Genomic DNA, 57,671 nt, shown 5'->3' with positions numbered 1-57,671 from the left:
GTGGAGAAAACAGGGTGCAAAATATCTAAGGATGATGCAGAAAAATTAAAGGGATACTCAAAAGAGGGAAACCTTACATATGCCCTTGCTAAAGAAGTTCTGGTGAAAAAGAAATCAGCCGTGGTAGAAAGAAAAGTCACAATTAAGGAAAAAAACATCAAAGAATATTTCCCGGAAAGCTATACGAGTCAGGAAATAGAGAAGGTATTGTATCAACTCCTGGATGAGTGGAAGAAAAAACAGAATTTTGCAGAAAACATCGGTGACACTACTCATACACAAAAGACGGAGGAATAGAGCTATTGAGTAAGAGAGGAATACCCAATGGTTTGAAAGTGGATATTAAATCGGCTAATCGTTTTTTCCAGGGACTGAAGGAAGAACCCAAGAAGCCATCGTTGACGGAAATAGAGAATCAGGAACTGGTAAGTAAAATTGTCCCGGCTATGGAAAGATATTATATCTGCAGTGTGGCAAAGTTTGTTGTTCGTCATGTGACGATTAAAGCACAGGGGATTGCTATTTATGAAAAATGGGAATCAGTGTGTAAAGCGTATTTGCAGGAATACCTTAGTGATACTGTATTCGGGATCGACAAAGGGGAACTTTACCAGGCATGTGATCTGGTAAAAATAGGAACCTTACTGTATATGCTAAGTCCGGAGGCGAAAAAAGCTGATGCATTCCAAAGGGTAAAAATAGCGGAATCGTGCAAACAGGACATATGGATGTACATAGAGAAGATAATGCCAAGCGTAACAAAAATGGCATTAGAGCCGGATAATGAGGGAAATGAATACCGTTATGCGGAAAAGGTATTGGCTCATGCACAGAGAAATTATGAAAAAGACAGTACAGCCAAATATACCGTTTTTGGAATCTCTTATATGCTGCTCTGTAAAAAAGAGGAGTTGGAAAAGCGGGATCTGATAAAAGAACTTTATGTACTGTTCTGGAGTTCTCATGAGGAATACTATCCGAGAGGACAAATTGATACTGAGAATGATAGGCTGCTCTATATTATCAAAAAGGTATACGCATTTCAATTCCGGAACGGAAGAAAACTAGAGGACCTGAAAGAGCATTACCGCGATGAAAAGCTGGATGAATTAGTAAATGAGGCACCGGACATCCCGCATAAAGGGCTTTCCGGTGATGCCGTAGCTCAACCGGTCTTCATGGAAATGGTGATGCAGCGTTTTGGACTGGATGAAGACGAGATTGTATTCAGTAAAGCTGATCGCGCAGCTATTGCAGGGTTTATGTCCAAATCAGATATCCATGTGGACAAGGTGTGTGAAGGAAAAATGATGGCCGGTAATATAAGCGAAGAATATGAATATTATTTTTCGCACAGCTCCGATGCGATTTGGAGTGCTTTTTTAGGATATGGCATGGCAAAAGCATTATCTGAGAGAAGAAAGAAGGATATTCTTTCAACACTTAACGGGAATGTTCCGGATATCAAGGTACAAAAAGAGGATAGTTTAAAGGCCAGGTTGAACGAACAGGAACAGGAACTGGCGAAATACAGGTTGGAACTGGAAGAGAAGGACCGGCAAATTCAGAATTTGAAGGTAAAGGAAGAGACCGTAAATGAGAATTATTACCGGCAGTTGAACAAGGCCACGGCATTACAGGTACGACTTGAAAACATAGAGCAGGAAATGGAATCGCTGAGTGCAGAAGCTGGGAAAAAAGAGAAAGAGGAACAGAAGCAAGCGAAAGATGGTTGCATAGATAGTCTGATCCCAGTGGAGCAGTCCGCAGAACCGGATGAGGTGGCAGCAGAAAGGCAGACAGTTGAAAATTCCGTGATAGAGGGAAATATCAGAGCCTTGACCGGAATGTTTGATATCCTGATTGTTGGAGGAAACCGGAACCTTACAAAGAAGCTGGGGGATAAATATCCAAAGCTACATATCTGGGATACGGATCAGGATATGGCAGAGAGCTTTATTGGATCCATGGACTATATTCTTTTCAAGCATGATTCCATGGGTCATAAGACTTATAATAAGACAAAGCAGGTAGCGAAAAGCAAAGGGATCCTGTACGATTACTTATTACCGGTGACTTCGATTCCGTTGGTTGAAAAAGATCTGTATGAAAAAGTCATGGGAGTATTCAGCAGCCTGGCTGAAAAATTCTAAAGTGCAGATGTGGATCAAATTTATAAAATGAGACAAAATTATTAAAATGAGATAAAATTTGTCTCATTTGTGTTGACAAAAATGTAATGATAAGATAAGTTAAAACCAACGAAGGAAATCATATCTAAGATTTCAGAGGAAACATCATATAAGCAAAGCTGCAGATTTTCTTATATGATCCAGAGGATTCGTTTTCTTATATTCAGAGGTACTGTAACTTGTGTACACGGTGTACACAAGTGAGAAAACCGCAAGAATGATGAGAAGTGACAATACAGAGAATGGGAGGAACGATTTATGAAAAGAAAAAGCGTGAGTATTTTACTTGCTGCAGTAATGGCTGCTACATTATTTACCGGGTGTGGTAAAAAGGAAGAGCCGACCCAGGAAGCAGTTGTAGAAGAGGTTACAGAGGAAGAGACAGAAGAGCCAGAGGAGCAGGAACCGGAATATGAGACTGTAGCATATTCAGTGGTGGTAGCTTCAGAAAATGAGGATGGGACCTATACAGCTTATGACGCTGATAATACTTACATCCTGACACTTGCAGAGGAGCTTCCGGAGGATCAGCGAGCCAAGGTAGCAGTTGGAGCAGCAATCAGTGTATCGACTGAGGTAGAAAAAGAAGCTGAAAGTGAGGAAGCAGAAGTGACCGATTCAGAAAGTGAGCCGGAAACCGAGAGCGAGGAAGAAACTACACCAGTACCGATTCAGGTAACTGCAGTAGCGGATATCAGTGAAGAGGAAGTAGCAGATCTTACCTATGCAACCTTTGAAAAGATCAATGGCTTTTCTGTAGAGGAAATGACGGACACTCCAATGTATGCAAATCAGACAGTAAATGTGAGAAAAGGACCGTCTGCAGATTATGAACAGCTTGGCTCACTTTCCTGGGGAGACGAGGTTACGGTTACGGGAATCGCTTCTACTGGATGGTATCAGATCCGGTATAATGATGAGACGGGGTATTGTTCCAATAACTATATCGTAAATGATAAACCAGTAAAGAAGCAGACACAGACAGCAAGTGCAGGAAGTTCAGCAAGCGCAAGTACAGGAAATTCTGGTAGCAGTGCAGCAGCATCCACAGATATGCAGGGAGCGTTGAATGCAATGATGTCCATGGGATATTCCGAGGAGCAGGCCAGAGCTATGATTGAGAGCCAGTTTGGAGCAGGTTCTTCCGCTGGAGCAACAGCAAGTGCATCTTCCGGAAGTTCTTCTGATTCAGGAGCATCGACAGCAGAGAAAACAACATCTACATGCCCGGCACTGGCCGATGCGATCAATGCGGGAAGAGCAGAGGAAGGTTTGGATGCGCTTGCGTGGGATGATTCTCTGGCAGCGATTGCAAAAGAAAGAGCAGAAGCAATTACAAGTGATTTGTCCCATAGTGGAATGAAAACATTAGAAATGCTTACAAAATCTCAAAGCAGTGATCCGCAGACTTGGTACAATAATTTTTATAATTCGAGTACACACCGTATAGAAATGATGGGAAAGACAGAGACAAAAATTGGAGCTGCGTATTGTTATTATAACGGTAGCTATTATGTGATAGTAACATTAGGAAGATAATTAAAATCATAAATAGAGAGAAAAGAGCAACTGTACATAAGTATGGTTGCTTTTTTGTTTGGAATAATGACAGAGTTGGAATAAAATTTCCGTTGCTTGCATTTGGATAAATTTAATGTAATAATGGCGTAGTACAGACCTTATCTTACTCATAAGGGTAAAAATAAAGAAAGGAGAAAGTGTGAGTATGAGGAAGTATGGGAAACGCTGTCTCTGCTTTTTACTGGCGCTGGCAATGGTTTTGTCCAATGTATCGGTTGGCTCTGTTGCATATGCGTCGGAATTAGAGACTGTGGATTCTGCAAGAGAATCTGAGAAAGATTCAAATTCTTCCGATGTACCCGAAGAAGAAACGGAAGCTGATGCTGAGAAATCAGAAAATGAAGATGATGATAAGTCTGATGAATCACCAGCGGACGAAAAGGATGGGGAATCATCTGAAAACACGGCAGAAGATACCAGCGAAGATAAAAATGCTGGTGATGTTGTGGAGGATGAAAAGGAAGAAGAGAGTGTTCCTGACGAAGCGGAGCTGACAGAAGTTCCAGAAGAAGCAAAAGAACAGGAAGAACTTTCGGACGCATATGAAAATTATGTGTACGGCGATCCGTCATATAGTGGAAACTATGTGATTGGAACAGATGCTGATGGAAACGATATCTATGAAATGTATTCAGAAGATATTGCAGAAATCATATCTATGGCAGAAGAAGGAATGGTTCTGGAGCGGTTCTTCAGTGGAACCATTTTTGCAGGTTTTGATCTGGATGATTTGCGACAGATGCAGGAAGATGGTTTGTCTTTTGACTATATTGCAAATATGTACCTGAACGACAGGGAATTACCTGATTGGGTATATGATGCGTTAGCAAAAGCACCTATGACACTGGACGATCAAATTTCGTTATATGCTAATGGTTCAGGACCGTCATCCTTAACATCCATGGGTTGCAGAGATATGACATCATATGCGATTGGCGTGTTACCATCGCTGGGAAGTAATCTGAGCCATGGTACGGTGAAGCGGTTGCTGGCCAAGGGTGATGACGGAGTTACATACAGTGCATTTTGTGCAAAATATGGCGGATCATATCGTTCGGGCTGGCAATATCATCAGGTAGATTATTCGGATTGTATTGCACCAAACGGAAGTCACTTATCAGCAAATCAGTATAAGCTGATTCAGTCTTTTGTAAATACTTATCTGAAGACAACAAAACAGAGCAATGCTGACTATGCAGCTATTCAGACTGTAATATGGTACGTGATCAATCACGACGCATCTTCTTTCTGGGCGCAGCAGGCATGGGGAGAAGGCGGCTTGAGTCAGGTTGCACCGATCATGTGGCCTGCAGATCCGAGTTACATTTTAGGAGCAGTGATCTCCTGTGCTTATGCATGGGATCGGGTATCAGAAGGTGGATGGACACTGGATAATTATGGAAATGTAGATTATTATCCAGGTCAGCACGCAGAAATTCAGTTTTGGGCGGCATCCAATGACAATGCACAGTGGATTATTACTTGGGACATTGGTGAAGGAGATACTACGTTTGAAGCAGTAGAAATTCCAATGATGGATAATTTCTACTTAGAGAAAAAGGCAACTACAAAATATAATGTAGATATTACCAAAGAGAGTGTCATCACTAATGAACTTCTGGAGGGAATTGATTTCCGGGTAGATGAGAGCGAAGCAAGTGGTTTTGATCTCACATATGACATTTACACCGGAACACTGGCAGAATATGGAAATGATTATCCGAATGCAACTACAAGCACTTTTGGACAATCAACAACTGTAAGTGATCCAGTTCCATATATGGATGCGGACGTGGAACCTTCGGGCGGTCAGCATACGACGGTAATTACAACCGATCAAAATGGACATGCATCCACTACATTTATTCACAAACATACGTTTAGGGAGTTTTATTCCACTTGTTATGATGGATTTCAGAATGAAATTGATTATGAAATGTATCAGGCTATATGGGGGAAAACACTTGCTGAAGTAAATGCATTAGCCGATGGAGAAACAATTTCTGTAGCATACATGGGAGCAACGGTGGAAATGACCGCTGATGAAATCAAAGCCATTTATGATGCCCAGCAGGTTGTATACACCCAGACACAGGAAGAGGCACAGAGTACCATTGATTATGAGTATGATAATTATGTGGCTCGTACCTACACCTATACAGTTACGGAGTTAGACAAGTATGGAAGACCGGCAGCCACGGATTCTAATGGAAAGACGCTGGATGCGATCAATCTTCCGAAAGAAGGATATCGTAAAGATGTCAAAGATGTGACTACCATTGAACCCTACACAGAAGTAGTAAAAAATGGTGGCACTATGATAGCAGGCGGTAAAAATGATGTAGATCCGAATACCAATGAGAGAAACATCACGAATGAGCCATGGTACAATCAGATTTTTATTAACAAAACTGACTTGGAAACAAACAGTCAGATTTTGTATGATACAGAATTTGAGATCTATGAATACTATCAATGGAAAGCGACAGCCAAAGCCCAGGAGCAGAGTATTTATCCGGCAATGATTCTGAATCAGATGATTACGGAAAATGGTTCCACACTGAAGCTGGAGCATATTGCAGGAGCAAAGCTGACAATCACAGATGAGGATGGTACACATGAGTATCTTTCCCAGGATCTTGATACAGATAAGCTGAAAGCTGCAGTAGATAATCCGAGTGATTATGTAATCGGCTTTACGCCGACTTCTGCAGGAGCCTATAAAGTACATCTTTATCTGACACTGGATTCAGCAGCGGATCTGGGTAGTACATCCCAGGTAACATATAATGAGACAGAGCTTCATGATCTTGGAACCTGCACCTGTGCTGGAGAATGCACAGACGATTGTCCGGTATGCCAGAAGAGTAAAGACTTCTGCAAATTAACTACTGAAAAAGAGTATACAGCAAAAGCGCTGTATGCACAGACAGAGCATCGGATCAATCTGACCGGTTCCAGTGTAGATAATAGTGCAAGTGCAGTAACGTATACGACGGAAGATGGCGGTACGATTGTATTGTCCATATCCGGCGAAAATATGGTTTATACCTATACGGATGCATCCGGAGCAGAGAAGACCTTTGTGAAAGGTGATCCGAACTATGCAAGTGTGTACTCCAGCAATACAGAGCTGTATTTCTCCTACTATGAGGTAGAAGATACGGGAATTGTTCTGTTTACCGAGGACGGCACCTCATATAAGGGACTGGATGATAGCCGGTATTATGTGAGCGCTACCGATAATGGTGATGGAACCATGACTCTGTACTACTATATCGGAAAAATCCTTGCAGATGGCACATATGAGTATGTGACAGATTTCTCCGTATCTGCAAATCAGATTACGTTTGCAGAAAGAGATACCAATGTTGGCACTGACATCAATGATTATACAACTTGGGGCCAGGATAATTATGAGATCGTAAGGGTAACACCGGAGATCGCTAAGAAAATGGGATGGTCTGATACCACAATCGGTATGTATACCGTACATCGTCTGGGAGCAACCGATCAGTATGCCGGAACAACCTTTACGGATACGGATGATAAAGCGACCGGAGAGAAGTTTGGTTATTATGAGTATGGCACGATTTATTACACACAGGCCAACTTAGGACATTATTGTATCGTGGAAAAGACAGCACCTGCAGATGGTGAAAAAACGGGATACCTTGGAAACTACGAGGATCGTGATTACACAAAACTGACAGATGAGTCATCCAAGAAAAATAATGATGGAGCGCCGTATGACACTCCGGATCAGAAGAGTACCGTAAAAATGGTACATTATCTGCATATGTGTGAGGATACAAACCAGTATGCCACTTATATGCTGACAGATGGATACAAAGATTATGACAGCGTGTATTATACCAATTATGTAGAATATCTGGATGATCCCGGACATACAGCAACGGAAGATGGATATGATGCTCATTATTATGATCAGTCAAGTCTTCTTCCGAGTATAGGATTAGAGCGATTTACCTTGAATGATCCGAAGCAAGATACATTGAATCAGGATTGGGATCGCCTTATGAATCAGTACCTGCAGGAAAAAAGCGGTATTTTGGTAAATCGCGATTCTGAGAAGACAGATACCTATTTTGCACTGCGGGAAGCACGAAATCTGATCACGAATTTTGTTGGAACGACAATCAACGTAGACAGCTATAATGACAACGATTCGGCAGAATCAGAGATTACCTATAACGGTACTTATACAGATACACAGATTAACTATCACAGTTATGCAGGTGATAATGCGGAATTCCTGAATAACAGAGCCGGATTCAACAGCACAGAATATTTGCAGGTTGGAAATGTGATATATGATGATGCAGCTCAAGAGAAGCAGGCCAGGTTCACCAATACAGAGGCAGATGTTAATAAAGAACAGGGATATGCATTTATTGACGAACGTACATACGGATTTATTCGCTTTACAAAATATGATGCAGACGCTGAAAGATATGTAAGCGGTACTCTGGATGATCAGTATGAGGCGGGAACAGATCACGGTGATGCAGATCTGGATGGAGCAATCTATTCTCTCTATGTGGCAGAGAACAATACGTTCGATGTGGACTATTACGAGGGAACTCTGGATGGGAAACTTATCTGGGCGCAGCCGCTGAAAGCGGGTGGATACCGGGTGATCTTTGATGCAGATGATGATGCATCCAACGGTTTCACAGATGAGGGAACCAATACTTATACGGATTACCCACATGCTTATCTGAGTGAGAATAAACTGTACCTGGATTATACGGATGCCGCAACAGCAAGTGTGGAAGTAAGTAAAAATACGAGACAGTACAGTGGAATTCAGCATCCGGACGGAATGTACGGTGGCGAAAAGCATAACGGATGGTATGCGGTTCTGGAGGAACAGCAGGTATTCGTGGATGCGGATGAAGACGGATATGGGGACACCTGGACAGTACAGGATGTAACCTTGCAGGCAGGAGCTAAGGTAGCAAGTGCTACGATCAAAGATGGAGAATTCCAGATTGATGGCCTTTATCTTGGCAATTACTATCTGGCAGAAGAGATCCGTGATTCTATCGTAGTATTCTCCACCGATAATGACGATGACGAGGCATCAGAGATTAAGTGGCTTTCTTTTGCTCCTGGATATCTGGCAGCAACGGATTCTGATGGAAACCCAATCAAATATCATTACACGTTCCCGTATGAGGGAGAAATGGTAGAGGGCGTACAGTATGATCCGGAGCAGGTATATGTGCAGAAGGAAACAAGCGGAGTATCTGAACAGCAGGTCGTAAAAGGTGCAGGTTTCCAGATTGACAAGGAGACTACAGCAGATGAAAGCGCATCCTCCGGAAATACACAGTATAAGAAACTGGAGGGAGCAGGTTTTACCGTATATCTGATTTCAGAGCTGAGTAAAATTGTAGACGGAACGATCCAGCCGGCATTCAACATTGACGAAGGTAATATGCTGGTGAAGAACAATGATCTGGTTGCGCTGTTTGATGAGACGGATAATCTGATGGGATATAAATTCACCGAGGATTATATCCTGGCCCATCATCCATTTGAAGAGAAATATGGTGGAACTGACTATGATCTGGATCAGGTAAACCAGTTGGTTTATGTGGCTGGAAGAGGATATTACTATGTAGTGGATATTTTGGCTGCATATAAGGATCCGTACTATTCCAATGAGACCTTAAAATGGGATTTCACAAATGAGGCAAATGCCATTGCCCGTATGTATGAGAAGAATGCGACGAAGGTGGAAGAAATCAACAAGGGATATGATTACACCACAAATCATCTCAATTCCGGAAGCCCGTGTGAATGGTATGGATTAAATGGCATTAGTGACGGTTGGGTGGCAACTGGAGTGAAAAATGAGTACCGCCTGTCAGAACTGTTCTCAAACCACTATGGACATATTAAATCCCCGGAACTTCCGTGGGGAGCTTATCTTATTGTAGAGACAACAACTCCGCAGGATGTATTCACAGTAGATCCATTTGTTGTTACAGTAACGGATTCTTCTGCAACGGAAAACAGAACCAAATATGTTACAGAGACAGATACCACGATTGTTACCTCACTTGTGATGGTAAAACGGGATGCTCAAAGTGGACAGGATGTTATCCAGAAGGGTGTGAGCTATCGAATCTGGAACTATCAGAAGAATAATTATCTGAAAGAATATCTGCTTGGACCGAATGGAAATTTATCTACAATACAGAGAGATATTTTTACCACAGATGAGGAAGGACGTATTGACGCGGTTGCTTCACTGGAGAAAGGCTATTATCGTCTGGAAGAGTTGAGCGGACCGGAAGGATTCTACAATACTTATTGGGATCAGGGTAATCCTACAGATGGTGAGCAGCTTGGCGGCGTCGGCACAGATGCAGAGCGGCTGACAAAAGACAATATGTTCACACCGTATTACGGTACGGTTGATTTTGAGGTAACTACCGAAAGAAGATACAAGGCTTCCGGTATCACCAGTAATGGCAACTTGGATTATATCTATATCGGAGAGACCTATTACAACAAAGAGACTTTAGGAAAACTGAATATCCTGAAAACAGGAGAAGTTTTAGTTGGCTATAGTAACACGGACGACATTGAGTATGCAGATGAGTATACAGATGCGGCCGATGCAGCATATAACAACCTGAAGGCCAGTGCAAAGGATCGCGCGGTATTTAATCAGATGAAGGATCACTATGATCTGGGTACAGATGAGGTAGAATACCGGACCGTGGAAGAACAGCTGAAAGTAGATAATATACAGAAAGTGGATTATCTTGCAGTAGATGGAAACGGTGTTCGACTGGCAGCAGTATACAAGACTGCAGATGGAGATATGCTGACCATGAATGGAGGAAAGGTCTATAACACCGGCGTATATCAGACTGTCGATGGTAAGAAGACCTATTATCCGGGAGTGGAAGAAATTGTAACAGTTCCGAACCAGTATATTTATACCGACGCTGCAGGCAATCAGAAGATTATTACAGCAGATGACAGTACCGGCTCCGTCGTATATAAGGATGAAACCGGAGCAGTTGTCACGGATGCAGCAGTGATTGCCGCATTAAAGGCATATGCAAAGATTGTAACGCTGGATGGAACAGAAATTGTAGGTACAGCGGACAGCTTTACGCAGATTACAGACAGCTCTAAGATTCTGATGATCGTATATGACCTGTCTACCGACATTTACGAAAATGCATGGCTGCGTGATGTAACAGATACCTATATTTATACCGTATCCGGAACCAATATCATGAATACCTCATATGTGGTAACAGAAGAAAATGGAGTGTTGACCACAAATGACTATGGCGTATTGAAGGATAATGGAAATGGCACATATACCTTGACCTATACGGAAGCTATTTATGATCCGGATATCAATTACAACTATAAATTAAGCCTTGCGGATGGAACTATCCTGAAAGTGAAGCTCGTAACGTATGGCTTATATATCACAGATGACGGAAAAGTAGTAAAACTTCTTCCGGCAGGCGGTTACAGTGTAACTGATACAGACGGAACGGAAAAAGATTATCCGGATGCTGCAGTTTCCTTGGATGAGGAAAGCACAGGGGAAACCTATGATTTTGTTTACGAGGAAAGACCGCTGGCAAATGCCAAATATCAGATAACGGCAGCAGAGGATATCTACACACAGGATGGCAACGGTGGAACCTGGTTCAAAAAGGGAGATATTGTTGCAACCGTAGAAACAGGTGAAGATGGCGAGATCGTGTCTTATGTGCCAAATTACAAAACAGCAGAAAAGGCAGGATCAGGTTCTTACGACTATACATATTATTACGGAAATACAGATGGAACCAAGACATCTCTTACCGGTAAAAAGTATTATGATGCAGATGAATATGCGACAACCGGATCTATTAAGAACTACTGGGTAGATGGAGAAGGAGGAATGAGCCAGAAAGACAAAGATTTATATGGAGTCCCGGCTTATACAGACAAGAATATCTATCCGAATACTTTTTACAGAGAGCGTACACTTAATATCATGCGAAGACTGCGCCGTAGTACAAACTCTCAAAATCTGATTGCTACAGACTATGTGACGAGACTGGAAAATGAGGGAAATATTACTACAGACAGCGCCGGAGTGCTTACCAAAACAGACACAGGCTATCGTTTAACCTATGAATCAACAGATGAATATCCGGGTGCTACGCTGAAAGAAAACGGGGATTATTATCTCCTGACACTGCAGGACGGAAATACGATTGAAGTAAAAGAAAGTCAGACATTGTATCGGATCACGGAGAGCAATGTAGCACCGTGGGCGGAAGGAGATATTGTCGAGAAAACTGCAAAGGGCTATCAGATTACCCATACAGATACTGCAGAGGCAGGAGTAGATAAGGGAGCTGGTGTAGACGGAGCAGCAGACCTGGGATATACCCATGTGGCAGTATATGATAACGCATCTATTCGGGACAATGGAAATGGATCATGGACATTGATTGACAAAACCGGTACAGAAATTGTAACCATGCAGGATCATGTCCTTGTAACAGAGATGGGTGGATATGTTTATAAAACTGCAAATGGATATCAGGTAACGGATGTCCGTAGCGAGGATATGACAGCGAGCAGCTATATACAGCCTGTGAAACTGGTACCGCGTTGTGCAGATCTGGTAATTAAGTCAGAAACATATCATCTGATCTGGGATAAGCTGAAGCAGAAATTCCGTACCGCTGCCGGAACGGAAATTACGCTTGCTGATGATTATAGTACGTTGACGGTAAAAACTGGAGATACAGAGACTACATACCAGGCATTCGACTTATTCATCGAATATGATCTCAATTATGCTTCACAGGAAAGCATTGTAAAGGTTGAGAAGGACGGAACACTTGGTACCGTATCTGTATATCTGCCGCTCGGAAAATACAACGTACAAGAGATTGCTACACCGTATGGATTTTTAATCAATAATCAGGTTCAGACGGTAGATTTCAAGTATGCAGATCAGATCAAAGAGGTAGTATTTAATACAAACGAGGAAAGTTCGAAATGGACAGATGACACGATGAAGATATGGGCCAGCAAAGGACTGAATTGGTTCCTGGGAGGAGTCAATACGGTTGCAGAGAAGCTGTATGATATCTCCGGCGTAAACTTCTGGACATGGGGAACCTACGGTGATGCAGAAAAACCGTATTACCAGGATAAGAATGGTTTCCTTTCCTCCTACGATTTGAGAGTAAAAGCATGGAGTCAGGAGGATGTACCTGAAACACCAAAAGATGATAAAGTAACGATCAGTAAAAAAGATCTGGTCACTGGTAAGGAACTTCCTGGGGCAAAACTGGAGATTACGGATGCCAAGGGAGATGTGGTCGAAAGCTGGACATCTACGGATACGCCACATGAAGTAACACTTCCGGATGGAATTTATACCTTAACGGAAACTACAGCTCCAAACGGATACGAGAGAACAGAAAGTATTAACTTTGTTGTAGAAAACGGATCCGTGAAGAGTGGTACGGTGACAATGTTTGATGCACCGGAAACAGAAGACGGCATTTATATCAGTAAAAAGGATATCACCAATAAGGAGGAGTTACCTGGAGCAGAGCTGGAAATCAGAACTGCAGACGGTAATGAGGTGGAAAGCTGGACATCTACGGATACACCGCATAAGACGACCCTCCCGGATGGAGATTATAAGCTGATCGAAAAGACGGCTCCGGATGGTTATGAGAAAGCGGAAGAGATCTCATTTACCGTGAAGGATGGAAAAGTCGATGGTGGCTATGTGCTGATGTATGATTCTGATGGTAAGATACCGGATACACCAGGAGGAGACAGACGGCCTGAATCAGAAGAAAATCAGTGGAAACTCGGAGTTGGTATTTATAAGGCTGATAAAGATACAGCTGCTTCCCTGGGTGGAGCAAAATTTGGCTTATATACCAAGAATGACATTTACAATGTAGATGGCAAGCTGCTTATTCAGGCAGGAACAAAACTGGCCGTTGCTACGACGGATGAATCCGGACATGCGAATTTTGCAGTTGACATTGCCTTAATGAGCAAATATCTGGATCCGGCAGCAAAAGATTCCGATCTGATTTATCAGAAAACGGTATCTTACGAATATGATTCGCTGACCGCCGGACCAAAAGAAGGAACTTTCTGGCTGGCAGCCCCATCTTGTGACACCATTCTCGTTACGAAAGACGGAGATGCTTACAAGACTGCAGATGGCAGAACACTTACGATTGACACAACCAAGAAGACAGTAAGTTATCTGGTTGAAGAGAGTATTGATGGAAATACATCTATTAACACAGGAGATTACTATATTCAGGAGATTACGCCTCCGGATGGCTACTTAATTGATGACACAATTTATCCGGTAGAGTTTAAATATGACGGCGAATATAACATGTATATTCCTGTGTACGCAAAACACGCAAATGAGCAGACAGAGGTTGGAATTACAAAGTATGATCTGACTGGTTCAGAGGAGATTCCGGGTGCGGAGATTGCTTGCTACAAAGTCAAAGATGTGAATGATGTCGATGAAAACGGATTGATCAGTCATGAAGATGACAATTTGATTGAAATTGACAGATGGACTTCCACAGATGCGGAACATACTGTTAAGGGCTTACTTCTTTCTAATGGAGAGTGGCCGAGGCTCAACAATCAGGAAGTACGGGAAAACATCTATGTATTCCGGGAACTGGTACCTGCAGATGGCTATGTATCAGCAAAGGACATCGAATTTAAGCTGTATCAGCTGAAAGATGCGGATGGTCACTGGATGGATGCAGATGGCAATTTGTATGGATACGAAGTAATTGTGAACCATGTAACTGCAGATCAGGATTATGAATCTGGTTTGATCCTTGCTCCAAATGAAAATGCGGACGATTGGATTCTGACCGGCCAGACAGAGAATTCCTGGGATTATACAGAAGTTCTGGATGGAGAGGTCATCGCAAAATGGCTTCTGGTAAACAAAAACCTGATCCTTTTCGTAAATAAAGATGCAACAAAAGAGACCTTGGCGAAGGTCCTTAGAGAATCTGATTTTGCGGATAAAGAATTTGAAAAGGTATACTTTGAATTTGCTGGCAATAGAATCGAGGATATTGATTTCTATAAAGATTTACAGGTAACAACAAGGCCGGCTGATTCTAAGATCACCTATACGCAGACATGGGGAACGCTCGATGATCTGCATCTGGTAATGTATGATGATACAACGAAGGTAAAATTCTCTAAACAGGATATTGTGACTGGAGAGGAGATTGCTGGAGCGCATCTGCAGATCGTAGATGAAAAGACCGGTGCGGTAGTCGAAGAGTGGACCACAGGTGATGATGGATATGATGCAGATGGAAATCCGATTGCTCATTACATCGAAAAGAAGCTGAAGGTGAAATATCCTTATATTCTGAAAGAGACACTTGCTCCGACAGATAACGGATATGTGAAATCCAATAGTATTAGATTCCAGATTGATGACAGCGGAGAAATCCAGCATATCATCATGGAGGATGACTTTACAAAACTGGAAATTTCTAAGGCTGATATTACAACTGGAGAGGAGATCGCCGGAGCGCAGATGGAGATCTGGACTGCAGATGCAGACGGAAATCCAATTACCAAGTATGCAGAATGGACCACAGGCCAGGATGGATACGATGCAAATGGCAATCCAAATCGTCATTATGTAGATTATATGCCGACAGGAAATTATGTGTTGGTAGAGAAAACAGCTCCAAGCGGATATCTGGTTGCAGAAAATGTACCGTTTACGATTACAGAAACGGGGCTGCTGCAGAAGGTACAGATGCTGGATGCTACTACGATGCTGAAGATTTACAAGTATCGGACCGGCACGACAGAGTTTGTAAGTGGCGCAACCATTAACGTATATGAGGTTCCGGAGCAGTACATTTCTTATCTGACACAGCCGATTAAGGTAGAAACGGATGCGAAAATCGTAGATCCGGATGAAACGCCTGATTTCCCGACCAATGATGAAATTGTTGGCTCAACAGAATTAGGCGATTACCTGACAGGAGTTAAAGCTGCACAGACAGAACACAGAGAGACTTATAAGACGCAGCTCACACTGCAGTATTCATTACTGAAAGCAGATCTGGTTAATGCAAATTATAAGATGACACAGCTGCTTCCTGATGATGTGGAACTGAATCAGGATGATTTGGGAACTGCATTTGAAGCAAAAGACGGCGATGAGACAGCATTTACTTATAAGTTTAGCAAGACAGATGCCGGCTATGCTGTGACAGTAGAATTTGCAGAGGCTTATGTAAATGCGGCAGGCCATGATAATTTCAACTTCCTGGTAACGATGGAAGCCAATATTAAAGACAGCGCATTACGCCAGAGTGGAAGACTTGAGGTGAAATTCACCGATAAAGTAAAACTCGTGATTGCGAAGGATGAGATTGTTGAAATTGACAGTAGCGTGGATACACCTGCTGTAACGATCCGACTCACAGATGAGGATTTGAGAGCGACAATCGTATCCCAGAACAAAGCGGTGTCCGTATCTGGCCTGAAGCCAGGATGGTATATCGCAATGGAAGCAAAAGCTCCGAAGGGATATATTTTGGATACGACTCCGCAGATCTTCCGCTTGTTGAATGCGACGGGAGAACAGACCCTGTACTTCTACAATCAGCCGGAGAAAAAGAATTCCCATCATGGAGGTTCAGGAAGCCATGGCTCGGATGATACGCCGACTCCAGTTACACCGACTCCGGAAATCGGGAAACTGACACTTAGCATTAACAATGGCTGGTGGTGGAACAATGTAGTGACAGAAGACGATGGTACTGCAGGTTACTCTATCAAGGTGGAAGTTGCATCTGAAAACCCGATGAAGAGATTCCCATTTGTGGCAGTTGGAGCTATAGCGGTTCTGGCAGCGGCAGGCGGTTTCCTGATCGTTAGAAAAAAACGTGAGGAGGAAGCATAGGTGAGAAAGAAATATCTTTCTTTGCTCCTTATCTCGGCGGTACTGGCTGCATCCTTAACGGGATGCGGCCAAAAGGCTGCTGAATCAGATCCTGGAGCAGAAGAAGCAACCGTAGATGAGTCTGAAGCTCAAGCAGCAGAGATTGAGCAGGAATTTGAGTTTTATTCAGATAAGGAAGACGAAATGTACTATAATCTTCCGGATGTTGTAGAGCAGGATGGAAAATCCTATGAGCTTACGACAGACATCTCATTAGAGACACTGGGAACCAGAAAGGTAGTACAAAAAGTCGTAGAGTCTGATGTAGAAGATCTGGCGGAACTTCCGGAAACAATGGAATATAAAACAGATAGCGGAAATACATACACACTGACCAATGAACAGGTCTATGTGAAAGAAAAAGATGCGACAATCAGTATACCGGTGACAGACACAGTTGTATATGAGGATCAGTATGGAAGACCCAGTATCCCAGGAACAAAGACTATCACATATTTTAATAAAGTGACCGGTCAGGATGAAGAGATCCAGGGAACATTGCAGGAATTTTATGAGTCCACACCGGGGCATTGGGAAAATAGTCTTCATGTAGATGGCGTATTTCAGGCACCTTCTACCAATGTGTCAGAGTTCACACTGGCAGGAACGGACAATGTGACGGTACCGCAAAGTGCGGCAACGCCGGAATGGGCTACTTATCAGACGGATGTATTAAAATCTTTGGGATTATCGTCCAAATATTTTCGGATCAATGCTGCAGCATGGAATGGAGATGCCTACACACAGGACGGCTATATTATGCGAAATGCAGTATTTGAAGGAGATGCTTATGTTTCCGCGTATACGGCAGTGTATCAGGGAAATGGAGCATCCATAGGTTATAAGACAAAGGTATTTTATCGGGCAGATGCCGAAGCGGTTGACGCGCCAGATGAGGATACCACAACCGTATTTAAGATTAAAGCAGTGGTACGGTATAAATTGATGGAAAGTTAATGTTTGAGCCGGGGAGGGAAATCCCTCTCCGGTAAACAAAATCATGAATAAGAAAATTAGCAGTGAGTGCTTAAAATAGAGTGTTTACACATATGAGGTAGGTAAGTGGAGCGAATAAATTATGTAAGAAAATTGGGTGATCATGAATTGCAGCAGCTGACACAAATCTTTTACTGTTCAGCAAATGTGATTTGCGTGGATATAAGAAAAGAGAGCAGCTATGGAAGAATAGAAGGGCTAATAACGGATGTTCTACTGGAAAATCCGGAGGACTTTACGCTTCGCACAGACACTATGTATATGACAGATTATGAGATTGACAGCATGTTCGAGCCACAAAACAAACAGGAACATGATAGACGGATCCGGCTATATCAGGAAAAAATGCAGGAGATATTCGGAGAAAAATATAAAAAAGATTTAGAAATTGAGAAACGGAGGAAAAGCGATGAATAATCCATTGGAAGGAACAAAGGTTATAGGTTTTGTTGTTATAAATTGGGACTCCAAACAAATTGCCTGTGACTTATATGAGGGAAACCGAGTGATTTTACCGAGTGGAAAACTTGGCCAGGCAACACCGGAGACCTATGAAAAGCTATTGGCACTATATGAGCAGGGTGTCCAGGATGGGGCGCCGCTTAGAACAGCGTATGCTTATAATGTGGAACATGGATTGAATGTGCCGGAGTATACAGCAGATCCGGAGGCAGCAGAAAAGGGAGAAAAAATTAGAGCTGCAGAGGAAGCAGAAGCAAGAGTACGTGCAGAAGAGGAAGCAGCTGCAGCTGAGGCCAAACGGTTACAGGAAGAAGAGGAACAACGCAAACGTGCGGAAGCGGAGCAGAGGGAGAAAGAGGAGCAGGCGAAAAAAGAGCGTGAAGAGCTGGAACAGGAGCTGGCGGCCAGAGAAGAGCAAAAGCGTCGGCTGGAAGAGGAAGCCAAAGCTCAAGAAGCTGAGAAAAAACGTCTGAAAGAGGAGGCAGCGCAGAAGAAAAAAGAAGAGGCAGAGGCTAAAAAACGGGAAGCTGCAGAGAAAAAGGAAGCAGCGAAGAGAGCAGCTGCAGAAGAACGCCTGCGAAAAAAAGAGGAAAAGGCCAAGCGAAAAGAGGAACGTGCAGCGGAAACTCCGGAGGAACGGAAGAAGGGAGTAATTCTGATTGCGGGGCTTATGATATTGATGGTTGCAATCTATGTGGGATTGACGGTGTGGCCAAAGCTGCAGAAAAGCCAGGGAGAAAATCAGCCTACAGTTGAGAACGAGGCTGCAACGGATAGTAAGAACGAATATATTGTCATTGCCCTGGCAAAAGATGTTGCCATGTCTCAAATGATCCAGGAGACGGATATTAAGGGAGTTATTGTATCCGCGGAGCAGTATGAAAAATACAATTCGGAGACATTCATCAATTCTTCTGGTGATGTACAGTATATGGCATTACTTTTATGGGACGATAAAGACAGTGTAATTGGACAATATGCAGCAACGGACCTGAAAGCGGATTCGCTGTTATATGACACGAACGTATCTACACAGCATGTGGTAGCAGATAAGACTTATGTAGAAGCAACAGTAAATGGAGAAGATGGCACATATGAGGTGGAAGGAGATGTACTGCCAGGCAATACAGATATTAAGATTGTTGCAGTAATCACTACGGATGGAGGGGAGCCGGTTCAGATATTGCTTTCACAGATGAAACTTCAGGATAGATCACTGGAAAGCATATTCAATAGTGCCGGTCAAGATATTCTGGAGCAGCTTTCAGAAAAAGCAAATGGCACAAATGAGGACGATACACAATCACAAGAGAGTGAAGAGTAATGGAGGGACGTTTCATGGATAAGAAAAAGAAAATGATCATCGGGGGCGTAATCTTAGTTGCAATCGTAGCAGCAGTGGTAATTGGCATGTATTTACGGTCTCCGCAGTTCCTGGCAGGTAAAGGTGAGGGAAATGCTACGGGAAAAACAGCAATTACAATGATGCAGGATATGTATGGCGAAAGCAAGCTGGAGAAGCTGGCAGATGTAAGTGCGGTTCCGGAAGGAACGGATCCCATGGAGTATATGGTGGCAAATAGTGTGTTTGTTCTGGATCAAGAGTATGTAAACCAGAGAGCGGAAACAGAATTTTTGATTATGGAATCTGCAGCGCAGGCTGCCGGAAAAACATATGAGCAGTATATTGCGGACACGTATGATGGGAAGACAACTGATGAATATGAACAGGAAAGAGTAGCAGCCCATGAAGAGTTCCTGAAAGAACGGTTGGTGGCGTATGAGATAGCCAAAAAGGAAGGTATTACGATCACTACGGACGAGTACGAAGAATTGCTGCCTGAATATGCAGAAAAATTCGGATATGAGGATGATACCGAAAGGTTTGCACAGGAATGTGATAAAGATACGATAGCTGCAGAGATGCTGTACGACAAAGCCTGCAGTTATTTAGAGAAAAAGGCAGGGTGAAAATTGCAGATGGAAGATGAAGTGTTACGGGAAGATGAAGAGGCAGAGATCAGCTTCCATATCATTGCCAACATTAAGATAAAGAAATCGGATCCGGATTATAAAGATTTTGTAGAAGCCATGAAGACGCAAAATGGCGAAGTATTAAATCGGCTGCTGAAGTTATGGAGCGAGTACATAAGCTTTGAGGACGACAGCATATTAGGATATTTGGTGCCAAAGAATGAAATAGCAGCGGCTCTTCCGGCTCATAGCCAGGTGATAGATCATCGAGGAAATCAAGTATTTAATTATCCGTTTCTTTTGGACAATCAAAATATTGTTATGAATCTGCTACGGAATACTGCAGATGATGCGAGAAGGAGTGACGAACAGGAGGAAGCGAAAGCGTGAAAGCAATAGAGCTTTATATTGTGAGGTATATCTATCGGCATAATACTTTTTCGGGACCGGCTATTTCCAATGCTACGGTCCGAATCGGAACGAAGGGGACAGGCTTGGACAATGTAAAAATAAAAAATGAGTTACAAGAAAGGGCTTAACTTGAGAAAGATGGTCTGGAGGAGCGTGTATTATGGAAAATCTGATTTTGATGTTTTTTCTCATTTTTGGAGCGGCGTTAGTGTTAAAAACAGTGAGAGGAATATTTAAGGTGGCAGGGACAATTTTGATTATATTGTGTGTGTACAGATTTTTAAGTCTGTATCTCATGTGATTTTATAGCTCTGACGCTCTGTGAAGCCAGAAAACAGGGAAAGAGGATGGGAGCGGGAATTACTGCACTAAAATAAGAAAACGGGAATACCGGTCACTGAGAGGCTTGCGGAGGCGAAACAGAAGAGCATTGAAAATATATTTTGCGATATTTCATAGGAGTAGAATGCCGATGGTGTTTTCCATCGGCATTTTTAGAAAGAGGGGAAGAGTATTGAATAAAATATTGCGGGCGCTGTTAATTGTGCTGCTTTTTTCACTTGGAAGTATCGGAGCTGCATTGATATTCTACGGAATCTCGGAGGATAAAAACGAGATAGCCTCAAATGAGAAAACAGAAACGGAAACAGGGAAGAATCGGATTATTTATGCGGATCCTTATTACGAGATCAATGGTGAGGATATGGCACTTCTTGAGGCGTATAAAAAGTATAATCCGGATGTGGTTGGGTATATCCGGATCCCGGATACAATTTTGGATCACCCGCTTATGCAGACAAAAACAGACGAAGAATTTTATCTGAATCATGATTTGGATAAAAAATATAATAGCCACGGGATCCCATTTTTATCCAAAGATAGTGAGATAGAGAAAAAAGGCTGCAATATAGTCATATACGGGCACAATATCCACAAAATAAGTCGGGATATCTTTTGTGATCTGGCATATTACGAGGACATTGAATATTACAAAGCGCACCCGATTATTGAGACAATTTCTGAGTCAGGAACACGGAAATGGCTCATATTTGCCTATTTTATTACGGATAATTCGGAAGAAGGTGCATTCCGATATTCAGATTATACACGGTTCCTGGCAGCGAAAGATCTGGATGAATTTTTGCAACAGGTAAAGGATAGAAACTGGTTGGATGTGCCGGTTGATATAGAATATGGGGATTCTTTGATCACTCTGTCCAGCTGCTCGAATGAGCTGGCCGGGAAGGGAACAAACCGTATGGTTGTCATAGGAAAATTATTAAAGACAGATGAAGAATACACGGAAATTGTGGAGAAAGCCCAGAAAAATGAGGCACCGCTTATTCCGGAAGAACTTCAATGACAAAATGTAAATTTACAAAATCTATAAAGAATCTATTAAATATTCGAACATTTGTTGTTGAATTTATATTTGAATGATACGCTTGTTGCAAAATTAAATATGCACCAAGGAGGAGGGAAAGGTGGAAATACATATGAAACCACAAAGAATTGCATGGCTGGATGTTGCGAAAGCAATCGGGATCTATGCAATATATCTGGGACATTTCGGGGATGCTGCAGGCCCGGCATATAAATTCGTATTTCAATTCCATGTTCCGTTATTCTTCTTTCTGGCCGGATGCACGGAGCATTTCGGCAAAGAAAACGATTGGCGGGCTGAGATAGTGAAAAATATGCAAAGAGTTCTCATACCGGCATATATATTTGCATTGCTATCATTGGGATTACATATTATCAATGCGAATGCAGATCTGAGCGAGGTGAAGGGCTGGCTGAGGCTCATAGCTCAAGGGCTTATCCGGAATAACTATTTGGCAGCATCACTTTGGTTCCTGACTTGCTTATTTGTGATGAAGTTACTTTTTATGTTAATTAAACGGATGAGAAAATGGTACCTCATCTTGGCGGCCGGAGCATTACTTTTTTTGGTTGCAGAATATAAGATTACACCGCGGCCGGCAGAAGTGCCGCATTGGTTTTATAATCTGGACAGTGCGTTTTACTATATGCACTACTACATTTCCGGATTTTTAGTATTCCCTGCAGTTAATAAGTTTTTAGAAAATAGAACGTTGCGTTCCAGAATTGGAAAATGGATCCTGGGATGCATAACAGTTGGGTATACGGTTCTGATGTACTTTCAGATCAATTTGCTGACTGTTATACCGGCGGCAAACAAAGTATTGAATTCCCTGTTAAGGCTGGGAAAAGCGTATCTGATAATAGGAGCAATCATTATCATATCTTACTGCTTTCAGAATATGCAGCCTTTAAATGAAATTGGACAAAACACACTGTATTTATGCGGCGGCGAGTATATTATAAAAATTTTGGTTCCTTCAGTGATTGGATTGCTGGGACTTAGCTTGAATTTAGATGGACTATTATATATAAGTCTGTACACTGGAATTTTACTCTGGATATCAATGAGAACAGTGGTTCCGGTATTAAAAGAAACGGTAAAAATTATCTGCAGAGAAAATCCTGTATGTAGGGAATGATAAGTATGTTGTCTGATTTCATGTGAATTCAGGGAAAAGCCCGCTACTGTATGGAGAATAATCAACGAAGAATAAGGAGAAAAATATGAGTTACAATGAACGTTGCAAAATCAGCTTTATGAATAATTGTTTTATAGCTTTTGTTATCGCTATGAGCATAACTTTAATTGTAGAAAATATAGGAGTTGTAAAGTATAAAGATAGCCATTCATTTATGTTTCTTACATTCATATTGTTATCTGCAGTATTTCTCACGGTGTCATTTTTGAAAAATACAAAAAAAGAATACAAAGACATTCTGGAGAAGAGAATGAGTTATAAGTGGAAAAAAGCCAGATATAAGGATGTCGAGCGGATAATAAAGAACCACATGATAGATGGTAATAGACATTATATGATACAGGACGATGAAATAGAGTACAGCAATGGAGAACAGGCTATGGATCCAGAAGAGGATGAGATAGAAATAGAGGAAGTGTATAGTCACGACCTGATATATGATCATGGAGTAATATATATTCTTTCATATATGGACTATATAAGATATAGAAGACTGCATTGTACATTTATAAAAAAGATGGAAAAGAAGCAGGAAAACGATATGCGGGAAGATGAAGAAAAATTTTGGAAAGAGAAAAAGGAAAAACTTGTAAGAAGAAATGAAGTTTCATAGAAAGTCTGCAGATACAGATATGGGAGGGTGTAATAGTGGCAGGTGAAAATAGAAAAGAAGTATTTTTCAAGGCAATAGGATATAGAGCTGAGGCAGAAAATGTTTATGTACGGTTGCAAATGAATTTCCCATTGGCTGACGAGGGGATGAAAAACAGCAGGCCAGTAGTTAAAAGAACAGATTTGAGCAGGGGAGGAATATAAGATGGCAACGCAAGAAAAATTAGTTACTATGAGAAAAAGAACTTTTAAATTAAATTTGATCGACGATGACTGTGAAGATTTCATCATAAAAGCGGCTTCAGTTGGACTGACACCTGAAAAGCTGCTTGAGAACTTTATTAACGATCTTATCTGTGGAGTATGTACGAATGGATCTGATGAAAGAGAATACGCAGAACGGTGGTTTAATAGATGCGATTTTAGAATGTTCCCGGATCAGACATTTGGAAGCTACCTGCTTGAAATGGGGGATGGCATTGGTTGGATAGATGAAATTCTTAAATGTGTTGAACGAAGGGGGAATTCCAGAAATGCTATAGAGGCTGCAAAGAGAGAGATTGCGGATCCGGATAATAATGATTGGCAAGAGATCTTCCAATATGATTATGAAAAGGATTGTTATGTGAAATCATATGAGTCAAGAGAGGCGTGGGAGCAGGTCGAGCAGGAATATATAGAGGGCGAGGAAGAGGTCATAAAAGAGAGTGAAGAATACATAAATGATGCGATTCAGGATTATCAAAAGCACTGCAAAAAAGAGATAACCTTTGAAGAAGCAATTCAGGATGCAAAAAAGTGGAAGCAAATTTATGAGAACTTGTTGGAGGAGACAGGCGAAGGAAACGCTGATATGAGAAACGAGGATGAGTAAAAATGGGAAAAATGCAGGAGCTGCATTTGCTCATAAAAGATGTATCTGCAGAAAATATCACAAGATTAAGTGACTTTGCCATTCTACAGGAAAAAATCGGGATCCATGTGAATGTTACAGATAGTGAGCAGAATGAAGTGGTTATCCGCTATGATCAGGAGCATGTGCAGGAAAAATTGACAAGAAAAGCGGGCCGGAAGAAGAAAAAAAGCGATATGACGGTCGGTGAGGTTAAGATACTGCAGAGTCGTGGTATGAATAGAGCTGCAATCGCAAGAGAGCTTGGGATCAACAGAAGTACATTGCAGAGAAGAATTAAGAAAGCAGAAGCCAATACTCTGCCGGACGATGCCTTTATTTGAAAGCCAGAGGGAGGAAGAAGTTGCTGTGAACTTATATGATGTATTTGACTTATGTACAGACAAAATGGTGATACATAACGGGAAAACAGAAGATATTGTTGAACAGTTGCAAGTGACAAAACACATGTTCTATCATTCCGTCAGCCGGGATGTACCAATGAGAAAAAGATATCAGATTATCAAAACCAGGGAAAAATTTGTCTGGCAGGAAAAAGAACTGCAGAGGCAAGAGTTCGCAAAAAACTGGACTCAATTCTGTGAGCCGTTTTTGAAGATGGGAGGAAAAGTGAAATGACCATAAAGCGGAGTACCTTAATAGAGGGGATTTTGATTATATGTATGGTAGCTGTTTTAGGATTGGTTACAGCGATACGGGAGCCAGCTGCAGAGAAGAATCAGGTGAAAACCATAGAAGAGCCAAAGGTAGAGACTGCAAACATTTATATCTTAAAAAACATTCATTATACCGGGACGTATGTAGTTGGAACGTGGACAGATGAGTTCGGAAATGAGCAACAGGTAAAGGCAAAAATGCCAAGTGCAGGAAGTGGCAGCATTTATAATGGCGGTAATGTCGCGCTGCAGACATACGAAACGCTGACAAATGGCACTTTGGAGAATTGCTTTTACTGGCAAGAAGAATGAAATGGTCAATACGCAGTAAGAAATTATTGAACACTAGGAAAATAATATATGGCTGATGATTTTGGAGAAAATTATTGGAGGAAAAATGCATGAGAGATATAGAATTTGAGCTAGTTGGGGATTATGCGCTGTTTTCAGATCCACTGACACGACCAGGCGGGGAGAAGAACAGCTTGATAGTGCCGACATATGAAGCTCTGAGGGGCGCTGTACGGAGTTGTTTCTGGAAGCCAACAATTATATGGATTATTGATCAGGTGCGGGTTATGAACCCAATACGGACGGAAACGAAGGGACAGTTATTGATCAACTACTCCGGTGGGGGCAAGGACCTGGCATATTTTACATATTTACAGGATGTGAGGTACCAGGTGAAAGCGCATTATGAGTGGAATAGAAATTATCCGGAGCGCAAAAGTGATTGGAATGAGAAAAAGTATACGGATATGATTGAGAGAGCGTTGAAGGCTGGTGGACGAAGGGACATATTTTTAGGAACCAGAGAATGCCAGGCAGAGATACGCCCATGTAAGTTCGGCGAGGGAGAAGGGTACTATGATGCTGTGGGTGAGCTGGCGTTGGGGTATATGTATCACGGAATGACTTACCCGGAGGAAGCGGTTATGCAGGAAGATAAAAAATATTTGACTGTCCGATTCTGGAGACCGGTCATGAAAAATGGTGTTATAACATTTCTGCGTCCGGAGGAATGTACAGATAAAACACACATACGGAAAATGGAATTTACAAGGTTTTCTTTTAGAGAGGGCATATAAGTACCGGGCAGTGTAAAGAGTGGTCTGGAGTCTTCCAAGAGGGCAGAGGAAAGGAAATGAATATGCTCACATTAGAATTACGGCCATATGATCCAGAATCAGATGAGCTGCGGAACGGCTGGGATGCTCTTTCAGTAGAGCAGGCAACAGCAGAAGGGAAAAATCTCTATGTCGATCAATTCGGGGATATATGGACTGACGGAGAGCGCGAGTATGTAGGCAGAATAAGAAAGAGGGAATAGAAGGTGAACTGGTTAGAGAGTTTATGTGAACTTTATCAAAAAAATGAAAAAATAGCTGGTGTATATATGAAAGGCAGGTTTGACGAAGACTTGATTCTGGTACCGATCTATCATAGTACGCTGATTGCTCATATTACAGTTTTTCTTGATACTGCAGGAGAATTTATCAATGCAAAACGGGTTCTGAAAGGAGAGGGACTGACCATTATACCAGTAACGGAGGCTTCTGCGATCCGGACAAGTAATTGCGCCCCGCATCCGTTATGTGACGGTTTAAAATATTTGGCAGGTGATTACGGAGTTTACTGCGGAGCAGATGGTAAGAAGAATACGAGAGAATTTTATAAAGAATATATGGCAGTGCTTAAAGCCTGGAAAGAGTCACAATATAGTCATCCAAAATTGGATGCTATATATGAATATCTGCAGAAAGGAAATTTGATTAGGGATCTGATATCTTGTGGGTGCTTAATCCTTGGAGAAAACGGATTGCTGTCAGCTACCGATAAATTGGGAACGACAGCCCAGGCAGATGCGATGATAAGATTTATTATTGCAGAAGAGAAAACTGCAGTCCAGGCATCCATGGAAGAAAAAGAATATCCAGATGATGAAAAATGTTGGAAAGATCTTTCTTTACAAAAGCAGTACATAAAATATTGCAGATGGCAGGATGAGGCATCTCTGCATGAGAGATCCTATGCTACGGGGGAAATGGTCAGAGTCACTTATAATAACCCTAAAAAAATCAGAAATGATGCGGACAGTGGAAAATTGATTTCTTTTAATGATCAGGCCAAGAAGAATCATTTTTTATTTGAGGGGTTATTCCCGGATGCAAACAGCAGCTTACATCTGGGATATGAGGAACTGCAGATGGCCTACAACGCTTTGAAGTGGGTCATTCGAAAACAGGGAACAACCTTCGGAGATCTGTGTACAGTATTTTATATAGGCGGGGAAGGAGATGTTATTCCATCGTTTGCGGCCGGTTCAGAAGATATCATGAAACAATATAGTAACTTAGTAGCAGAGCCGGGAGAAGAGGTTTCAGAGCTGCAGGAATATGAAATTGTACAACGTGATGCGGAACAGTTTACAAAGGCTATGCAGGGATATGGAAAATTATTATCCCCAAATGAGAAAATGCATTTTTTAGCATTTAAGGCTGCTACGCCTGGCCGATTGGCTATTGTAGAAAACCATACAATTTATACAGGAGACTATCTAAAGCGGATTGAAGAATGGCACAGAGATATATCCTGGCTTCAACGGGGATATGAAGGTAACTATTTCTACGGTTCCTATAATTTGAAAAATATTGCGAGAATCCTTTATGGAGAAGACAAAGATAAAAGTGGACGGCTTACGCTGAAGGGGAAAAATGTGTCAATGGAACAGCGTATAACGGAACGATTGATAGGATGCATCCTGTTCGGTGATCCACTTCCGGAAGATATCGTGAATCGGGCTGTACATCTGGCATCCAGACCGCAATCTTATTCAAAGTGGTACAACTGGGAACAGATACTGAGTTTTGCCTGTGCCTGCATAAAAAAGAAATGGATCGAAAAAAACAGGGAGGAATGCGGAGTGGAATTAAGAAAAGACTGTACAGATCGCAATTATCTATACGGGCGGCTGCTTGCGATTGCGGATCGGATGGAGTATCGCTCATTTAAGCAAGGAGAAAGCAGAGAGACAAATGCGAAAAAATATATGACAGCTTTTTCCATACATCCTTTCAGAACATGGATGATCATAGAACAGAAAGTAAGATACTGCCAGAAAAAATTAAAAAAAACAGAGGCGTTATATTATCAGAGACAGATTGCTGAAATAATGAGTTTGTTTAGACCGGGAGATTATGAGTCGCAGGAACGGTTGGATGGTATGTATCTTATGGGATTTTATAACGAGGCCACAGAGCTTCAGCGCTATACATTAAAGAACAAAGGAGAAGAGGAACATGAGTAAAGTAGAGGGACGAATCGATTTTGAACTGTTGGTGACAGTAGAGAGTGCTAATCCAAACGGAGATCCGCTGGAAGAAAATCGACCAAGAATGAGAACAAATGGACTGGGTGAAATCAGTGATGTGTGCCTGAAAAGAAAGATTAGAAACCGTTTTCAGGATTTGGGATACAAAATTTTTGTTCAGATGGATGAACGTTCAGATGATGGGTGTAGGAGTCTCAAGGCCAGAGTGGACAGCTGTGAACGGCTGAAAAACGCAATGAAAGGTAAAGAAACAGATGGAAAAGAGTGCGCCAAAATAGCATGTGAGGAATGGCTGGATGTTAGGGCTTTTGGCCAGGTGTTTGCATTTAAGGGAACGGAGATGTCGGTTGGAGTACGCGGACCGGTATCTATCCAGCAGGCGTTAAGTGTATCTCCAATAGAAGTTGAAACACTGCAGATCACAAAGTCCGTAAATTCAGAAGATAAAAATGGAAGATCATCAGATACTATGGGAGTCAAATATTTGGTGCCGTTTGGTTTGTATGTTGTTAAAGGAAGTGTGAGTGCTGAATTGGCTGATAAAACAGGTTTTACAAAAGAAGATGCAGGCATATTGAAAACGGCATTGAGAACTTTGTTTGAGGGCGATAGCTCTGCAGCGCATCCAGCGGGAAGCATGGAAGTGAGAAAAATGTATTGGTGGGAGCATACTTCCAGAACTCCTGAAGCGACGCCGGCTGAGATATTCCGTTCGGTGATGATTACGCCGAAAGTTACAATTCCGGAAAAATTTGAAGATTACGAAATTGAACTGAAAGAAATCAAAGGAATTGTAGCGCCAGAGATTATTTAAGAGAAAATTTGGTGCGAATATGAAGCAAACATGAGAAACGCAGGGTATTCGCACCGATATATCTAAGTAGGATAGTATAATTTGCAAAATTGATTTGGAATAAATTGTTAATTATGCAAAAGAAATGGCATATTTTGAAGCATAATATTAAGCCATTTTGCTGATACACTCCGTAGTGAGTGCGAGTTGAAAAATACTTGTCAAGGAACTTAAATGTAAGAATATTGTGATACACTCCGTAGTGAGTGCGAGTTGAAAATTTCCAACCATTCTTTCATACGCGGATACAGCAGGATACACTCCGTAGTGAGTGCGAGTTGAAAGGAGCTGGGTGCAATGACACTACAGAAACAGAAGGATACGCTCCGTAGTGAGTGCGAGTTGAAAGATAGCTAATCCAACGATTCCACAGATGGATGGGAGATACACTCCGTAGTGAGTGCGAGTTGAAAGATCGCAGTGCGTTTCGAAAATCTCGGCCAAATTCGATACACTCCGTAGTGAGTGCGAGTTGAAAAGCCCAAGATTTGCAAAGTGTGTTGCCAAAAGTTCGATACACTCCGTAGTGAGCGCGAGTTGAAAGAAGGTGTGTTTGGCTGGTAACCTGGATATGTTCTTGATACACTCCGTAGCGGGTGCGAGTTGAAATGACATCTACGAGTATTATGGGTATAAGGTAAATTTGGCTTCACCTGTAGAGGCCACGAGTTGAGAAATCTAGCGGAATTTTGTCAGGATATCCCAGGCAGGATTCACTTTGTAGTAAGTGCGAGTTGAAAGGATACGGTCATATTTTTAGTAAGACCTATGGTGATGGATTCATCCTGTAATGGGTGCGAGTTGAAAAGGTATTTCATCTACCGTTTGAATCAAACATTGAAGATTCACTCTGTAAAGAGTGCGAGTTGAAAGAAGATATTTCAGTAGCCGTTGTCAAAAATCAGTAATTCGTTCTATGGAGCGCAAGTTGAAAATCTGGTGTCGTTTGAAAGGTCTATATCATAATCTGCTTCATCCGGCAGATTGTGGATGATTATCTGAAAGGGTGCGGCACTTTTGGAAGAAAGGCATTGTACTATAAATTTTAAAGGGTGATGATAATATGGAAAAAAAGAAAATAGAGTGCCTATATAGGCTTTTGGAGCGTGCGGAGAGTGAACATGATACGGAGACGGTAGCTGCGTTACGATGGGCAATTCTCCAACTTGAAAACAAGTAAAAAGCGCCAGAAAGGATAGCTCACTTTATATGAGGGCGCGAGTTGAAATACGTCGGTTGAAATGGAAAACTCATTCTGAAAAGAATGCGAGTTGAAAGATCGGGGACATTATGGAATATCACCTGCTCTTATGAAGAAGAGCGGAAAATGTGAGGAGGAAATAAGATGTCAAAACAGGAAGTGTACGCAAAAATATTTAAAGAATTACTTGAAGCAGAGCTACTCAATGAAGAAGGAGTAGATGATTTACAGAGGAACGTAGAGGAAGTTATTGGAAAAGCGCTGGAAGATTATACGTTGGTGTATACGACAGGGATTATCACTGAATAGAGAAATAAGCAGCCGTGTCTCAAAGCTTCGAGATACGGCTGCTGCTTAAATGAGGAACAATTATGAAGATGGAAACAGCATATGAAGATTTATATGATAATCCGGCCACTTTGACAGAAAGTGAAATGAGCTGGTTTGAAACGATCTGCAGACAATGTACAGAGGCAGTAGAGCTGGAAGAAGATATTCCCATTTATTCAATGAATCATTCTCGATTGAAGGGAAAGAGTAAAGAAGCATACGGAATCATATGGAAAGCGGAAGATCAAACATATATTACGATAGACACCTATTTTATTCATGAATGTTATGAGTCAGTCTTCCATAATGCCTGGAATGTGACATTTGAGACGCTGGAGCATGTGATAGCTCATGAATTTGCACATCTTTTCTACTGGAGGCATGGCAAGCGGCATACAGAGAAGACGGAAGAACTGTATGCACGAATCCAAAATAACATGGAAGAAAGCAGGTAAATATTTTTATTCATTACTATTCTCCTATGTGCCGCAGCATGGAGGAGGTGCCGACCATTTTCAGGTCATAAAGCTTCTTTGTTTCTGATTCCAGGTGATGGCTGAGCTTGAGAACTGGATAACAGGGGAAGGCTTAAAATAATTCTTGCAACCGTATTTTCACAATTCTCTATAATGAACTACATTTGGGCCAGCAGGCCAGGGAAAGAATAGGAAAAGAAAGAGTATTCTAAGTAAAGGAACAAAAAGGGATTGATAGAATTTACATGGTCCGAACGAGTAAAATATAAAATCAGGAGAGGCCGACACATTAGAGAATAGTAATGAATATAACTATTTGGATGATTGCACAATCAGGCTTTAAGGCAACGGGAAAAAGTTAAAACTCCGTGTGAGGCTCTGTACGCTCCAGAAATCGTTTCTTTAATCATAGCGGGAATATGTTCACAGTGTAGTTTATTTACAGAATATGCCCCTGCTATGCTTGTCCTGGAGGGGCATAGGCGGAGCTGGAGAAGCCAGGATACAAGAACTGGGCGAGTAAAGCCAGTATTGACAAATTATGGTGTATCCGGTATCCTATATTACATAGACTTAGTAAAAAACGATTGAGGAAAATCCTCATGGATTAGCGAAATAATTTAAGGACGTATTTTACCATTACGGTAATATGCGTCCTTTTTTGTGTCCCGTCTTTTGCTGAGTCTATTTATTTGCAAAAGAAAGGTGGGTAGAAAGTAAACGTAGTGGCTGAGAATGCTGAATTTAAAGGAGGAAAAAACGATGAGTATTTTATTAGACAAACCGGTTAAAAGGACAAGCATGACCATTTGGGTGCCTCGTGAGAGCTGGATGTTCCTGCAGGCGCGGATGCAGCAGGAGAGAATGGGCGTGGAACTTTCGGTAAACGCACGTAAAAGGTTAAATCAAGCTTTTACAGATTTCTCACATGAGGAGAAAAAACAACTTAAAGATGGTGACTTAGGTGGCTGCATTGGAAGTCCGGAAAATGCCTGGGAAGAAGGTAGGTGGATATCCTGGAGCTGCGAGGACATGAAAAAAATCCTGGATGCAGCGGAACTACCATGGGAACCAGGCGAAACCATAGAATATTTTGAAATATAGGAGAACAAGCATGGAAAAGATAGATTATGAGAAAGAATTCCTGAGTATCTATAATAAGTTCAATCAGAAATATTCTAAATGGGAAGTATGGAAAGACTTTTTATATCTTTCGGCCGCATCTATGGCGAATACGGTGAAAACTGCAGAATGGCAGCAGCGGGAAGAACGTTATCTGCAGACGATTGGCAAATATGAAAAAGAGTATCAGGAAATGATGCCAAATCTGTTTGCGGTGACTGCAGCAGCACTGGACGATAATCCGGAACAGGATTTCCTGGGAAAACTGTATCACCGAATTGGTCTGGAGCAGGAGCAGAAAGGGCAGTTTTTTACACCGTATCATATCTGCGAATTTATGTCGGAAATAAATTATGCAGGGGATGAGATGCTTGATGCGAAAACGGGTAAAAAATATATAACGGTAAGCGATCCAGCCTGCGGAGCAGGTGCTATGTTGATTGCATTTGCAAATACAGCAAGGAAACACAAGATAAATTATCAGGATAAGGTACTGTTTGTGGCTCAAGATATAGATGAAACAGCTATGTTAATGTGCTACGTTCAGTTATCATTGCTCGGATGCAATGCTGCAGTCATAAGAGGAGACAGCCTGGCCAAGCCCGGATTTCATCCGGATAATGATGTGTGGTTTACACCGATGCTGTATCTGAAATGGGAAAAGTTTAGAGGCTTTTTTGAAGGTACAGAAGAAGCAACCCAGCAGATCAGCATGAATCCGTTAGATATGAAACAGTTTGTCGAAGAAGCAAGCGGTCAGATGACGCTTGCTATTTAATTGTATATAAGGAGCGTTAGATGAGAATTATTACATATGGAACAGAATTTGATAACAATATGAGACTGAAATTGGTCCAAGAAAAATGTATTATTTATGGGAAAGAAAGTGCTCTGGATTCACCAAAGAAAATAGTGCGGGTCATGAATGAGGTTTTTGGGCTGAACCGAAAAGCAGAAGAATTCTTATATTTGATTACCTGCCTCAAGGATAATCCTACAGGCTTTTTTGAAATCTCCCATGGAAGCGTAGATTACGCACAGGTAAGAATTGCGGATGTGTTGAAAAGGGTGTTGCTGAGTGGTGCAGTAAATTTTATTATTGTCCATAACCATCCTTCCGGAAATCCGAATCCATCTATTGCAGATCTGGATTTTACAAGAACACTTCAAAACGGAGCTTCTGTCTTGGGTATCAATTTTTTAGATCATATCATCTTAGGAAATCCCGATTATTTCTCATTTAAGGAAAAAAATATGTTGATGGAGGAATAGCGTTGAATGCAGAAAAGGCAGTAAGAATCATAGTGAAAAATAATGATCAAGTGGGAAAAATCATCAAATGGTACCAGGATAATAAACAGACGTTGGATGCAGAGAAATTTGTGATACCATTTCAGTCTGGCAGTATTATATTACCGGGAGAAATCATTAGCTTTGAAGCAAAGCAGTATGGGTTGATTGAGCTGTGTCTGCAGATAAAAAGCGGGAAAAAAGTTTTGATGTGGGATTACGATCCGGCAACAGGAACTATATCAAATCACAGGTTTCCAGCCAACATGAATCATGTGCAGCGGAAAAAAATGATTGATGTCATGGTCAGGGAGAATACAGATGTAATAGAATCTGTCAAATACCATGCCTTGATGAAATTTTCCATTCACTATAATGCAGTAATAGAAGTGAAAGGGCAATCACTTGGAAAATATGGTGAAGCTCAAGAAAAATTGTCAGGTAAACCAGCAGCTCTGAGCGGAAGGACCTATTTACTGATGGATTTCCCGGAACGTGAGGGAAATGTTGTTCAGGATAAGAGAAGGTACCACAAGCCAGAGTATGTTGTTCAGGTAAAAGGACATTTTAGAACGTATAAGAGTGGGAAAAAAGTGTGGATCGAACCATTATCCAGATATAAGGAAAATGGGAAGGTGTAGTCCTGCTTATAGCGTCAGAATATGCTTTCCAGCCGGTAATTGCCGGCTGGAAAAATGGAAAGGAAGCAGAATATGAGAACAGTGTGTATTAGCCTCAAAGAGTTGTATGAAGAAAAAGGTGCTGAGTTATTTTATGGAGGGCATATTGAGCATAGACAGGAAGGGGATACAGAATATTACGATTTGAGAAAACCCGTAGATAATTTGTATCTGGCCTGCGACGGTGAAAAATGCAGAATAATTCATGAGGATAACAAGATGGTAATATTGGAAACGGTAGATACTCAAATGAGAATTTATCTTACCCGTGAAGAATATCAGATTGCAACCTTTTCATAGGAGGAAAACGGGTATGACAATTAAAGAGTATATGAAAGCTGGGAGAGTAGAAGGGGATGCATCCACTCTGAAAAGAGTCGCCTGCGTAGATATTGCATTTATCAATCGCAAAGGAGAACGGGATGAAACACAGCTGACAGTAACACATCACCTGCTTACAGAAGCGGGAAAGGAAGAGCTGTCGGAACTTTTCTCATCGCTGGCTGCAGAACTTAACGCTTGTAAAACTAAGATCATGTATATTGGTGTTGTTGCATCTGCAGATACGGAAGAAGAATTACATGAGCTGGGATATTAAGGAGGAACATCTTATATGAAAGCGGTTAGAATTGAGTGGGATACAGATGGAGATAACGAAGCGTTGGCGTTTCTTCCGGAAGAAATAGAACTTCCAGATGGAATGTCTGATGAGGAGTCAATTTCCGACTATATTTCAGAGCAAACCGGATTTTGCCATAGAGGATATGAGTTGGCAGTATAAATTTATACCTCAAGTAAAACAGAAAAAAACATTGAGTTTTACCTGCAAAATAGGTATACTAAAGAAAAAGGAAGTGGTAAACATGGAAATAAATTGGGAAGAATTAAGTATCAGCAATGATTTTATTTTTGGAAAGGTTATGCAGAATGCAAAATTATGTAAGGAGCTTCTGGAAATCATTCTGGGGATAAAAATAGATCGTGTAGAGTATCCGGAGCCACAGAAAAGTATAGATGTTGGTGTGGATGCGAAAAGTGTGCGTTTGGATGTATATGTACAGGATGGAAAGAATAGTGTATATGACATCGAAATGCAGACAACAGATGGACCGGAGCTTCCGAAGCGAAGCAGGTACTATCAAGGTGCGATTGATGTAGGAATGACAGATAAGGGAACTTTTTACAAAGATTTAAAAAGAAGCTATATTATATTTATCTGTACGTTTGATCCATTTGGAAGAGACAGATGTGTGTACACATTTACGGAACGTTGCCAGGAAGAACCAGATTTGGAACTGGGAGACGATACCTATAAGATCTTCTTGAATGCAACAGGTCAAACGGACGGGATGAGTGAAGAACTTACAGACTTTTTGGAATATGTCGCAGGAAAAGAGCCTAAGACCTCGGCGGTAAAACGGCTGGATGAGGAAGTACAGCAGGCAAAGCGAAATAAAGAATGGAGGCGTGAGTTTATGACATTGTTGATGAGAGACGAAGAAAATGTAAGAAAAGGCATGGAAAAAGGCATTGTTGTTGGCGAAAAACGTGGTATGGAAACAGGTATTCGTGCAATGGTTGAAATGTGCCAGGAAGATGGAAGATCTTTAGATTCTACTTCTGTGCGGATTAAAGAAAAGTTTTCAATGTCACCGGAGGATGCCATAAGATATGTAAAAAAATTTTGGAAGTAAAGCATAAGCGAGGCATGAGTTTATGTGCAATTTGAGTCAGGGAATAAAGGAAGCTGGCATTGCTGTTGGCGAAAAACGTGGTATGGAAAAAGGAATTGCAGAAGGTATCCGAGCAACGGTTGAGATCTGCCAGGAAGATGGAAAAACCTTAGACTCCACATCTATGAGGATCAAAGAAAAGTTTTCCCTATCTCCGGAGGATGCCACAAGATATGTAAAACGGTTTTGGAAGTAAATTACAAGCGGAGAGCAGGATAGGAGAGGCTATGGTGAAAACATATATTGTTAAAAAAGGCCAGAAACCTACGAAAGAGCAAATCAGAGCAATCAAGGAAGCGAAAAAGCATCCAATTACATTTGATAAGGATTGTGAAGAGCTTTCTCCAGCGATGCAGAAAGCATTCCGCTGTGCTGTCATCCAGAGAAACAGAAGAATACATGAAGAAAGGACATGACATTAACTTGTATTTTAGGCATCATCATTGTATGATGCCTAAAAAAATTGACAAATTTCATAATTGTGATAATATGAGAGTATAGACTTTTAATCACTAAAAAAATTGCGAAATAAACACAGGACGGACTATGCAAATAAGCATATGCCGTCTTTTTTTGTGCGTTTTCTGGTGACAGGGTCTTATTTTTTACCCTAAAACAGAAAGGAGAGGAAAAAGATGGGTAAAGGCTTTGAAAGCACTATATTTTCCAGCCCAATACGAGGCAGTGGAGGTGATGCAACTTATCGGGGGAATTGCTGCCCTGGCATTATTGAGAAATTTATCGAGCAGTACGATATGAAATATCTCTCGGATTATGCTATTGGCAGTGGAACAACCGTAGATGTATGCAACCGTAAACACGTAAATGGGTATTGGACCGATTTGCGTTTGGGATTTGATCTCCTGAACGCAGATATCCCGGATGTTCCGGAGAATATCTTTTACCATCCCCCCTATTGGAACATGAATGGAAAGATCATTTATTCCAATACAGAGTATGACTGGAGGGAAGTAAGAGATAGGTACGGATATGATCCGCGGCTTTCGGATCTGTCCCAGATAAAATCATGGGATGAATTTGTAAAACAGTTGAACAGGACTGTTATGAAGCAGTTTGCAGCTCTACAAAAGGGTGGCCATATGGGAATCTTGATGGGTGACATCAAAACAAGAGGTAAACTTTTTTCGATGCTGCTTGAAATCTGCAAACCTGGGACCGTAGAGCAGGTGATTGTGAAAACACAACATAACTGTGTGTCAGATCAGACCCATTATGCGAAAGCCTCTTTCATCCGGACGGTACATGAGTATCTTTTGATTCTGAGAAAAGATTTTCCGTATATTCTGGACTACCAGATGGTAAAAACGGAAAAGCTGGATATTCGTAATTCGGCTTCGGCAACATGGAAAGATGTAGTGGCTGCAGCGTTGGGAAAGATAGGAGCGCCGGCAGAATTGAAAATGATTTACGATGAGATCGAAGGGTATAAGCGGTGCGATAGCAACCGGTTTTGGAAAGAAAAAATTCGGCAGACATTACAACGGTATCCATGCTTCAGACAGAATGATACTACCTGGGAAATTGTAAATGCATAAAAGAAATGGAGGAAATGAGTATGATGACTTATGAAGAATTCAAGGGAAAGATGATAAACAGCATCAAGGAATATTTACCTGCGAAGTACAGCGAATTTGATATTTTTGTGGTGAGTATACAGAAGATAAATCAAAAACTGGATGGGTTAAGATTAAAATTCCTGGAGCAAAGACTTGTCCCACGATTTATATCAATGATTTTTATGATGCTTATGCGAAGAAAAATGATTTTGAATGGGTAATGCGTGGGGCAGCAAAGATCATAACCAGAATAGAGTCCTCAATGCCGCAGAAAGAAACAGAGGTACAGGACTTTATGTATAATGCGTCCTTAAATGCAGAACTGTTCCGACGGAATGTAGTAGTTGAACTGGTGAATACAGAGATGAATGAGGAACTGCTAAAAAGGGTGCCATACAGAAAATTTAATGATTTGTCTGTCGTTTACAGATGGATATACGATGTGGGAAGTAATGGACAAAGTGGAATTCTGGTCACAAACGAATTGGCGAAACAGTATTCCATGAGCGAAACAGATCTTTATGAGAATGCCCTGAAAAATACGAAAAGGCTTTTCCCTATTGAGATTGAATCTATGCGAGAATTTACAGAGAGGATATTGGGTGCAATTTATCCATCAGGAATGGTGAGTTTGACGCAGGAAGATATGGGGCCAATAGACGGTATGTGGATACTATCCAATATCGTACACATAAATGGAGCCACAGTGTTGCTTTATCCGGAGGTTCTTGATGAAGTAGTCAAGCTTGCAGATTCAGAGCTGTTGCTGCTACCGTCATCCAGACATGAGATAATTGCAGTTTCTGTGGAAGCTTTGAAAATGACAGGGCAAAAGACGGAAGAGGTAGAAAAAATGGTGCATGAAATAAACATGGAGCATGTTCCGCTGGGAGAACAATTATCGAACGAAGTATACCTCTATGGCGATACCAGAGAGGTTACGCTGGCAAATCCATTTAGGTAAAAAGGAGAAACAAATGAATACAAAAATTGAGTATTTATATCGAGATGCTTCAAATTATAAGAAAATAAATCAGGTAATAGTATCAGGCACTTTTGATGAAGCTCAAAAGGAAAGTATTCAGGATTGCTTGTCTGATGGAGAGTATTTTATCCCAAAGCAAGTAGGATTCCCGGAGATACGTTTTGATAAACTTACTGAAGATGATCATTGTTGGTTTGAATTGTCGGTAGAGAATTTTTCAGTTACGTCACTTCCAGCAGAAATTCAGATGTCAGCAGAAGATGTTGTCAATGCATTTCTTGCAGCTAAAGATAACTGGGATGATAGCATAAAGCTGGCATAGAATGGTGGTGAACGTATGGCATATCTATTATCGGAAACATTTAAGTTTCCAAAAGATAATTTCGAAAGCATGAAATATCAACCGTATGAATTGAAACCCAATTTCAGCATGTACAGAATATATGAATGGCATAGATACTGGGATGGAAAGATTTATTTATCTTTTTCAGGAGGGCTTGATAGCACGGTACTTGGGTATCTGATATGTGAGGCATATGTGAAATATGGCTTGCCAGGAAAGATACCGTTGGTATTTTGTGATACAGGCATGGAATTTCCAGAGATCAGAGAGTTCGTTACATATTACATAGAGTGGCTGAAAGAAAAGTTCCCACAGTTGGAGTTGGAACTTGTTAAATTGCATCCGGAACACAGTTTTCGTTGGGTATGTGAAAATAAAGGATTTCCGATTATCAGCAAAGAGACGGCAGGGAAGATTAAGAAATTGCGGCATGGGAAATTAGGTGAAAGATACCGGAATTATCTTTTGAATGGTGATGAGCGTGGAAAATTCGGAATGCTGTCAAAAAAATGGCAGTACCTGGCTGATACCACACGAATACCAGAGGATATTTCGGATGTGTGCTGTGAAATCTTAAAGAAAAAGCCATTTAAGAAATATGTAAAAGAAACCGGCCGATATCCATTCATGGGAATTACACAGGATGAAAGCTTCAGGCGGGAAAACCAATACAATCATACGGGATGTAATGTATATGATGGATCAACCATTAAGAGCCAGCCAATCGGTTTTTGGACAAAACAAGATATTCTGCGCTACAAAGTAGAAAAAGAAATACCTATTTGCAGCGTTTACGGTTGCTGTATCAAGAATAAGCAAGGAGTTTATGTTTTGACTGGAGAACAGAGAACAGGTTGCGTTGTATGCGGTTTTGGATGCCACTTAGAGTCTGAGCCGAATAGAATACAGCGATTGCGGGCATCTGATAATGAACGGCATCGGACCATGTGTGAGAGAACATTGCAGATTACTAACAATGGCGTGACCTATATGCAGGCGCTGAATGATTGTGGTATACCGACTACAACATGGGAGTTGGAAGGCCAGATGAACATTTACGATTTCCCGGAATTTTTACCAGATGCAGAAAATATCGGGTGAAAATAATGCAGGTGAGAGAAAATCTCTTATGGAGAGGAGAAACAGCTATGAAAATAGAAAAAATTCATATTTATAATGAAGAAAACAGTAAGAGCGGAGGCCCAGAGGCAACATTGATCCGAGTGTGTGAATTTCTGGATGACCTCAAAGACAAAGATGGAAGGTACCCGAAAAAGGAGATTTCATATTGTCGAGCATATTACAAGGGGCAATGGTGGAGAACCTGGTTTTCGGTACAAGAATTGTCTGATCGGAGCTTGGGCGAAGAGATAGACTCATTTGTGGATGCATTTTTTGAAAGAAGAGAATTCTATGATCTGGATTCATTGAGCGAGTTTTGCCGCAATTATGCAGCTGCTACGACGGATCCAACAGAATATAATCTTTTTTCAGATACAGAGCATTTCAACATATGGATCAGATTGATTACCAGATCCAATGATTACAATGTGTACCTCACATTTTTAGAAAAATAAGATTTGATCGAGGAGAGCTGGAAACGGCTCTCCTTGCTTTATTTTACAAAAGGTGGAACCAAGTATGAGTAAAAAAGTAAAAGGGCGTTATTGCTATAAATGCGGCGTTCAGATGAATACCTGGGATGTGCGCTTGACCAATATCTTTAAAGTGTATGATACTTGCGAAAGCTGTTTCTGCAAAATATATGATATGGATCAGGACACATTCAGAAATTATATGGATAAATACCTGGATGAGCGGCCATGCCAGGGACTGTGAGGCTGATATGAGAGAATATAATAAGTTGACAAAAGAATTGCTGGCCGAAGGATATTCAGCAGAGTGTCATCCAGATTATGTTATGGTAGGAAGTACCTGCCCGGACAAGGATAATCCATTGAGTAATTTAGATGGTGGATTTGTATATGTACGTTCTCATATTAGAAAGATGACCTTTCGGACACCTTGCGGATTGCAATGCAGAGGTGAAAGTTGCATGTCAAGTCTGGAACTGGAAGGAATTGAGTGGACCTTCGAAAATGATATGGCAACTGTACAATGTCCATATCGAATAGCAGTATGTGAGGATAAACACGAATCTTTACCATGTACCGGTGTGATAAAGACCTGGTGTAATGTACATCAGGTAGATGAACCGTATCAATATGAAAATAGTCTCGAACAAGTGGAAGAACTGGAAGAAAAAAGAATAAGCGAAGACAAGCGTGAATTCATAGAGGCCAGGAAGGGAAGAGCTTGCGAGCATCATATGTATTACGATCCGGAACAGCGGGCATGGACAATGCGGTATCGTCCTCAAATATGCGCTCAAAATAACTGCCGTGGCTACTGTCCAATTTTAGGAAAAGAACTGGATAAAAAAAGAGGAAATGTCTTTTATGATCTGAAGACTACTTATTTGCGGACAGATTTGAATGGAACTCTGTTTGAAGGACAGGTAGATTCTCATATTGAAAAAGGCAGAAGAGTATTTCAAAGACCGGTCAGCCTGGATATTTGCAGAAGCTATGAAAAGCTGTGTAAGGCAGAGTTGGAAGCGAGTATTCGCCTGAAATACCATAGTCAGTTATTCTATGCGGAATTTCATCATGAAAAATTTGAAATTGATATATTGAATATCCGCTCTGAATGTCGTGCCAGCAGGGATTTACTGGAGGATCTGGAAAATCTGAAACAAGGAATAAAAATATCTTTCTATGAGGAAAACGAACAATGGAAGCAAAAACAAAAGAAAGAGGCTCGGCGAGTGGCGCAAAAAAAGAAGCAAGAACACTTTGAAAGGCTAATCCTAAAGAGTGGCTATGCGTCTCAAACGAGAGAAATGCAGAAGAAAATTGAAAAGATTCTATCTGCAGAGCGAATCCGGGAACTGGAAGCAGAGTATGAAAAACGGATAAGAGCTGAACGGGAACGTCCGGTGCAGCTCAATTTGTTTGAAATGTTGTAATGGGAAATGAAAAAGGTCGTGGATGTAACACGGCCTTTTTCATGTAAAAATCATGTGGGATAGTCTGTTTCACCAGAGAGAAGGGATTCCCTGAGTTCTCGTTTGTATTTGTAAAATGTATTCCTGGCGATACCGGTTAATTTCATGCAATCGTTATCATGTAGAGTTCCACCGAAATCAATGGAGTGTTTGAGAATTTCAGTTTTTTTCTCGATGCTTTTTTTTGTAGTAAGTTTCCGTCCTGGAACACCGCCAATTTGCTTACCGTTGAGGCGGGCGGTTTCGATTCCCTGGCGGGTTCGCGTATGTAAATCGCTGACTTCTTTTTCAGCCTGCTCAAAGGCAATGCGAATTTGTTCTTTGGCCAAATCCATCATTAACTCGTTCATAGCGTCGATCATGGTCTTGGCAAATTTATCTGCAGCCGGATTACCTGTGGTGAAATATATATTGATTCGCTGCTGCAGTGCTTGCTTGTATACAGCGGTATTTACATGCGGTTCATTCAAGAATTCAAGTACAAGTCCTTTCTTGAATAGTTTTTCATATTCTTCACAACCCTCGTCGGCGCAGCGGGCCATTCGTGAGACGGAATCAAAGACGATTCTATCGCCGGGTTCTGCAAGGCGTATAATTTTATCAAGTTCCTTCCGGCCCTGGAACATGGTACCGGTAAATATTTCACGCACAATGATCGCATCCGGATAACGGGCCAGTATGTTTCTTTCCTGACGTTCAATATTCTGAGTAGGTCTGGATATTCGGCAATAGCCAAAAGTCTTCATAAAATCCTCTTTTCTAATATTAAAATGAATGTTCGTTCGTTTTGATACTAATATTTTATATCGGAAAAAGAAAAAAGTCAATAAGTTTTGATACTATTATGGTATACATTCGTTTTGGTACAAAAGGCAAAGAAAAATTGCGTTGCTTGCAAGTAGGGAAGACACCCTATATAATGTAGGCGAACCAGAATTACAGAATGTGTTCCGGAATAAAGAAAAGGAGACAAAAGAGAAGTGAATTTCAGATTTAAGTTGAAGGAAAAGCATAAACGGTTGCTCGTTATATGCGGTGTAGCATTGGTCCTGTTTCTCTCGGCAAGAGGAATTCGGCAATGGCTGGTGGTCAAAGATATGACTGCAGAGGAAAAAACAATTTACTACGAACAGAAGCAAGAGGAAAAACAGGGATACCGCTGTATGTCCTCGCATCAGCTGACAGAGGAAGAGGCAGTTTTAAGGGATTTGTTTCAGTATCTGAAAGCGGGTAATACGATTGAGGCATGTAAGATTATGGATGTGCCGGATGCCTTTGATACAGAGACTTATAATCAATGGTTGAAAATCACAGGGATTCAGCCTCTTTTTGCTTATGATTTGTCAGAGATAGGTATACTGGACCGGCAGGAGGAACGGGAAGAGACAGTTAATTACAAGTCAGTCACGTATGATGAACATGCGTACTATATTTTTTTTACAGGGGATAATACGGTACGCTGCAGGTTTGTGTATCAACCGGAAGACGAAGTGATGCGGTTTGTTCCGGATTCTGGGATTATAGAAAATTATGAATTAGAGTCCCCGTCCAAGAATCTCTATGAATATAGTGCAAATGTGGAGGAAGATGAGGATCTGGAACAGTATTTGGTTACGACAATAGAGCAGCCGTATCTTTCAGAGGAAAAATGGTCTACTACATGGTATAAGTTTGAATTCCCAAGATTTTTAAATTGTACACCGCATTTTCTTATTGCATCAGAGCTGGGGACTTTTGAAACAGAATATGTGGAACAGGAGTCTTCGACATCTTCCTCTGCAGAACCGTATCATACGGTCCTTGCAATCATTCCGGATGAAACCGTCAATGAGATTTTGGATCAGGCCAATAATAGCTTGAAAAATATTTATACGCTTTTACAGGCACAGGCCAGTGATGCAGAACTTGGAAAATACCTCTTATCGGGTAACATTCTGGAGACATGTTCGCAGAGTAACCGGAACTACGATGCGATCTACGAGAAGCTGCAGACAGTGACGGACTGCAATTTATATTATAATAAGGAAGCTTCGGGAACACTTCCGGTCGAATATAATTGTAGGCTTGCAGAAAATGACGGCGTGATCGTAAAAGTAAATGCGTCAGTGAATACGACATTGGGGGAGTGCAGAAAAGTAACGACACTGCATTTAAGGTACATGGATGATACGTGGAAAATTGTTGATATGGATACTACCAACGCAAATAATCTGTTTGTGGACATTTCTACGTTTGATCCGCAATGGTAAAATAGGAAAGCAAAAATGAGTGAAAATTATGGTGAATGTATGGGAAAGTTATTAAAATCAGATTATACTAAGATAATGCAAAACAGGCTCGGAATGTCTAAAAAAGAAGTTGAGCAGGTTTTGAAAGTACAGGAAGAAATTTTACTGGATGCAGTAAAAGGGGGGAAAAAAGTTATTTTTTCTGGATTTGGAACTTTCGAGATGAGGTATTATAAAGGCAGAACGAAGAAAATAGGTCTGGATCTGCAGGAGCCGACGAGAGGTAAGCCGCATGTTCACCTCAAATTTAAAATGAGTAATGCCTTGGAAAAGCACCTCTGTTCAGAAGAAAATTGAATTACAGTAATTGCAAGTGTATTCAGTTGAACTATTTGGCGGGCAGGATACTTGACAAAATTTGCCTGGACGATATAATAGAACCATAGACTTAGTATTAAAAAATTAAACAGCGAAATAATTACAGGATCAATATGCAGATGCGTATATTGATCCTTTTTTGCGTTTAGGAAAATACGAGTCTAAATATTATTTAGGCTACGGCCGGAAAGGAGTGCCAATGAGCACAAAATTTATGAAGGACTCATATGAGGAAACCTTTAACAACATGGGAGAATTACTTGACAGACTCAAAGAACTGGAGGATGTCAGCACCTGGATCAGAGATGTCGCGTTACGAGATATTCAGATTCATGCGATTGTACCATGGGAAGAACTTCCAGAAGAATATCGGAGCCAGGAAACCATGGAACCAGAAACGGTAGAGGATACGATGCATAACTCTGGATTCTATGTTACGCTTCCCGATGGTCAGGCATATTGCTTGCGTGAACAGGGAATTAGCAGCGTTCAGGGACGAGCGGGTATCACAGGTCAGGCATATCGGAGGCTGTCGAAAGAAAAAACGGCGCAGCATCTTAATGATGGACTTTCTGTTACAGATATTGGGAAGAAATGCTATATCCGTAACGAAGGTGGAAAAATCTTGAGCATCCATTCGGATGAGTACAATCCCTTTAATATGTATGAAGCCTATGCTACAGCACAGGAATGGTTAGCATTGCAGTATCCAGATGCAAAATTTGTGGAAGCAACGATGAATCATGATGGTGTAGTATCAAAATTTGATTTTTCGGCATACAATGCGGAACTGTTCAATGATGTAAAAGAACTGTTCAAGGCAGAAGTAGTTTTCCCAACACTGCAGATAAGTATGGGAGATTCTGCAAAAGCGGCAGTAACGATTGCACCGGAGGTATATGCTAATGGGCTGAAGATCCCGCTGGGAGATCCGATCACGAATAAGCATCGTGGAAATGATAACCCTTTGGAGAAATTCAAGAAGGCGCTGCTGGAAGTAGAAGGCCAGTTTGAACGCAAAATAATGAATCTGCGTACCCTGGCAGACATTGAGATTACATATCCGCTGGATTGTTTTATGAATATGTCAGCTCAAGTAGGTTTGCTGAAGCAGTATACCAAAGCTACAAAAATGTCTGCGGAAATGTTCAATATCATGTCTGTATTCCCGGCCCAGGAAGCTAATCAGAAGATGTCTGCTCTGGATGTGTATATTGGGATGTGCGAAATTATTTCCTATGTCTCAAATGAGACGAGAGCCAAAGGTGCAGATGTGGAAGCTGGAGTAGCTAAAGCAACCTCGATGGTTGCACGCGCGTTGAAAATTAACTGGAAAGGTACTGATTTTCCGAACCTTGATACAATTAAAGGAGGCGGGAAATAGTGATTGGTAAAAAACCGGTAAAGGTTGGAGACAGCGCCGGCATGACACAGGAGGAATTTGCAAAATCGCGAATCGGAATTGGAGGAAGTGATCAGGCAGTCCTTTACGGGTACTCTCCATGGAATAGCATGTATGGATTGTGGGCCAAGTGCTGCGGAATGAAAAAATACGTGTTTAAAGAAGAGGATGATTATGCAAAAGAGAAAGGTCATATTCTGGAGCCGTTGGTTGCGGAGGTATTTCAAAGAAAAACCGGTTTTAAGGTGATCAACGATACCGGAATTTATCATCATGCGGATTATTCTTTTATGCGTGTTAATCTTGATCGGATGTATGAGCGTGAAACACAGGACAAATATGGAAATAAAAAGACAATTCGTGGAGTATTGGAATTGAAAACCACATTTCCGGAAAATGCAGCAGTTGAAGAGTATTGGAAGAAGGGGAAATGCCCGGAATACTACCGGCTTCAGGTATTGTTCTATTTGGCCGTCATGGATCTGGATGAAGCATATATTGCTTGCATGTGGGGCTTTGACGAGAAAAAGAATTATGCCTGTGTGCGGATCGAAAGGAATATGGAGGAAGAGGCTGATTTGATAGAACGTAATGTGCGATTTTGGAATACTTACGTTATACCAAGGAAAAAGCCTCCGCTGGAACTGTCCAAGAAACCGAAGAATACGCTTGCAGACTTGCGGGCGTATTCTGGTTTCGCGGATCCGAATCTTCCATGTGTTATTTTCCATCCGGATTATTCGGTGGATGTAGAGGAAATGGAAGCGGTTGATGAGCAAATTGCTGAACTAAAAGCAAGGATCAAGGAACTGGAAGAAATCAAGCTGCGGTTGGAAATCCCATTTGTTGAGGCAATGGGGCAGGCAACCGTGGGAATGATCCCGGCCAGAGAAAATGATTCTTACTATGAAGTGGCTTATAAAGCGCGAAAGCAAACCGTAATTTCGGCCAAAAATCTGATGGAAAAACATCCGGAGCTTATGTCGGAATATACGAAGGTGAAAATTGGTGAGTTACGTGCAGATTATCCCCAGATATGTGAGGAACTGTCAGAACAGGCCGGGGATGAGAATCGAAGCATGAAAATCAGAAAGAAAAAGTTTACAGCTAAGACCAGAGCTATTTACAGGCAGAGAATGGCACAGCTGCAGAAAGGAGCTTGTGGTACGTGAAATTAAAAATTTACATTTCAGCTCCGGATGAGGAAATGAAAGCAGCAGATACGAAATCTGTGATCCAGATGAAAGCAGTTAATTTAAGTGTTCTTCTGGCTCTCAAAGGAGTGAAAAGCAAATTTTATTTTCCACAGGAGTACATAGGCGGGTTATTTCCTCATCCCAGTAGAGGGGAAAAGCGGATGATCCGTCAGATGTGCAATCAGATAATTGCAGAATGTGATGCAATTTATGTTTGTGGAGCAAAGAAAAAAACAGTGAAGACAGATTTGAGACTGGCTTCAGAGAAAGAGCTGTTTGTAATTCGTGACGAGTATTTGCAGACGGATATTGAACAGCTTATAAGAGAGAAAGGATGTATACGGGAATATGAGCATCATTAACGCTTACTATTCCGGGTTTACAAATTACATGTCCGGCGATTACTCAATATCACAGTGGAAAACAGATGATATTGAGAATCTGCCGGATTCTTTGAAACCGGAAGGTAAAGGAAAATCAAAAATAAGTTTTTCAGTTAAAGGATACAAAGTAGAATTGCTGAAAGGAGTATTATTTCAGCTGCAGGGAACTTGGAGTGTCGGGAAGAATGGCATGATCGGATTCGACCTGAAATCAGCTATGCCAGTTGAGCCAACAGGAGCAGATGGACGAATTGCGTATTTGTCCAGTGGTTTAATAAAAGGTATTGGAAATAAGCAGGCTATAGCAATAGAAGAAAAATTTGGCCCGGATATTTTCAAAATCCTGAAATCTAATCCGGAACTGCTTTTATCTATCCCTGGAATTGGAGTAGAAAAACTGAAAAAGATAAAATCCTCTTATCAGAAGACGGCATTTGTGAAAGAATTACATGAACTGATCGGAAATGAGGAAATATCGCTGCAAATGGCATATCGTATCTATCAGACATTGGGAGACAGAGCGTTGGAACGTGTAAAAAGTAATCCTTATATTCTGGTTACGAAGGCAAATATCAGCTTCCCGATTGCCGATGCAGTGGCTCAAAAATTGAATTTTTCCAGCACAGCAAAAGAAAGAATAGAGTCAGTAGCAGAATATGTTTTTTCACATTATCGTGTGGAAGGTCATTTATTTTTACCACAAGACTTTTTCTTTCAGGAGCTTTTAAAGTATTTGAATACCGGAACACGAAAAGTTACATATGAGCAGACAGCAGAACAGGTACAGAAATTGTGTAGAGCTGGAAGCTTTGTTGTAGAGAGCAACAATCGTATATATCCGGAACTTTATGCGAAAATGGAAAAAGAGACAGCCAGGAAACTATGTGAAATGAATCATTCGCCTATTCAGTACGATAAACAGAAATATTCCGATGCAGTCAACAAGTTTTTGAGGAGTGTAAATATTTCCTTATCGGTGCAGCAAGACCGGGCGATTCGATTTGCCCTGGTAAAGAGAGCCATGATTATAACAGGTGGTCCTGGTACCGGGAAAACTACGGTCCTGAAAGGAATTATACAGTCTTATCGCAATGCAAATCCGCAAAAACATATATTTGTATTAGCGCCAACAGGTAAAGCAGCCAGAAGAGCTGCAGAAGCCACAGGCGAAGCAGCGGTAACAGTTGATAAGATGTTGTATTCACTGGATAATGATGAGGCTGATGAGATAAAAGATGCATTTCAGAATGGCTTAGTGATTTGTGATGAGATGTCAATGGTAGATGCCTTGAAAATTTGGAGACTGACGAGTTATTTCACTGCCAATAGTCATTTTGTTATGGTTGGAGATGCAGATCAGCTTTCATCAGTTGGGCCAGGAGACGTATTAAGGCAGCTCATTATGAGTCGCTGCATAATGACGATTCGATTGGATACTGTGTATCGGCAAGGAGAAGATTCAGCTATTTGTACCAATGCTCATAAAATCAATAATGGGGATGCGGCTCTGATCTATAATAAGGAATTCTCTTTTGTTGAAGCGGCTACGGACGAGCAGGCTGAATCTCTGATGGAAAATATATTCCTGAATATGGTGAAGCTGCATGGATATGAGAACGTTGCAATGCTTACTCCACGAAGAAAAAATTCTCTTATCGGTGCGGAAAGCATGAATAAGTCCATTAAAAAAAGGCTTGGAATCCGGTCAGACAAGGTAGTACATGCGAATGGCCAGGATTTTAATGTGGGTGATCGGATTATGGAAACCCAAAACAATGACAAGGCCAATAATGGAGATGTCGGTACAATCACTGGAATCATTCCATATAAGGAAGATGATAAGCTGCTATACAAAATAGAAATTTTGTTTGATGGCAACAGTGAGAAAGTAACATACTCGCAGGGAGACATGGCAACCGTAACATTGGGATACAGTGTTACGATACACAAGAGCCAGGGATCCGAATATGCGTATGTTATTATACCGATAATGGAATCTAATAAGGGGATGCTAAAGAGAAATCTATTGTATACCGGAGTAACCAGAGCAAAAAAAGGTGTTGTTCTGGTTGGCCAGAAGGATATGGTTACATATGCTGTGAATTCTGTGGATAGCGGAAGAAGAAACACTATGCTGGCTGAGTTTTTGTATCGGTATGAGATGGAAAAAAGAACGCAAGGAGAAGATGAAAAATGAATTGTAAAGTAAAATTTGATATCCCGTGTGTTATCCAGAATGCATTGACGCTTCCGAAAGGATGGAAATGGACCATGTATTGTGATGGCAGTGGTCATATAAGCGATCCTGTTGGCAGAACAATTTTTTCATATGATCTGGTGGCCCAGGTGTTTGAAGAAAATGGTGGAGGTCAGCAACCTTGGAGCGGCAATGAGGAAGAAGATGATTTGTTCCAGGATATGAATCTGGAAGGTTTTGTGAGATTTGCAGAACGTAAAATAAGAACAGAGATAAAATAAGACATAGAGAAGGACATGCTGCAAAGCGTGTCCTTCTGCATTAAAGGAGAAAAATAATGAATATCAGAATGGCTGCAGTTATATCAGTTTATGGAAATGAGAAAAATGAATTGCTGTATCTGTTAAATAAAAAGCTGGAAGTAAAAACATTTGTATATGAGGCGGTTTCAGGGATTCTGCAGATATCAGAAATGGAGGCGCGGAACCTCTTGAATAAAGCAATTTCCAGTGGGAACATATTTATGAATAGCTCAAAACACAGAATTTTGCAGTTGTTGGAGAAAAATGGGGCCTGGATAGAGTATATTGATAATCCGGATCCGGAAGAACAAATGGCAGCAGTAAGAAATAGTCGTCTTGCTTTAGCAAAAATAAAGAATCCCAATCGGAGCGCAATCATATTACATTTACTTAATGGAGATTACAATTCTTCCCGGTTGGGCTATATGCAAAGTGATGAGGAAGAGTTTCGGAAACTAACAGAAGAAGAAATATGCCAGGTCATAAAAATGAAGCCTGCAGCTATGTGTGGAGTGCCGGAGGAGCTTATTACTCAAAACATGGTATACACATTTCTGGAGTCTATGTTGGAACAGAGAGAAGAATTTTTACTGGGTGGGTTCAGTAACATCCCTGAAAAATTTCGAGATTACATGTTCCGCTTATATTTTGCAAGCTCTGAAGCATTTAATCTTGGATACTTTCCAGAAGGTGAGAGAGAACAGTATATACCAGAAAATATATGTGAGGCATTGAGACTTCATCAGTATCATCCTGGTTATGCATATCAGCTGTATATGCATCTTCCGGAAGCGCAAAAAACAAGAGAGAATTCTATAGAATGTATTAAGGCACATCCAAACTGTATGAGCAATCTGCCAAAAAGATTACGGAAAGATGATTTTTATCTGGAACTTGCAGAAGCAGGAGAAGATAAACAGTTGTCCTGGCTATCTCATGTAGATATTGCAACCATGAGTAAGAATACATTTCAGTTTCTGGCACTTCATTATGATATTAAAAGTTTGCCGGATAAAATTCCAACGACGTATTTTACAGAAGAAATATGCGAAAAACTGATAGGGTGTCAAAATTTTGTGCTACCTAAGATGGAATTTTCGGCTTGCTTTTGGGAAAAGATTGCCCGTAAAGGTGAGGCTGCAAAAATTCCGGTAAACAAGATGACAGCAGAGCTTGTGGCAACGCTTCTTAGAAGTCGGCGGTATCGCGTGTATACGATGATAGATGAGAAGTGGATGACAGATGAAATGTGGGAAATGGTTATTCGGGAGCGCCTATATAGGAAAATCTCTGAGCTTCCAGAAAAATACATTACAGCTGGTGTAATAGAGGATGCAATCACAAATAAGATAGTTTCTGAATTTTGTGAGATTCCACGGCAGTATCGGAGTGAAAAAAATGCAGAATTGCTGATGCAATACAGTCCAGAGTCTTTTCAAAGAAATGCTTTTCCAAAAGAATATCAGACAAAGAAAATATGCGACAATGCATTGTCGGTATGCGAGTATGGAAGTAATTCCTGGTATCATGTATTGTCTAATTGTGCATACAGAGAGAAAAAAGATACATTATATGCAGTGGAAAATTTTAGTCAGGCTATCGAGCTGGAAGATCTGGATAAGGAGGAACTGGATATATCAGTAGAAAAATATCCGATGAATATTCTGAGAGCGCCAAAATGGTATGTTGATCAGAAAAATGAGCTTGTGCAGCAAACAGCGAACAGAATGGATGGGTTCCCGGAAATATCGACATGTAACTGGTGATATATGCTCTAAGTGACTTCTTAATCATGATTTTGTCATGGTTAGTGAAGCAATCACTTAGAGCATTTTTGTTTCAGGAGGTACAGCCATGAGAAATGAAAAAATTACCCCACTGTACGAGCGCCTGAGCCGGGACGACGAGTTACAGGGCGAGAGCAATTCCATATCCAACCAAAAACAGATGTTAGAGGATTTTGCCCGCCGGAATGGGCTGCCAAACCCTACGCACTTTACAGATGATGGTATCTCAGGCACCCGTTTTGACCGCCCCGGATTTTTGGCGATGATGGAGGAAGTGGAGGCAGGGCGTGTAGAGGCAATCGTCATCAAGGACATGAGCCGGTTGGGGCGCGACTATCTGAAGGTCGGTCAGGTCATGGAGGTTTTGCGGCAACGCGGTGTTCGTCTGATCGCCATCAACGACGGTGTGGACAGTCTGAAAGGCGATGACGATTTTACCCCATTCCGCAACATCATGAATGAATTTTACGCCCGTGATACCAGCAGGAAAATCCGTTCTGTGTTTAAGGCAAAAGGTATGAGCGGCAAGCACCTGACCGGCACTGTGATTTACGGCTACTTATGGGACGAAAAACGGGAGCATTGGCTGGTAGATGAGGAAGCCGCCGAAGTGGTACGCCGTATCTTCTCCCTCACGCTGGAGGGATATGGGCCTTATCAGATTGCCTGCAAATTATCCGCAGATCGGATTGAAATTCCCGTCGTACACCTTGCCCGCTTCAACGAGGGTGTGAACCGTTCAAAGCCGGTCAAAGACCCCTATGGATGGGGATCATCTACCATCGTGAACATTTTGAAAAAACGAGAGTATTTGGGGCACACCATCAATTTCAAGACCCGCAAGCACTTTAAGGACAAGAAAAGCCACTATGTTTCTGAGGACGAGTGGACGATCTTTGAGAATACCCATGAAGCCATTATCGACCAGCAGACCTTTGATCTGGTGCAGAAAATCCGCAGCAATGTACGGCGTTATCCAAACGGCTGGGGCGAAGCAGCTCCCCTCACAGGCTTACTCTATTGTGCCGATTGTGGCGGCAAGATGTATGTCCACCGCACCAACAATGGCAAGCGGATTTCTCAATATACCTGTTCCAATTATACCAAAGTTCCGTGTGGGACACTATGCCTTACACAACACCGTATCAATGAGAGTGCTGTTCTGACATTGGTTTCCGACACACTCCGGGCTATCGCTGAATATTCGAGAAATGACCGGACGGAATTTATTCACACTGTTCAGGAGACGCAGGTTGCTCAACAGAGTGCCGATATATCGAAAAAGCGCAGGCATCTGGCTACTGCCCAAAAGAGAGCCGGAGAACTGGAAAAACTGATTTGCAAAATCTATGAGGATAACGCCCTCGGCAAGCTGCCGGATACACGATATAAGGCGCTTGATGCACAGTATGCCAAAGAGCAGGACGCACTTGAGATTGAAATTGCGGAGTTGGAAAAGGCTGTTACCGGCTATGAGCAGAGCCAGAAATCAGCAGAGAAATTTATAGCCCTGATTGATAAGTACGAGAATTTTGACACGCTGACAAATACCATGCTCAACGAGTTTGTAGAGAAAATCCTTGTCCATGAACGCTCCCGAAAAGGCAGTCAGGATACCACGCAGGAAATTGAAATCTACTTTAATTTTTTAGGACGCTATATTCCACCATCCTTACAGCCGGTTCCTTTAACCCCAGAGGAACAGGAAGAATTGCGGAAAAGAGAAGAACGCAAGGACAGGCTCCATCAGAACTATTTGAAGCGGAAAGCCAGCGGCGCACAGAAACGGTATGAGGACAAAATCAAGGCGAAGAAAAAAGCGGAAATGGACGCTAAGAAAGCCCTGATCCGGGCTGAGGATATGAAAAAAGGTGTTTTTTCTACTATCGGGCAGCTACCAAAAGAAGAACCGCGCAAAGGCAGCATAGCAGCCAGCGCAGCAGTCTAATCATCACGGAGCAAAGGAGCATGAATATGAGTAAGTTGACTTACATTCGTTGTGGAGATTATGATATACCCAACCTAAAACTTTCTGAACAGCCGGAAACTTCTATCGGCAAGTACGGCAGGATGCGAAAGTCCTACCTGAAGGAACACCGTCCTATTCTCTACAACCAACTGCTGATGAGCGAGAAACTGTATCCGCACCTGTTAGAGATTGATTGGACAGCGCAGGAGCGCGTGGACACCATGTTGCCTCACATGATGGAGGCTGCGGGTGTCACTGAGGAACTGAAAGCCTGTGATCCTATGCGCTGGGTAGGACTGATGAACACATTAACGGCACAGATTGAGGAAATTTTAATCAGGGAACTGATTTGCAGTTGAATGGGAGGTGTGGGAAATGCTGACCTTTGAAAAGGTTCTGGAAGTGTTTCAGGCATATCTGGATGATGATCCTCTGTATGAGGTGGTGCAGACCAGCCACGGTTATACATTGATGGCATGGGAACCTCACCGGAATGACTGGTACAGCGCCGAAATACAGAAAACTCCGGAGGATTTGCGAAACGCCTTGCTGGATACATACGCCAACTTTCTGGAAGATAAGATTACCGGAAATGACCGCGATCTGACTGTGACAGAAACCGGAGAAATCCAGCAGAGGTGCCGGGAACTTTGGGAAAAGTGCCGGGAAACTTGATATAGAAACGCCAGAAGGAGGCCGCGATTATGCGTCCTCCTTCTGCTTCGCAGTCTGTTCCATTTTGAGCGCCCCGTCTATGGCACCTTCGATAATCGGCAGGTATTCTTCAGGGCAAAGCTTCAGCTTGTGGCTGACTCGTTGCCGCTGTTCGCTTTCTTCCCGCATGATCTCCGGGTTAAAATACCGTTCCACGGGAAGTCCGCAGACCTTAATCAACTGGATCATCACAGGCAGGCTCGGAATCGCACCTTGATTCTCAATGTTGGCAAGATACCGCCATTCAATCCCAACCATTTCTGCCAATGTTTTTCGTGCCAGACGCTTTGCCTCTCGTGCGGCTTTGACATCTGCGCCGAAGGTTTCAAAACCGGGACAATCTTCAACTTTCGCCATATAACATCACCCGGTTACATTGTATAATTCATACTTTGCCTGTGGAATGTTGCTATATGTATGTTGGTTGAAGTTTATAATTCACATTCCGTTTCTTGCATTGTTCGAGAAAGAGAACTATAATGTACTCTGTGGAGGTGCGAAATGGACTATATGACATTGAAAGAGGCCGCCGAGAAATGGGGCGTGACACCTCGTAGGGTAAATTATTATTGTGCCGGTGGGCGTATCCCCGGCGCTGTGAAAATGGCCGGTGTTTGGCTGCTCCCTAAAACTGCGGAGAAGCCGCTTGATGGCCGGACAAAACAAGGAAAGGAACTACGCCATGAATAAAATTTTGATTATAGATGATGACAGAGAACTGTGCGCTTTGATTAAACGCAGCGTACAATCGGAACATATAGAAGCCGATTTTTGTAATACCGGAAAAGAGGGCTTGCAGAAATTAAAAGAGCAGGAGTATCAGCTTGTGGTGCTGGATGTGATGATGCCCGGTATGGATGGCTTTGAAACGCTGGAAGAAATCCGCAAAGAGAACAGCCTGCCGATTTTGATGTTTACATCCAAAAATGACAGCATTTCTAAAGTGCGGGGCTTACGGGCCGGGGCGGACGATTATCTGACAAAACCGTTTGATATGGACGAACTGATTGCCCGTATTGCGTCCCTCATTCGCCGCTACACCCGCTTTAATCATCAAGCCGGAGCTGTGCAAAAACTGGATTTTGATGGATTGCAAATTGACCTTGAAAATCGTTCTGTTACGACGGAAAATGGCACTTTTGAACTTCCACCAAAGGAATTTGATCTGCTCCTGTACTGCGCAAAGCATCAAGGAAAAATTTTAACAAAACAGCAGATTTATGAGGAAGTTTGGGGCGAAGAATATTTCTATGATGACAGTAACATTATGGCGATTATCAGCCGGCTTCGTAAAAAATTAGAAGTCAATCCTTCAAGCCCAAAGTATATCCAAACGGTCAAAGGGATTGGCTACCGCTTTAATAAGGAGGTATAGCCAATATGGAAATCATCGTTTTCTTGTCCATTGTGATTGCTGTTGTGGCTGTGCTGACTTCCATCGTTCTCGTTCGGCGCGTAAAAAAACAAATCGCAGAAATGACCGATGTGCTGGTTGATGTGAAAAACGGAAATGGCAACCGGCGTATTCTGTCTGCAACAAATGAATTGACAGCACCTCTTGCCTATGAAATCAATGAGATTGTTGTGTCCTATGAAAGCAGACTTTCAACTGTACGGCAGACAGAAGAAACCAACCGCCAGCTTATGACGAGCCTTTCCCATGATGTTCGGACACCCCTTACCACTCTGATTGGGTATCTTGACGCTGCACACAAAGGACTGGTCACAGGAAAAGACCGGGATGATTATATTGAAACCGCCCGACGGAAAGCCCATGATCTGAAAGAATATATTGATGTGCTCTTTGACTGGTTCAAGTTAAATTCCAATGAGTTTGCTTTGGAAATCCAGAGCGTTGAGGCCGCAGAGCTGACAAGAAATATCCTGATTGACTGGATACCGATTTTTGAGGATAAACAGGTTGATTATGACATTGATATTCCCGAACAGCCTGTCCGGGTAAGATTGGATATGGACAGCTATATGAGGATCGTCAACAATCTCATTCAAAATGTAATCGCTCACAGCCATGCAGACAAAATCAAAATTGTCCTGTCAAAGAAGGAAAATAACATGGAGCTGCTGCTGGCGGATAATGGAGTAGGAATTGAGAAAGACGATTTGAAACACATATTTGAACGGCTTTATAAGTGTGATAAAGGACGCTCCGAAAAAGGAAGCGGACTTGGTCTTTCTATTGTCCATCAGCTTGTAGAAAAGATGGGTGGAAGCATAACAGTTGAAAGCTTTCCGGGAGAAGGAACTGAATTTATGTTGCTTTTTCCTTTGGAGATTTAAGCGGGTTCCCGTCTTTATGGCGGGAACCTTTGTCATTTTTGCCGGATTTCAAATTGCAAGGTTAATGCAAGGTTGCGGCAAGGTTAATGCAAGGTTGGCGTGATAGAATACCTTACAGAACAGGAGGTTTTGAATATGGATACAAATTACATCATTGAAACAAAAAATCTGACGAAGCAATATGGCTCACAAAAGAGTGTGGCTGACTTAAATATCCATGTGAAGCGTGGGAGAATTTATGGTCTGCTGGGCAGAAACGGAGCCGGAAAAACCACTACCATGAAAATGCTGTTGGGCTTAACGAAGCCGACTTCCGGGGAGGTCAAAATCTGGGGGAAACCCTTGCAGGGGAATGAAAAGAAATTGCTGCCCCGTATTGGTAGCTTGATT

The 57,671-nt window shown here is 41.7% G+C and carries 58 protein-coding genes and 1 CRISPR repeat array (1 of these 59 running past the window's edge); of the genes, 56 read left to right on the top strand and 2 right to left on the bottom strand.

Annotated elements, in window-relative coordinates:
* From OCV63_RS01890 to OCV63_RS01690, 41 genes are all read left to right on the top strand, one after another.
* A protein-coding gene (locus tag OCV63_RS01890; RefSeq protein WP_158361748.1) for a ParB/RepB/Spo0J family partition protein crosses the window boundary here: on the top strand, positions 1-297 show its 3' portion. 660 nt of this gene lie to the left of the window's left edge; only the last 297 of its 957 coding nucleotides appear in the window; its start codon lies off the left edge, out of view; the stop codon is at positions 295-297.
* Positions 298-302: 5 nt separating this feature from the next.
* Positions 303-2,153, top strand: a complete 1,851-nt coding sequence (locus OCV63_RS01885; RefSeq protein WP_262670593.1) for a hypothetical protein — start codon at positions 303-305, stop codon at positions 2,151-2,153.
* A 297-nt stretch (positions 2,154-2,450) separates the two neighbouring features.
* Positions 2,451-3,731 carry an SH3 domain-containing protein gene (locus OCV63_RS01880; protein ID WP_158361746.1) on the top strand — a complete coding sequence of 427 codons (1,281 nt, stop codon included), beginning with the start codon at positions 2,451-2,453 and terminating at the stop codon, positions 3,729-3,731.
* A 187-nt stretch (positions 3,732-3,918) separates the two neighbouring features.
* Positions 3,919-16,791, top strand: coding sequence for a SpaA isopeptide-forming pilin-related protein (locus OCV63_RS01875; RefSeq protein WP_158361745.1), 12,873 nt, complete (start codon positions 3,919-3,921; stop codon positions 16,789-16,791).
* Positions 16,792-17,787 (top strand): hypothetical protein, encoded by a 996-nt coding sequence (locus tag OCV63_RS01870; RefSeq protein WP_158361744.1) that lies wholly within the window; start codon positions 16,792-16,794, stop codon positions 17,785-17,787.
* Positions 17,788-17,892: 105 nt separating this feature from the next.
* Entirely contained in the window at positions 17,893-18,243 is a 351-nt protein-coding gene (locus OCV63_RS01865; protein WP_158361743.1) for a hypothetical protein, read from the top strand.
* Between the two features lie 88 nt (positions 18,244-18,331).
* Positions 18,332-19,612, top strand: a complete 1,281-nt coding sequence (locus tag OCV63_RS01860) for a hypothetical protein (RefSeq protein ID WP_158361741.1) — start codon at positions 18,332-18,334, stop codon at positions 19,610-19,612.
* 14 nt (positions 19,613-19,626) lie between these two features.
* Positions 19,627-20,259 carry a trigger factor gene (locus tag OCV63_RS01855; RefSeq protein ID WP_262670589.1) on the top strand — a complete coding sequence of 211 codons (633 nt, stop codon included), beginning with the start codon at positions 19,627-19,629 and terminating at the stop codon, positions 20,257-20,259.
* Between the two features lie 9 nt (positions 20,260-20,268).
* Positions 20,269-20,652 carry a hypothetical protein gene (locus OCV63_RS01850; RefSeq protein ID WP_158361739.1) on the top strand — a complete coding sequence of 128 codons (384 nt, stop codon included), beginning with the start codon at positions 20,269-20,271 and terminating at the stop codon, positions 20,650-20,652.
* A 451-nt stretch (positions 20,653-21,103) separates the two neighbouring features.
* Positions 21,104-22,036 carry a class B sortase gene (locus tag OCV63_RS01845; protein ID WP_158361737.1) on the top strand — a complete coding sequence of 311 codons (933 nt, stop codon included), beginning with the start codon at positions 21,104-21,106 and terminating at the stop codon, positions 22,034-22,036.
* A gap of 133 nt (positions 22,037-22,169) precedes the next feature.
* Positions 22,170-23,198: an acyltransferase family protein gene (locus tag OCV63_RS01840; RefSeq protein ID WP_158361735.1), complete on the top strand. Its 1,029-nt coding sequence runs from the start codon at positions 22,170-22,172 to the stop codon at positions 23,196-23,198.
* Between the two features lie 85 nt (positions 23,199-23,283).
* The gene (locus OCV63_RS01835; RefSeq protein ID WP_158361734.1) at positions 23,284-23,871 is read left to right on the top strand and encodes a hypothetical protein; all 588 of its coding nucleotides are present in this window, start codon (positions 23,284-23,286) and stop codon (positions 23,869-23,871) included.
* A gap of 35 nt (positions 23,872-23,906) precedes the next feature.
* The gene (locus tag OCV63_RS01830; RefSeq protein ID WP_262670588.1) at positions 23,907-24,074 is read left to right on the top strand and encodes a hypothetical protein; all 168 of its coding nucleotides are present in this window, start codon (positions 23,907-23,909) and stop codon (positions 24,072-24,074) included.
* Position 24,075: 1 nt separating this feature from the next.
* Complete coding sequence (locus OCV63_RS01825) at positions 24,076-24,744, top strand: hypothetical protein (RefSeq protein ID WP_158361733.1); 669 nt, start codon at positions 24,076-24,078, stop codon at positions 24,742-24,744.
* 2 nt (positions 24,745-24,746) lie between these two features.
* Complete coding sequence (locus tag OCV63_RS01820; RefSeq protein WP_158361731.1) at positions 24,747-25,106, top strand: helix-turn-helix domain-containing protein; 360 nt, start codon at positions 24,747-24,749, stop codon at positions 25,104-25,106.
* A 25-nt stretch (positions 25,107-25,131) separates the two neighbouring features.
* Entirely contained in the window at positions 25,132-25,401 is a 270-nt protein-coding gene (locus OCV63_RS01815) for a hypothetical protein (RefSeq protein WP_055304598.1), read from the top strand.
* The gene (locus OCV63_RS01810) at positions 25,398-25,751 is read left to right on the top strand and encodes a hypothetical protein (RefSeq protein WP_158361728.1); all 354 of its coding nucleotides are present in this window, start codon (positions 25,398-25,400) and stop codon (positions 25,749-25,751) included. The genes OCV63_RS01815 and OCV63_RS01810 overlap by 4 nt, the downstream gene beginning before the upstream one ends.
* An 89-nt stretch (positions 25,752-25,840) precedes the next feature.
* Positions 25,841-26,527 carry a type I-C CRISPR-associated protein Cas5c gene (gene cas5c / locus OCV63_RS01805; protein WP_158361726.1) on the top strand — a complete coding sequence of 229 codons (687 nt, stop codon included), beginning with the start codon at positions 25,841-25,843 and terminating at the stop codon, positions 26,525-26,527.
* 62 nt (positions 26,528-26,589) lie between these two features.
* A complete protein-coding gene (locus tag OCV63_RS01800; protein ID WP_158361724.1) occupies positions 26,590-26,769 on the top strand; it encodes a hypothetical protein in 180 nt (59 codons plus the stop codon).
* A 3-nt stretch (positions 26,770-26,772) separates the two neighbouring features.
* On the top strand, positions 26,773-28,746 hold the full coding sequence (gene cas8c, locus OCV63_RS01795; protein WP_158361722.1) for a type I-C CRISPR-associated protein Cas8c/Csd1: 1,974 nt from the start codon (positions 26,773-26,775) through the stop codon (positions 28,744-28,746).
* Positions 28,739-29,584, top strand: coding sequence for a type I-C CRISPR-associated protein Cas7/Csd2 (cas7c, locus tag OCV63_RS01790; protein WP_158361720.1), 846 nt, complete (start codon positions 28,739-28,741; stop codon positions 29,582-29,584). Before cas8c ends, cas7c begins: the two co-directional genes overlap by 8 nt.
* 162 nt (positions 29,585-29,746) lie before the next feature.
* Positions 29,747-30,232: direct repeats of the CRISPR family, unit length 30 nt; unit sequence GATACACTCCGTAGTGAGTGCGAGTTGAAA.
* A gap of 736 nt (positions 30,233-30,968) precedes the next feature.
* Positions 30,969-31,133: a hypothetical protein gene (locus OCV63_RS01785; RefSeq protein WP_262670587.1), complete on the top strand. Its 165-nt coding sequence runs from the start codon at positions 30,969-30,971 to the stop codon at positions 31,131-31,133.
* Positions 31,134-31,195: 62 nt separating this feature from the next.
* On the top strand, positions 31,196-31,609 hold the full coding sequence (locus OCV63_RS01780) for a hypothetical protein (protein ID WP_158361718.1): 414 nt from the start codon (positions 31,196-31,198) through the stop codon (positions 31,607-31,609).
* 783 nt (positions 31,610-32,392) lie between these two features.
* Positions 32,393-32,734, top strand: a complete 342-nt coding sequence (locus OCV63_RS01775; RefSeq protein ID WP_158361716.1) for a hypothetical protein — start codon at positions 32,393-32,395, stop codon at positions 32,732-32,734.
* 10 nt (positions 32,735-32,744) lie between these two features.
* A complete protein-coding gene (locus tag OCV63_RS01770; protein WP_158361714.1) occupies positions 32,745-33,530 on the top strand; it encodes an N-6 DNA methylase in 786 nt (261 codons plus the stop codon).
* A 20-nt stretch (positions 33,531-33,550) separates the two neighbouring features.
* Complete coding sequence (locus tag OCV63_RS01765) at positions 33,551-34,024, top strand: JAB domain-containing protein (protein ID WP_055304521.1); 474 nt, start codon at positions 33,551-33,553, stop codon at positions 34,022-34,024.
* Between the two features lie 2 nt (positions 34,025-34,026).
* Positions 34,027-34,683: a hypothetical protein gene (locus OCV63_RS01760; protein WP_158361712.1), complete on the top strand. Its 657-nt coding sequence runs from the start codon at positions 34,027-34,029 to the stop codon at positions 34,681-34,683.
* A gap of 72 nt (positions 34,684-34,755) precedes the next feature.
* Positions 34,756-35,022: a hypothetical protein gene (locus OCV63_RS01755; protein ID WP_262670586.1), complete on the top strand. Its 267-nt coding sequence runs from the start codon at positions 34,756-34,758 to the stop codon at positions 35,020-35,022.
* Between the two features lie 13 nt (positions 35,023-35,035).
* Positions 35,036-35,320 (top strand): hypothetical protein, encoded by a 285-nt coding sequence (locus OCV63_RS01750; RefSeq protein ID WP_158361709.1) that lies wholly within the window; start codon positions 35,036-35,038, stop codon positions 35,318-35,320.
* A gap of 15 nt (positions 35,321-35,335) precedes the next feature.
* Entirely contained in the window at positions 35,336-35,503 is a 168-nt protein-coding gene (locus tag OCV63_RS01745) for a hypothetical protein (protein WP_262670585.1), read from the top strand.
* Between the two features lie 82 nt (positions 35,504-35,585).
* Positions 35,586-36,416 carry an Rpn family recombination-promoting nuclease/putative transposase gene (locus OCV63_RS01740; RefSeq protein WP_158361856.1) on the top strand — a complete coding sequence of 277 codons (831 nt, stop codon included), beginning with the start codon at positions 35,586-35,588 and terminating at the stop codon, positions 36,414-36,416.
* Positions 36,417-36,438: 22 nt separating this feature from the next.
* On the top strand, positions 36,439-36,651 hold the full coding sequence (locus OCV63_RS01735) for a hypothetical protein (protein WP_158361708.1): 213 nt from the start codon (positions 36,439-36,441) through the stop codon (positions 36,649-36,651).
* A gap of 31 nt (positions 36,652-36,682) precedes the next feature.
* The gene (locus OCV63_RS01730; protein WP_158361707.1) at positions 36,683-36,871 is read left to right on the top strand and encodes a hypothetical protein; all 189 of its coding nucleotides are present in this window, start codon (positions 36,683-36,685) and stop codon (positions 36,869-36,871) included.
* A gap of 219 nt (positions 36,872-37,090) precedes the next feature.
* A complete protein-coding gene (locus OCV63_RS01725; protein ID WP_158361706.1) occupies positions 37,091-38,011 on the top strand; it encodes a hypothetical protein in 921 nt (306 codons plus the stop codon).
* Between the two features lie 20 nt (positions 38,012-38,031).
* The gene (locus OCV63_RS01720; RefSeq protein ID WP_158361705.1) at positions 38,032-38,253 is read left to right on the top strand and encodes a hypothetical protein; all 222 of its coding nucleotides are present in this window, start codon (positions 38,032-38,034) and stop codon (positions 38,251-38,253) included.
* A complete protein-coding gene (locus OCV63_RS01715) occupies positions 38,163-38,996 on the top strand; it encodes a DUF5688 family protein (protein ID WP_317245541.1) in 834 nt (277 codons plus the stop codon). The genes OCV63_RS01720 and OCV63_RS01715 overlap by 91 nt, the downstream gene beginning before the upstream one ends.
* Before the next feature lie 13 nt (positions 38,997-39,009).
* Positions 39,010-39,339 carry a hypothetical protein gene (locus OCV63_RS01710; protein ID WP_055304770.1) on the top strand — a complete coding sequence of 110 codons (330 nt, stop codon included), beginning with the start codon at positions 39,010-39,012 and terminating at the stop codon, positions 39,337-39,339.
* A gap of 15 nt (positions 39,340-39,354) precedes the next feature.
* Positions 39,355-40,461 carry a phosphoadenosine phosphosulfate reductase domain-containing protein gene (locus OCV63_RS01705; RefSeq protein WP_262670584.1) on the top strand — a complete coding sequence of 369 codons (1,107 nt, stop codon included), beginning with the start codon at positions 39,355-39,357 and terminating at the stop codon, positions 40,459-40,461.
* A gap of 47 nt (positions 40,462-40,508) precedes the next feature.
* Positions 40,509-40,937 (top strand): hypothetical protein, encoded by a 429-nt coding sequence (locus tag OCV63_RS01700; RefSeq protein ID WP_055304789.1) that lies wholly within the window; start codon positions 40,509-40,511, stop codon positions 40,935-40,937.
* A gap of 64 nt (positions 40,938-41,001) precedes the next feature.
* Entirely contained in the window at positions 41,002-41,199 is a 198-nt protein-coding gene (locus OCV63_RS01695; RefSeq protein ID WP_158361702.1) for a hypothetical protein, read from the top strand.
* A gap of 7 nt (positions 41,200-41,206) precedes the next feature.
* Positions 41,207-42,388: a hypothetical protein gene (locus tag OCV63_RS01690; RefSeq protein WP_158361701.1), complete on the top strand. Its 1,182-nt coding sequence runs from the start codon at positions 41,207-41,209 to the stop codon at positions 42,386-42,388.
* A 50-nt stretch (positions 42,389-42,438) separates the two neighbouring features.
* On the opposite strand, the gene OCV63_RS01685 is transcribed toward OCV63_RS01690, so the two are convergent.
* Positions 42,439-43,173 (bottom strand): recombinase family protein, encoded by a 735-nt coding sequence (locus OCV63_RS01685; RefSeq protein WP_158361698.1) that lies wholly within the window; start codon positions 43,171-43,173, stop codon positions 42,439-42,441.
* 351 nt (positions 43,174-43,524) lie between these two features.
* Between OCV63_RS01685 and OCV63_RS01680 the strand changes: the two genes are divergently transcribed.
* From OCV63_RS01680 to OCV63_RS01630, 11 genes are all read left to right on the top strand, one after another.
* Entirely contained in the window at positions 43,525-44,676 is a 1,152-nt protein-coding gene (locus OCV63_RS01680; RefSeq protein WP_158361695.1) for a hypothetical protein, read from the top strand.
* Positions 44,677-44,691: 15 nt separating this feature from the next.
* Positions 44,692-45,012 carry an HU family DNA-binding protein gene (locus tag OCV63_RS01675; RefSeq protein ID WP_158361692.1) on the top strand — a complete coding sequence of 107 codons (321 nt, stop codon included), beginning with the start codon at positions 44,692-44,694 and terminating at the stop codon, positions 45,010-45,012.
* Between the two features lie 220 nt (positions 45,013-45,232).
* Positions 45,233-46,417, top strand: a complete 1,185-nt coding sequence (locus OCV63_RS01670) for a hypothetical protein (protein ID WP_158361689.1) — start codon at positions 45,233-45,235, stop codon at positions 46,415-46,417.
* A complete protein-coding gene (locus OCV63_RS01665; protein WP_158361686.1) occupies positions 46,417-47,607 on the top strand; it encodes a YqaJ viral recombinase family nuclease in 1,191 nt (396 codons plus the stop codon). The genes OCV63_RS01670 and OCV63_RS01665 overlap by 1 nt, the downstream gene beginning before the upstream one ends.
* Positions 47,604-47,993 carry a hypothetical protein gene (locus tag OCV63_RS01660; protein WP_158361683.1) on the top strand — a complete coding sequence of 130 codons (390 nt, stop codon included), beginning with the start codon at positions 47,604-47,606 and terminating at the stop codon, positions 47,991-47,993. Before OCV63_RS01665 ends, OCV63_RS01660 begins: the two co-directional genes overlap by 4 nt.
* Positions 47,980-50,211, top strand: a complete 2,232-nt coding sequence (gene recD2, locus OCV63_RS01655) for an SF1B family DNA helicase RecD2 (RefSeq protein ID WP_158361680.1) — start codon at positions 47,980-47,982, stop codon at positions 50,209-50,211. Before OCV63_RS01660 ends, recD2 begins: the two co-directional genes overlap by 14 nt.
* Positions 50,208-50,492 carry a hypothetical protein gene (locus OCV63_RS01650; protein WP_158361678.1) on the top strand — a complete coding sequence of 95 codons (285 nt, stop codon included), beginning with the start codon at positions 50,208-50,210 and terminating at the stop codon, positions 50,490-50,492. The genes recD2 and OCV63_RS01650 overlap by 4 nt, the downstream gene beginning before the upstream one ends.
* Positions 50,493-50,548: 56 nt before the next feature.
* On the top strand, positions 50,549-52,279 hold the full coding sequence (locus OCV63_RS01645) for a hypothetical protein (RefSeq protein ID WP_158361675.1): 1,731 nt from the start codon (positions 50,549-50,551) through the stop codon (positions 52,277-52,279).
* A gap of 88 nt (positions 52,280-52,367) precedes the next feature.
* Positions 52,368-54,248 carry a recombinase family protein gene (locus OCV63_RS01640; protein WP_005933672.1) on the top strand — a complete coding sequence of 627 codons (1,881 nt, stop codon included), beginning with the start codon at positions 52,368-52,370 and terminating at the stop codon, positions 54,246-54,248.
* Between the two features lie 26 nt (positions 54,249-54,274).
* Entirely contained in the window at positions 54,275-54,628 is a 354-nt protein-coding gene (locus OCV63_RS01635; protein ID WP_035394338.1) for a TnpV protein, read from the top strand.
* A 16-nt stretch (positions 54,629-54,644) separates the two neighbouring features.
* Entirely contained in the window at positions 54,645-54,944 is a 300-nt protein-coding gene (locus OCV63_RS01630; RefSeq protein WP_005933668.1) for a hypothetical protein, read from the top strand.
* Between the two features lie 27 nt (positions 54,945-54,971).
* Here the strand turns inward: OCV63_RS01630 and OCV63_RS01625 are convergent, their stop codons facing one another.
* A complete protein-coding gene (locus OCV63_RS01625) occupies positions 54,972-55,340 on the bottom strand; it encodes a helix-turn-helix transcriptional regulator (RefSeq protein WP_005933665.1) in 369 nt (122 codons plus the stop codon).
* A gap of 144 nt (positions 55,341-55,484) precedes the next feature.
* Here OCV63_RS01625 and OCV63_RS01620 point away from each other — a divergent pair, with 144 nt between their 5' ends.
* From OCV63_RS01620 to OCV63_RS01605, 4 genes are all read left to right on the top strand, one after another.
* Positions 55,485-55,673 (top strand): helix-turn-helix domain-containing protein, encoded by a 189-nt coding sequence (locus tag OCV63_RS01620; RefSeq protein ID WP_005933662.1) that lies wholly within the window; start codon positions 55,485-55,487, stop codon positions 55,671-55,673.
* Positions 55,666-56,358 (top strand): response regulator transcription factor, encoded by a 693-nt coding sequence (locus tag OCV63_RS01615; protein ID WP_007037412.1) that lies wholly within the window; start codon positions 55,666-55,668, stop codon positions 56,356-56,358. The genes OCV63_RS01620 and OCV63_RS01615 overlap by 8 nt, the downstream gene beginning before the upstream one ends.
* A 5-nt stretch (positions 56,359-56,363) precedes the next feature.
* A complete protein-coding gene (locus OCV63_RS01610) occupies positions 56,364-57,281 on the top strand; it encodes a sensor histidine kinase (RefSeq protein ID WP_002596319.1) in 918 nt (305 codons plus the stop codon).
* 135 nt (positions 57,282-57,416) lie between these two features.
* Positions 57,417-57,671 (top strand): ATP-binding cassette domain-containing protein (locus tag OCV63_RS01605; protein WP_158361854.1); only part of this gene is annotated, 255 nt, incomplete at its 3' end.

This window comes from Laedolimicola ammoniilytica (assembly GCF_025567165.1).
In the GTDB taxonomy this organism is placed as follows: domain Bacteria; phylum Bacillota; class Clostridia; order Lachnospirales; family Lachnospiraceae; genus Laedolimicola; species Laedolimicola ammoniilytica.
This window is presented reverse-complemented; position numbering and strand designations above follow the sequence as displayed.

Bases quoted from the DNA above. Each gene is read 5' to 3' on its own strand.
- OCV63_RS01880 (WP_158361746.1), top strand. From the start codon at position 2,451: ATGAAAAGAAAAAGCGTGAGTATTTTACTTGCTGCAGTAATGGCTGCT.
- OCV63_RS01875 (WP_158361745.1), top strand. From the start codon at position 3,919: ATGAGGAAGTATGGGAAACGCTGTCTCTGCTTTTTACTGGCGCTGGCA.
- OCV63_RS01855 (WP_262670589.1), top strand. From the start codon at position 19,627: ATGGATAAGAAAAAGAAAATGATCATCGGGGGCGTAATCTTAGTTGCA.
- OCV63_RS01850 (WP_158361739.1), top strand. From the start codon at position 20,269: ATGGAAGATGAAGTGTTACGGGAAGATGAAGAGGCAGAGATCAGCTTC.
- OCV63_RS01840 (WP_158361735.1), top strand. From the start codon at position 22,170: ATGAAACCACAAAGAATTGCATGGCTGGATGTTGCGAAAGCAATCGGG.
- OCV63_RS01835 (WP_158361734.1), top strand. From the start codon at position 23,284: ATGAGTTACAATGAACGTTGCAAAATCAGCTTTATGAATAATTGTTTT.
- OCV63_RS01825 (WP_158361733.1), top strand. From the start codon at position 24,076: ATGGCAACGCAAGAAAAATTAGTTACTATGAGAAAAAGAACTTTTAAA.
- OCV63_RS01820 (WP_158361731.1), top strand. From the start codon at position 24,747: ATGGGAAAAATGCAGGAGCTGCATTTGCTCATAAAAGATGTATCTGCA.
- OCV63_RS01810 (WP_158361728.1), top strand. From the start codon at position 25,398: ATGACCATAAAGCGGAGTACCTTAATAGAGGGGATTTTGATTATATGT.
- cas5c (WP_158361726.1), top strand. From the start codon at position 25,841: ATGAGAGATATAGAATTTGAGCTAGTTGGGGATTATGCGCTGTTTTCA.
- OCV63_RS01800 (WP_158361724.1), top strand. From the start codon at position 26,590: ATGCTCACATTAGAATTACGGCCATATGATCCAGAATCAGATGAGCTG.
- cas7c (WP_158361720.1), top strand. From the start codon at position 28,739: ATGAGTAAAGTAGAGGGACGAATCGATTTTGAACTGTTGGTGACAGTA.
- OCV63_RS01785 (WP_262670587.1), top strand. From the start codon at position 30,969: ATGTCAAAACAGGAAGTGTACGCAAAAATATTTAAAGAATTACTTGAA.
- OCV63_RS01780 (WP_158361718.1), top strand. From the start codon at position 31,196: ATGAAGATGGAAACAGCATATGAAGATTTATATGATAATCCGGCCACT.
- OCV63_RS01775 (WP_158361716.1), top strand. From the start codon at position 32,393: ATGAGTATTTTATTAGACAAACCGGTTAAAAGGACAAGCATGACCATT.
- OCV63_RS01770 (WP_158361714.1), top strand. From the start codon at position 32,745: ATGGAAAAGATAGATTATGAGAAAGAATTCCTGAGTATCTATAATAAG.
- OCV63_RS01765 (WP_055304521.1), top strand. From the start codon at position 33,551: ATGAGAATTATTACATATGGAACAGAATTTGATAACAATATGAGACTG.
- OCV63_RS01755 (WP_262670586.1), top strand. From the start codon at position 34,756: ATGAGAACAGTGTGTATTAGCCTCAAAGAGTTGTATGAAGAAAAAGGT.
- OCV63_RS01750 (WP_158361709.1), top strand. From the start codon at position 35,036: ATGACAATTAAAGAGTATATGAAAGCTGGGAGAGTAGAAGGGGATGCA.
- OCV63_RS01745 (WP_262670585.1), top strand. From the start codon at position 35,336: ATGAAAGCGGTTAGAATTGAGTGGGATACAGATGGAGATAACGAAGCG.
- OCV63_RS01740 (WP_158361856.1), top strand. From the start codon at position 35,586: ATGGAAATAAATTGGGAAGAATTAAGTATCAGCAATGATTTTATTTTT.
- OCV63_RS01735 (WP_158361708.1), top strand. From the start codon at position 36,439: ATGTGCAATTTGAGTCAGGGAATAAAGGAAGCTGGCATTGCTGTTGGC.
- OCV63_RS01730 (WP_158361707.1), top strand. From the start codon at position 36,683: ATGGTGAAAACATATATTGTTAAAAAAGGCCAGAAACCTACGAAAGAG.
- OCV63_RS01725 (WP_158361706.1), top strand. From the start codon at position 37,091: ATGGGTAAAGGCTTTGAAAGCACTATATTTTCCAGCCCAATACGAGGC.
- OCV63_RS01720 (WP_158361705.1), top strand. From the start codon at position 38,032: ATGATGACTTATGAAGAATTCAAGGGAAAGATGATAAACAGCATCAAG.
- OCV63_RS01710 (WP_055304770.1), top strand. From the start codon at position 39,010: ATGAATACAAAAATTGAGTATTTATATCGAGATGCTTCAAATTATAAG.
- OCV63_RS01705 (WP_262670584.1), top strand. From the start codon at position 39,355: ATGGCATATCTATTATCGGAAACATTTAAGTTTCCAAAAGATAATTTC.
- OCV63_RS01700 (WP_055304789.1), top strand. From the start codon at position 40,509: ATGAAAATAGAAAAAATTCATATTTATAATGAAGAAAACAGTAAGAGC.
- OCV63_RS01695 (WP_158361702.1), top strand. From the start codon at position 41,002: ATGAGTAAAAAAGTAAAAGGGCGTTATTGCTATAAATGCGGCGTTCAG.
- OCV63_RS01690 (WP_158361701.1), top strand. From the start codon at position 41,207: ATGAGAGAATATAATAAGTTGACAAAAGAATTGCTGGCCGAAGGATAT.
- OCV63_RS01685 (WP_158361698.1), bottom strand. From the start codon at position 43,173: ATGAAGACTTTTGGCTATTGCCGAATATCCAGACCTACTCAGAATATT.
- OCV63_RS01680 (WP_158361695.1), top strand. From the start codon at position 43,525: ATGACTGCAGAGGAAAAAACAATTTACTACGAACAGAAGCAAGAGGAA.
- OCV63_RS01675 (WP_158361692.1), top strand. From the start codon at position 44,692: ATGAGTGAAAATTATGGTGAATGTATGGGAAAGTTATTAAAATCAGAT.
- OCV63_RS01670 (WP_158361689.1), top strand. From the start codon at position 45,233: ATGAGCACAAAATTTATGAAGGACTCATATGAGGAAACCTTTAACAAC.
- recD2 (WP_158361680.1), top strand. From the start codon at position 47,980: ATGAGCATCATTAACGCTTACTATTCCGGGTTTACAAATTACATGTCC.
- OCV63_RS01650 (WP_158361678.1), top strand. From the start codon at position 50,208: ATGAATTGTAAAGTAAAATTTGATATCCCGTGTGTTATCCAGAATGCA.
- OCV63_RS01645 (WP_158361675.1), top strand. From the start codon at position 50,549: ATGAATATCAGAATGGCTGCAGTTATATCAGTTTATGGAAATGAGAAA.
- OCV63_RS01640 (WP_005933672.1), top strand. From the start codon at position 52,368: ATGAGAAATGAAAAAATTACCCCACTGTACGAGCGCCTGAGCCGGGAC.
- OCV63_RS01635 (WP_035394338.1), top strand. From the start codon at position 54,275: ATGAGTAAGTTGACTTACATTCGTTGTGGAGATTATGATATACCCAAC.
- OCV63_RS01630 (WP_005933668.1), top strand. From the start codon at position 54,645: ATGCTGACCTTTGAAAAGGTTCTGGAAGTGTTTCAGGCATATCTGGAT.
- OCV63_RS01625 (WP_005933665.1), bottom strand. From the start codon at position 55,340: ATGGCGAAAGTTGAAGATTGTCCCGGTTTTGAAACCTTCGGCGCAGAT.
- OCV63_RS01620 (WP_005933662.1), top strand. From the start codon at position 55,485: ATGGACTATATGACATTGAAAGAGGCCGCCGAGAAATGGGGCGTGACA.
- OCV63_RS01615 (WP_007037412.1), top strand. From the start codon at position 55,666: ATGAATAAAATTTTGATTATAGATGATGACAGAGAACTGTGCGCTTTG.
- OCV63_RS01610 (WP_002596319.1), top strand. From the start codon at position 56,364: ATGGAAATCATCGTTTTCTTGTCCATTGTGATTGCTGTTGTGGCTGTG.